The 40972-nt window shown below is 49.3% G+C and carries 37 protein-coding genes; 23 read left to right on the top strand and 14 right to left on the bottom strand.

All coding sequences use genetic code 11. The annotated features are described in order from the left end of the window. Positions 1–151: 151 nt before the first annotated feature. On the top strand, positions 152–706 hold the full coding sequence (locus tag ACN4EG_RS17000) for a Uma2 family endonuclease (protein ID WP_431631203.1): 555 nt from the start codon (positions 152–154) through the stop codon (positions 704–706). 26 nt (positions 707–732) lie between these two features. Then, a complete protein-coding gene (locus ACN4EG_RS16995) occupies positions 733–1749 on the top strand; it encodes a threo-3-hydroxy-L-aspartate ammonia-lyase (RefSeq protein WP_431631201.1) in 1017 nt (338 codons plus the stop codon). 11 nt (positions 1750–1760) lie between these two features. Here ACN4EG_RS16995 and ndhM read toward each other — a convergent pair whose 3' ends face one another. After that, positions 1761–2096 (bottom strand): NAD(P)H-quinone oxidoreductase subunit M, encoded by a 336-nt coding sequence (ndhM, locus tag ACN4EG_RS16990; RefSeq protein WP_431631200.1) that lies wholly within the window; start codon positions 2094–2096, stop codon positions 1761–1763. Positions 2097–2303: 207 nt separating this feature from the next. On the opposite strand from ndhM, the gene ACN4EG_RS16985 reads away from it, so the two are divergent. Further along, positions 2304–3044 (top strand): histidine phosphatase family protein, encoded by a 741-nt coding sequence (locus ACN4EG_RS16985; RefSeq protein ID WP_431631199.1) that lies wholly within the window; start codon positions 2304–2306, stop codon positions 3042–3044. 224 nt (positions 3045–3268) lie between these two features. After that, complete coding sequence (locus ACN4EG_RS16980; protein WP_431631198.1) at positions 3269–4210, top strand: hypothetical protein; 942 nt, start codon at positions 3269–3271, stop codon at positions 4208–4210. A 14-nt stretch (positions 4211–4224) separates the two neighbouring features. Here the strand turns inward: ACN4EG_RS16980 and ACN4EG_RS16975 are convergent, their stop codons facing one another. After that, positions 4225–5940 carry an ATP-binding protein gene (locus ACN4EG_RS16975; RefSeq protein WP_431631197.1) on the bottom strand — a complete coding sequence of 572 codons (1716 nt, stop codon included), beginning with the start codon at positions 5938–5940 and terminating at the stop codon, positions 4225–4227. A 585-nt stretch (positions 5941–6525) separates the two neighbouring features. On the opposite strand from ACN4EG_RS16975, the gene ACN4EG_RS16970 reads away from it, so the two are divergent. Further along, entirely contained in the window at positions 6526–8178 is a 1653-nt protein-coding gene (locus ACN4EG_RS16970) for a GAF domain-containing sensor histidine kinase (protein ID WP_431631195.1), read from the top strand. Between the two features lie 222 nt (positions 8179–8400). Further along, on the top strand, positions 8401–10089 hold the full coding sequence (locus ACN4EG_RS16965; RefSeq protein WP_431631194.1) for an ABC1 kinase family protein: 1689 nt from the start codon (positions 8401–8403) through the stop codon (positions 10087–10089). Between the two features lie 25 nt (positions 10090–10114). On the opposite strand, the gene ACN4EG_RS16960 is transcribed toward ACN4EG_RS16965, so the two are convergent. Together ACN4EG_RS16960 and ACN4EG_RS16955 are read right to left on the bottom strand one after the other, a co-directional pair. Further along, the gene (locus ACN4EG_RS16960; protein WP_431631193.1) at positions 10115–10804 is read right to left on the bottom strand and encodes an HAD-IA family hydrolase; all 690 of its coding nucleotides are present in this window, start codon (positions 10802–10804) and stop codon (positions 10115–10117) included. Between the two features lie 106 nt (positions 10805–10910). Next, positions 10911–12089, bottom strand: coding sequence for an NAD(P)/FAD-dependent oxidoreductase (locus ACN4EG_RS16955; protein WP_431631191.1), 1179 nt, complete (start codon positions 12087–12089; stop codon positions 10911–10913). Between the two features lie 111 nt (positions 12090–12200). Between ACN4EG_RS16955 and coaD the strand changes: the two genes are divergently transcribed. The 5 genes from coaD (at position 12201) to ACN4EG_RS16930 (ending at position 18988) form a co-directional block, all read left to right on the top strand. After that, a complete protein-coding gene (gene coaD / locus ACN4EG_RS16950; RefSeq protein WP_431631189.1) occupies positions 12201–12740 on the top strand; it encodes a pantetheine-phosphate adenylyltransferase in 540 nt (179 codons plus the stop codon). After that, the gene (locus tag ACN4EG_RS16945; protein ID WP_431631188.1) at positions 12662–13330 is read left to right on the top strand and encodes an ATP synthase subunit B family protein; all 669 of its coding nucleotides are present in this window, start codon (positions 12662–12664) and stop codon (positions 13328–13330) included. The genes coaD and ACN4EG_RS16945 overlap by 79 nt, the downstream gene beginning before the upstream one ends. Before the next feature lie 717 nt (positions 13331–14047). After that, entirely contained in the window at positions 14048–15907 is a 1860-nt protein-coding gene (locus tag ACN4EG_RS16940) for an NAD(P)H-quinone oxidoreductase subunit F (RefSeq protein WP_431631186.1), read from the top strand. A gap of 132 nt (positions 15908–16039) precedes the next feature. Continuing rightward, positions 16040–17596, top strand: a complete 1557-nt coding sequence (locus ACN4EG_RS16935; RefSeq protein ID WP_431631185.1) for an NADH-quinone oxidoreductase subunit M — start codon at positions 16040–16042, stop codon at positions 17594–17596. Positions 17597–17683: 87 nt separating this feature from the next. Further along, the gene (locus tag ACN4EG_RS16930) at positions 17684–18988 is read left to right on the top strand and encodes a CO2 hydration protein (protein ID WP_431631184.1); all 1305 of its coding nucleotides are present in this window, start codon (positions 17684–17686) and stop codon (positions 18986–18988) included. Between the two features lie 149 nt (positions 18989–19137). On the opposite strand, the gene ACN4EG_RS16925 is transcribed toward ACN4EG_RS16930, so the two are convergent. Further along, a complete protein-coding gene (locus tag ACN4EG_RS16925; protein WP_431631182.1) occupies positions 19138–19539 on the bottom strand; it encodes a fasciclin domain-containing protein in 402 nt (133 codons plus the stop codon). A 432-nt stretch (positions 19540–19971) separates the two neighbouring features. Between ACN4EG_RS16925 and ACN4EG_RS16920 the strand changes: the two genes are divergently transcribed. Next, positions 19972–20898 (top strand): LysR family transcriptional regulator, encoded by a 927-nt coding sequence (locus ACN4EG_RS16920; protein ID WP_431631181.1) that lies wholly within the window; start codon positions 19972–19974, stop codon positions 20896–20898. Between the two features lie 32 nt (positions 20899–20930). Here the strand turns inward: ACN4EG_RS16920 and ACN4EG_RS16915 are convergent, their stop codons facing one another. From ACN4EG_RS16915 to ACN4EG_RS16890, 6 genes are all read right to left on the bottom strand, one after another. Further along, the gene (locus ACN4EG_RS16915; RefSeq protein ID WP_431631179.1) at positions 20931–21896 is read right to left on the bottom strand and encodes an NAD-dependent epimerase/dehydratase family protein; all 966 of its coding nucleotides are present in this window, start codon (positions 21894–21896) and stop codon (positions 20931–20933) included. A 183-nt stretch (positions 21897–22079) separates the two neighbouring features. Then, positions 22080–23228 carry a hypothetical protein gene (locus tag ACN4EG_RS16910; protein WP_431631178.1) on the bottom strand — a complete coding sequence of 383 codons (1149 nt, stop codon included), beginning with the start codon at positions 23226–23228 and terminating at the stop codon, positions 22080–22082. Positions 23229–23518: 290 nt separating this feature from the next. After that, complete coding sequence (locus ACN4EG_RS16905; RefSeq protein ID WP_431631175.1) at positions 23519–24400, bottom strand: XDD3 family exosortase-dependent surface protein; 882 nt, start codon at positions 24398–24400, stop codon at positions 23519–23521. A 606-nt stretch (positions 24401–25006) separates the two neighbouring features. Further along, a complete protein-coding gene (locus ACN4EG_RS16900; protein ID WP_431631173.1) occupies positions 25007–26284 on the bottom strand; it encodes an aminotransferase class I/II-fold pyridoxal phosphate-dependent enzyme in 1278 nt (425 codons plus the stop codon). Positions 26285–26463: 179 nt separating this feature from the next. Next, positions 26464–27351, bottom strand: a complete 888-nt coding sequence (locus tag ACN4EG_RS16895; RefSeq protein ID WP_431631171.1) for a hypothetical protein — start codon at positions 27349–27351, stop codon at positions 26464–26466. 102 nt (positions 27352–27453) lie between these two features. After that, a complete protein-coding gene (locus tag ACN4EG_RS16890; protein ID WP_431631169.1) occupies positions 27454–27975 on the bottom strand; it encodes a hypothetical protein in 522 nt (173 codons plus the stop codon). Between the two features lie 319 nt (positions 27976–28294). Between ACN4EG_RS16890 and ACN4EG_RS16885 the strand changes: the two genes are divergently transcribed. From ACN4EG_RS16885 to ACN4EG_RS16855, 7 genes are all read left to right on the top strand, one after another. After that, a complete protein-coding gene (locus ACN4EG_RS16885) occupies positions 28295–28477 on the top strand; it encodes a DUF3285 domain-containing protein (protein WP_431631168.1) in 183 nt (60 codons plus the stop codon). A gap of 53 nt (positions 28478–28530) precedes the next feature. Continuing rightward, the gene (ybeY, locus tag ACN4EG_RS16880; protein ID WP_431631167.1) at positions 28531–29061 is read left to right on the top strand and encodes an rRNA maturation RNase YbeY; all 531 of its coding nucleotides are present in this window, start codon (positions 28531–28533) and stop codon (positions 29059–29061) included. Between the two features lie 135 nt (positions 29062–29196). Next, positions 29197–29655, top strand: coding sequence for a diacylglycerol kinase family protein (locus ACN4EG_RS16875; RefSeq protein ID WP_431631166.1), 459 nt, complete (start codon positions 29197–29199; stop codon positions 29653–29655). Between the two features lie 33 nt (positions 29656–29688). Continuing rightward, positions 29689–30288: an anthranilate synthase component II gene (locus tag ACN4EG_RS16870; protein ID WP_431631164.1), complete on the top strand. Its 600-nt coding sequence runs from the start codon at positions 29689–29691 to the stop codon at positions 30286–30288. Positions 30289–30371: 83 nt separating this feature from the next. After that, on the top strand, positions 30372–31127 hold the full coding sequence (locus tag ACN4EG_RS16865; protein WP_431631162.1) for an MBL fold metallo-hydrolase: 756 nt from the start codon (positions 30372–30374) through the stop codon (positions 31125–31127). A 67-nt stretch (positions 31128–31194) separates the two neighbouring features. After that, a complete protein-coding gene (locus ACN4EG_RS16860) occupies positions 31195–31968 on the top strand; it encodes a Uma2 family endonuclease (RefSeq protein ID WP_431631160.1) in 774 nt (257 codons plus the stop codon). A 32-nt stretch (positions 31969–32000) separates the two neighbouring features. Then, positions 32001–33308: an aminopeptidase P N-terminal domain-containing protein gene (locus ACN4EG_RS16855; RefSeq protein ID WP_431631158.1), complete on the top strand. Its 1308-nt coding sequence runs from the start codon at positions 32001–32003 to the stop codon at positions 33306–33308. A 97-nt stretch (positions 33309–33405) separates the two neighbouring features. On the opposite strand, the gene moeB is transcribed toward ACN4EG_RS16855, so the two are convergent. Next, positions 33406–34680 (bottom strand): molybdopterin-synthase adenylyltransferase MoeB, encoded by a 1275-nt coding sequence (gene moeB, locus ACN4EG_RS16850; RefSeq protein WP_431631155.1) that lies wholly within the window; start codon positions 34678–34680, stop codon positions 33406–33408. A gap of 336 nt (positions 34681–35016) precedes the next feature. Here moeB and ACN4EG_RS16845 point away from each other — a divergent pair, with 336 nt between their 5' ends. Beyond that, entirely contained in the window at positions 35017–35613 is a 597-nt protein-coding gene (locus ACN4EG_RS16845; protein WP_431631153.1) for a chorismate lyase, read from the top strand. A 390-nt stretch (positions 35614–36003) separates the two neighbouring features. On the opposite strand, the gene ACN4EG_RS16840 is transcribed toward ACN4EG_RS16845, so the two are convergent. After that, positions 36004–36984, bottom strand: coding sequence for a glycosyltransferase family 2 protein (locus ACN4EG_RS16840; protein ID WP_431631151.1), 981 nt, complete (start codon positions 36982–36984; stop codon positions 36004–36006). A 192-nt stretch (positions 36985–37176) separates the two neighbouring features. Next, complete coding sequence (locus tag ACN4EG_RS16835) at positions 37177–37629, bottom strand: pentapeptide repeat-containing protein (RefSeq protein ID WP_431631148.1); 453 nt, start codon at positions 37627–37629, stop codon at positions 37177–37179. A 1650-nt stretch (positions 37630–39279) separates the two neighbouring features. Here ACN4EG_RS16835 and ACN4EG_RS16830 point away from each other — a divergent pair. Genes ACN4EG_RS16830 through ACN4EG_RS16820 form a run of 3 tightly spaced genes read left to right on the top strand, consistent with a single transcriptional unit; the run spans position 39280 to position 40889 of the window. Then, positions 39280–39630, top strand: coding sequence for a hypothetical protein (locus ACN4EG_RS16830; RefSeq protein WP_431631147.1), 351 nt, complete (start codon positions 39280–39282; stop codon positions 39628–39630). Positions 39631–39647: 17 nt separating this feature from the next. After that, positions 39648–40262 carry a thioredoxin family protein gene (locus ACN4EG_RS16825; RefSeq protein WP_431631145.1) on the top strand — a complete coding sequence of 205 codons (615 nt, stop codon included), beginning with the start codon at positions 39648–39650 and terminating at the stop codon, positions 40260–40262. 3 nt (positions 40263–40265) lie between these two features. Beyond that, positions 40266–40889, top strand: a complete 624-nt coding sequence (locus ACN4EG_RS16820; protein WP_431631144.1) for a cytochrome c biogenesis CcdA family protein — start codon at positions 40266–40268, stop codon at positions 40887–40889. Positions 40890–40972 lie beyond the last annotated feature (83 nt).

The raw sequence follows: 40972 nt of genomic DNA, 5'->3' as shown, positions 1-40972 counted from the left end.
GGCTTGGTACACTGAACGTAATCAATTGCAAAAGGCAGTAGATTGGCAGTTTACTACTGCCGATGCTCGGATTCGACTGAAGCGCCTCTATCCACAAATTGAAAACTGACAGTCCACTAGTCAGATAAGCCATGTCTCTCCAGAAGAATATTTGGCAGGCGAAGAACAGAGTCTCGCCAAGCATGAGTACGTCGATGGTGCAGTTTATGCTGTGGACAGCGCGAGTGATACCCATGCAACGATCACCTTTAACTTGCCCATGCTGCTGATTCCCCATATTCGTAAACAGGGCTGTCGAGGCTATGGGGCAAACATGAAAACCCATGTGCCTCAACGCAACACCTACTACTACGCTGACTTCATCGTGACCTGCGATCCCCGCGATCGCGAAACGGATTATTTCAAGACTCACCCAAAATTAGTGGTCGAAATTCTGTCCCCCTCTACAGAAGCCTACGATCGGGGTAAGAAGTTTGAAACCTACCGGGAATTAGACTCTCTGGAAGAATATGTCTTGGTTTCCCAGGATCGGATGCTGGTGGAAATTTTTCGGCGCAATGCCCAGAATCGCTGGGAGCTCTACGCCTTCCACGCAGAGGATGAATTGGAACTGGCGAGCATTGACTTTCGCTGCCCGGTGACGGCGCTCTATGAAGATGTGATTTTTCCGCCCCCTGCCCCGGAACCGTCCGCCACCAACCTATAAACTCCTTGACCCTTCCCGACCTCTGCATGAGCCTCCCCCTAACATACGCTGACCTTTGCGCCGCTGCCGATCGCCTCACTGGAGTGACCCATCGTACGCCTGTCCTCACGTCCCAGCAGGTCAATCGCCGCACGGGAGCCACCGTTTTTTTCAAATGCGAAAATTTCCAGCAGACGGGCTCTTTCAAGTTTCGGGGAGCTTACAACGCCCTCGCCAGTTTAGATCCCGCCCAACGGCAAGCCGGGGTGATCGCCTATTCCTCCGGCAACCATGGCCAAGCCTTGGCACTAGCAGGACAATTGCTGAAAACGCCAGTCACGATCGTCATGCCCAGTGATGCCCCAGCAGTCAAACAAGCTGCCACCCGAGATTACGGGGCCGACGTGATTCTCTACGATCGCGCCACCCAAAGCCGCGAAACCGTCACCCAAGAACTGGCGGAAACTCATGGTCTAACTTTGATCCCACCCTTTGACTATGTTCCCACCATCGCTGGACAGGGCACCGCTGCCCAGGAATTGATTCAAGAAGTCGGAACGCTGGATTTTCTCTTGGTCTGCGTGGGCGGCGGGGGGTTGATATCCGGTTGCGCGATCGCCACCAAACACCTGTTACCCCATTGCCAAGTCATTGGAGTAGAGCCCAAGTTGGCGGACGATGCTACTCGATCGTTTCAAACGGGTCAACTGCAACGGATTGAACGAACGAACACGATCGCCGATGGAGCCAGGACGCCTAGCTTGGGGCAACTCACCTTTCCGATCGTCCTGGAGCTCGTGGACGACATGGTAACGGTCAGTGATGCCGCGATCGCCCGATCGATGATCTACCTCTGGGAACGGCTCAAAATTGTGGTCGAACCTACAGGAGCCTTGGCTGCGACGGCTCTGCTCGAAGGCGTTATCTCCCAGCCCGGTGCCCGCATCGGCGTCATCGTGAGTGGCGGCAACTTGGACGTTCAGCAAGTCCCGAAATACCTGGCGAAAGCCACCCCAAAGGAGCGGAAATCACCAAAACTTCCGCTCACCTGGGAACTCTCTTGAGGCTAACTTGCTCAACCTTCAACCCGAGGCAAACCCATACTGTAATTGAGTGCGCGAGTGTTCAAATTGTAGGAAATTTGACCCTTAAGCAGCAAATCACGAACCAAGTGCTCTAAATCCGATCCAATCTTACGCAGATTGTAGTCCGTCAATTCCTCGCCGCTGTAGGACTCGACTAACGCATCGAACTTTTGGTACACCTGTTGCAGGGCATCATCGTTCCAAATAAATTCATTATCGGGATCAATATCCAGCGTTAAGACATTCTCACTGGGAATCAGCTCGTTGTCTTCGACTGAAGCCGTGAAGATGTGGATATGGCGCGTCGTGGATTTGAGCATCATCATAGGGCTGAATTCCGTCAAACTAGAAAATTGACCTCTTGGCTATTGTAGTGCGATCGCCGATCGGATTTACCCTGTGAACCATTCCCATTTCTAATGTCTACAATTTTCTAGTGTCTAGGATTTTCCCCTGCCTGGAATCACCTACTTCACCCTTGTGTTTGCAATAAGTCTGGTTACAATTTCTGTTCTGGCTGAGTCTTGGGTACCATGCAGTTTTTAAAGCTCTTGTTCATCCGTCATGCAGAATCCACGGGCAATATTGAGCGCCGTATGCAAGGTCAGGGAGAATACCCGTTAACTGAGCATGGAAAAATTCAAGCTGAGAAATTAGGACAGGCACTGCTTAAAGAGGGTTGGATCCCTACCCATGTCTACAGCAGTCCCCTTCGCCGTACGCTGCAAACCACAAAGCTAGCCCTGGCACCCTTCCAAAGCTATCCCCCTGCCTACATTAGCGACCTGACCAACGCACCGAGCGCCCCTGATTTGGAGCCAGAGCCCGTCATCATTACCTACATGGATGACTTGAAAGAGTTTCACAATGGCATTTTTCAGGGACTCACTTGGTCTGAAGCGCGTACCCGCTATCCTGATCTTTGCCATAAATTAGAATCTACCCCCGATTGGATCCCCGTTCCAGAAGCGGAAACGTTGCAGGAAATCCGCGATCGCGCCCATCGTTTTATCCAAAAAATTCTAACCCGCCACAAAAACGGCGATCGGCTCTGGATTGTGACCCACAGCGGCTTTCTGCCCCATTTAATTGCAGAAGTGTTGGGCGTCGATCGCAGTTGGCGGATTTCTTCCCACAACACAGCGATGTTTGAGTTTTGGATCGACCACGATCGCTGGCATTTGGATAACGAAAATCGCTACAACACAGATCTCTGGCAAATCCGCCGATTTAACGACCATCGCCATCTGACGGAAGGGTTCTTAGATCGGTGAGTTGGAGAAAAAGAATAGTGGGATAGAGCCGCAAAGCGGTGTGGGGAAGTGAGAACGATCGTAAGGGCAGGGGCTAAGGATTTTTATACAGCCGTTTTGATCCCGAGCGAGTATCATGAACACTAAATTCCGTGGTCAGGAATACTATTGCCAGAAATAATACCCTTGCCAGGAATGCGATCGTCAGGTTTTTCTTTCTGGCTACTCTAGAAAGTCCCGCCCCTATGTCTACCATCGTGAATCCAGCTAACGACATTCGGAAACAAGCCCATCAAGGTAGCGTTGCTGCCATTATTCAAGTCCTGAATGAAGAATTGACGGATTTGGGTGTTCGAACTCGTGCAGTTTTTGATAATCGGGTATTGCAACTGCTCTGTGAAGCAGAAACGGAAGACCAAATCTCGGTGGAAGTGCTACCTCAGCGGATCAAAACGATTCTAGAAGAGATTGCTCCCCGCAGCATTCGCCGCGTCAATATCAACAGTCGCATTGTGAGAGAGCAGCAATTGCTGTGGCTGGATGAAATCAATCGAGATCCCGATAATCAAGTTCTGTGGTCTAAGGAAATTACGCTGGCTCGTCAGAATGTCATCAAATACTTTTTTGAAGACTTGCAAGCCTCCTTCTCCGGCCCCTCCACGAGTTTCCACAATCACTCCCCCCGACAACAGCGCGAAAAACAACAATTTTGGCGAGGAACCCTCAGTGGCCTGGGTCTCAGCGTCTTACTGTTGCTCCTAGGGGGGGGGATCTTCTACTGGCTCAAGGGTCTATCTACTAGCTCTAGTTCCAATCCACCTACTAATTCCACGGCAACTTTTAGCAATAATTCCCCCAACAGTGCCCCTGCATCGATCGCGCCTACCCCATCTGCAACCAGCACGCCTACCGCAGGCACTAAGCCCATTGCAACTACAGTTGCCAATCCTGCAAGTCCTGCAAGTCCAGATCCCTTTGCCGCAGCGGTTCGGTTAGCGGAGGAAGCCTCTAGTGAAGGAACGAAGGCCCAATCGCCCAGCGAATGGCAAGCGATCGCGGACAAATGGGGCAAAGCCTCGGAATTCATGGCCCAAGTTCCCAACAACGACAAACGCTACAGCGTGGCACAGGATCGAACCAGCCGTTATAAGAACAATCAAACAGCAGCTCTCCAGAAAGCACGCTAGTGACCCTAATCTATTTAGTCCACGCTGCGACTTCGTTTGCGGACTCCATTGCTAGGCGATCGCGGTTCGGTCGATCGGGCAGTTGGGATGGCCAAAGGTGCATCCTGAAGCATCCTGGCTGCTTGGTGATGCTGCTGGAAATACTTTTGCCATTCATTGGGCGCATCCATCGTTTCGCCGCCATGTTGGGTGTGACGTTTCCGCACTTGACATAGGACAGGCGTATTAACGCAGGCTCCGGACACAATGACCTGGCCTTTAGTTAAGGCAGGCAGTTCCTTCAACAAATCGCGCCCCGCCGCCTCGACTCCGTATTTCAAACTGTCTTGATCCACCGGATTGATGATGCGCATAATGAACTGGCTCATACATTGCGACAAAACATCGGAATCAATCTTGCCGGGACGTTGGGTAATCAGCCCTACACCGAGGCCAAATTTTCGGCCCTCACTCAGAATGGTTCGCAGAATCATTTTGCAGCGGGACGGCTCGTGGGCTGGGGCAAAGCGATGGGCTTCTTCCAGCAGGATAAACACGGGGTAAGGTAAATAGTTCTCATCCCCCCGATCGACCAATTGCCGATGGGTGTTCATGCGGGCTTGATTGGTTTGGCGCAAAACGGCTGCGCAGATCACCTGCTGTTCCTCTTGGCTAATTTCATTCATTTGCAGCACCGTGACCTGGCCCGGTCGAAACAGATCCCGAGGGGCCACGGAATGTTCAAAGGTATGGAAATACTTCGATCGTTCTAATGCTTCCAACTTCCACTCCAAGGCTGGGGCCGAGGATCCCTTTTTCTCATTCCCTTCATCATCCATCTGGGTATCGGCCTCATTCACCGCTGCAATCAAATCCTGCACGCCCCAGCGGAACTCCCCCTTACGATGGCGACCCAGGATCCGAAACGCTTTATGCAGAATGGCCTGCTGCCGTTCACTCATTCCCGGTAGCAGCGTCAGCAAATCGTAGTAATCCAGTGACGACATGCGAATCCGAATATGCTCCGGTGTCAGAACTTGCACCTCGGGTTGATAACCATCCTCTCCCCGAAATTTTTCATGGGTTTGCAACTCTTGCAACGTGCCATATTCTCCATGGGGATCGAAAATTAAGACCGCTGCCCGATTATTCGGCGCAATCAGTTCTTCAATCAAGACCCCTGCTGTATAGGACTTACCGGATCCAGTACCCGCAAGAATGGCCATGTGGGTACTGACCAATTCTTTGACGTCGAGGGCAATCTGAACGGCTCCCTGTTCCCGAAGCAAAACCGAGCCAATCAACGCAGCTCCGGTTTCTCCTGGCTGCTTCTTGTTCAAAATGTCTTGCAGCATGGCGTCATCGGCTAGGAATACCTTGGCTCCAGGATTGGGTGCCCGCCGAGGGTTCATAAAGCCCAACCCCTTCTGGAAGTGGCCAATGACATCCACACTGACTTGATAAATTTCTGGATTGGCGTCGGTAAAACCCACTAATGCCGCGATCGCCTGGGGACTAATCTCCGTATCGGCAAAGATGCGATCGGGCAAATGCTCAATCAGCCGTAATTCCGAAATCTTGCCCAAAATTTGCAGCGTTTTGTCCGCTTCATTCACCTGATAGTAAACATATTCACCAATTTTGACATGGTGATTATTTGAAGTGATGAAAACGTATTGGTTCCCGTTATCACCGGGGCCTTTCACCGTCCCCACTACAGCCTTTGCGGAAAATTCAGGCCCAGAAGTCATGATTACCTGCTAGGGAATAACCATCCAATTCATTTCGTTCAAGTGTACTATACTACTCAACTGATGGAACCTAGCCTGCCCTGACTCAGGCAACCCATCCCGAATCGTCAAATCGCCTACTGTCAGCAAGCGTATCGTCAAATGGCGTATCGTAAATCTTCCCAGAAGCTCCTATAACAATTAAAATTTTCATCAAGATTAAAGAAGCCTTCTCCGTAAATCAGCACATAGCCTGATCTAAAGATTGATATAAGACTTACAATCATCCGTGATCTACGTTTTTCGGGTGACTCAGCGCCCAAGATTTCAGCCCAACCGCCGTCATCATCCAATTAGATTTCAGGGAATTAATTCAGAATTGTGGAATCGTAGGGAAATTACGGATACAGTCTATGGTGTCACACTGTAATCTGAAAGATATTCACTGCTAATTTAATGTTGATGTGAGGGAGCCACAGTACACCGTAAAGTATCCTGAAAATCCTTAGGATAAGTGAAGGAGTACAAGCCCAGTGGTTGACCTCCAGGCTCAGAGATCCAATGCAGCTAAACGTGTCGCGGTCTAAGTTAGGAGCACAGAAACCTATGGGGCGGATGGATGGCTTAACCAAGTCCCAAGGAGGTGAATTCCTCCTCACATCAGACTGTCCCTTACCTCCCCCAGTCAGTCATCATTCCGATCGTGCCGCTATGCTGGAGTCTTCATCCCAAGTCGCCAATCTCCAGCAACAGGTTCAGCGTCAGGCAGCCTACCAAAGCTTAATTCGTCAACTGACCTTTGCCATTCGCGGGTCAGTGGAGTTGCCATCCATCTCCCAGATTGCCTTGGAGGGAGCCACTGAAGTGCTTCACGCATCCCGGGCAATGATTCTACGACTCAAGTTTTGGGATCCTCGTCACTTGATGCGATCGCCCGATCGTATTCCCAAAGCAAGAGTCATTATTGAAGGCTCCTACCTCAACCCCACTAAGCACCCTCTAGACAGACCAGACTCGGACTCCTCTGGTGGAGATCCCATTCCTCCCAACCCTCCCCTGAGCCATTCTTTTTGGGTTTCGGACTGTCACCTGTTCCAATATGCAATGGGGCGGGGCTCCCAGACCCTAGTTTTTAACGATGCCAGGGATTTTGAAATCTGTCGATCGGTATTGCCCCCCAGCCCAGAGCAGCCCTCAGCGGAGTCGAATCCCCTAGATACCCCTGAGCCATCTCTCGTCATTGCTCCTTTGCTCCAGCCCGAGGAGATGCCAGCATTGCTGTTTGTCCCCTTAGAAAGCAAAAATAAATTGCTGGGTTTCTTGGCTATCCAGAATGCCCAACCTCGAACTTGGCAAGCGGATGAAATCGAGTTAGCAGAGTTGGTGGCAGCCCAGCTCAGTGCTGCAATCATTCAGACTGAAACGCTGCGACAAGTGGAATCCTTAGTGGAAGAGAGAACTGCACAGCTTCAACAAAGCTTAGAACTCCAAGCCAAGCTGTATGAAATTACCCGTAAACAGATTGAAAAGCTGCGGGAAATGAATCAACGCATGGATGAGTTCCTCAGTACCCTCAGCCATGAATTACGAACTCCACTCACTAGCATGATGTTAGCCATTCGCATGCTGAGGGAAGCCAACCTGTCCCCGGAACGTCGTTTGCAATACCTGAATATCTTGGAGCAGCAATGTGCCCAAGAGACGAGTTTAATTAACGACCTACTTGCTCTCCAGGAACTTGAGAGCAAGCAAGTGGCCATGCAGATGCAGGCAGTAGATTTGAAGCGCACGATCGAAGAGGTCAGCCATTCCTTCGATCAACGATGGGCATTGAAAGGACTCGTGTTAGAAGTCAACATGCCAACCGAGGAACCATCCTTATTTACCGATGCCGCAAGCCTTAATCGGATTCTATTAGAGCTGCTGACGAATGCAGGCAAATATTCCGACCCCAACACCGCCATTCAATTACAAGTAAGTACTACGCCCGATCGCAAACTTTTACTCACCCTCTCCAATATTGGGCAGGGCATTTCGCCCGAAGAACTGCCTCATATCTTCGATAAGTTTCGCCGTTGCCAAGGCATGACTCAGAATGCAGTCCCTGGAACCGGATTAGGGTTGGCCTTAGTGAAAAGTCTTGTGCAACACCTCAATGGCAGTATCATCGCAACCAGCAATCCCATTCCCGATAGCCAGTCCTACGAAACCAGCTTTGTGGTCACCCTTCCCCAAGCTCCTGATCTGCCCAAACCTTAGATTTTTATCATCTTGCATCCAGAAAGCCTAAGGCATGCATTGAGAGTGTCTGTCCTGTGCTACTGTGTTAGCCGTCGCTTCTGGGAAATTTGGCTGCGGAATGGCTGAGTTTGAACGTGAATTCCCTAATAACTTCAGTTTTCACTAATCATAAGGATCAGGAATTGTGCTTAGGGGATTCCTAAATTTGGAGGGCAGACTAGGTATAATAAGCCGAGACCTATGCTAGTAACCTCAACCCCTCCCCAATCTTTACGTTGGCAACGCCCACGCTACTCGCCCATCGCCCGTCAGATGGACGTGTCGATTTCTGCTGCCAAGCTAGGGATTTGCCTGTGGATGGATAGCAAAGGATTGCGACGCTCCAGCACAGCCCGTCGCCAAACCGCAGAATGGATGGTGCAAACCTTCTTGGACTTGGGGCCAACGTTTATCAAAATTGGGCAGGCGCTATCCACCCGAGCCGACCTATTGCCCATGGAGTACGTCAAAGCCCTGACTCGGCTCCAGGATCAAGTGCCCCAGTTCCCCTCAGACCAAGCGATCGCCATTATTGAACAAGAATTAGGCAGTCCCCTTCATACGCTGTATCAAGCATTCGATCGCGAGCCGATCGCCGCTGCAAGTCTGGGTCAAGTCCATCGGGCTCGTTTACACAGTGGAGAAGAGGTCGTTGTTAAAGTCCAACGTCCAGGACTGGAACGACTCTTTGATTTAGACTTCCAAGTTCTCAAACGTGTGATTCATTGGATCAAGCGCTTCCTACCAGGATCTCACTATTACGACCTGGATGCCATCTATCAAGAATTTTCCGATATTCTCTACAAAGAAATTGACTATGTACGAGAGGCGATGAATGCCGATCGCTTCCGCCGGAATTTTCTAGATCACCCCTATATCGCAGTTCCCAAGGTCTACCCTCGCCTCACTACGGCGCGCGTACTGACCATGGAATATATGCCTGGCATCAAGGTCAACGAACGAGCGATGCTGGAATCCGTCGGCATCAACCCGAAGGATATTAATCATATTGGGATTTGTGCCTACCTGAAGCAGTTACTACAAGATGGCTTTTTCCAAGCGGATCCCCATCCCGGCAATATGGCAGTCAGCATGGATGGCAAGTTGATTTTCTACGATTTCGGCATGATGGCAGAGGTGCAGCCCATTAATCGGAATCAGATGGTCGAAACTTTTTTTGCTGTTCTGAAGAAGGATACCGATCAAGTCATCAAAACCCTGACAGATATGGGCTTAATTGAACCGATGTCTGACATGACACCAGTTCATCGGATCATCAAGTTTTTGCTAGAGCGTTTTACGGAAAAACCAGTGGAAATTCAGGCATTCAAAAGCCTGCGGAATGAGCTTTACAGCTTATTTGAGCAACAACCTTTCCGATTACCCGCTCGCATGACCTTTATTATCAAAGCGTTAACGACGTTAGATGGGGTCGCCCGTGACTTGGATCCACAATATAATCTATTGGCAGCCGCCAAACCCTTTGTGAAGAGCTTAGCAACCTCCACAGTACAAAATCAGGGTCGCGGTATGGGTGAACTAGTCAAACAGGCCAAAGGCTATTTGGCCTATCAAATCAAAAAGCCCAATCCCACCGAAGCGGCAATCGCCCGTCTTGAGGAACGTCTTGCCCAAGGGGAATTAGAAATACGGGTGCGATCGGTGGAAAGCGATCGAGCACTCAAGACACTGAACCTGTCGATCAAAGCTTTACTTTACGCTTGCATTGCCGGATTTTCTGGACTGATTGGTGCAGTCCTGTTACTCGCCGCTTATAAGGGCGGCGCGATCGCAGCATTTGTCATTGCCGGAGTGGCAGGGGTCATTTTAATCAAGTCCCTCCTCCATCTCACCGTGCGGGAAAAACTCGATAAATTAATGGGGTCATAAGTGGGGCAGACAGCTTGTAGACCTATCAATCTGCCGGATACCTAACGGAGCCAGAAAGACTAGGAAGTCCCGCCCGACGGCTCAACCAGATGCCCCTTAACCCCACGGCTTTGGCCGCACGGTAGTCTTCCTCTAAGCTATCCCCCACATGCCATGCCTCTTCGGGTCGGCAGCCATGTTTCTGGAGCGCAATTTGAAAAATCCGGGAATCGGGCTTGGCGGCACCCGCTTCCGTAGAAATGGTGACCGATTGAAAATACTGCGCTAGGTTCAGCAATCGTAAAACTGCATAAATTCGCGAATCAAAATTCGACAAAATCCCCAACGGAATTCCCCGATCGTACATTTGCCGCAGCGTCACTAGGGTATCGGGATAAAGTTCCCAGGGCTCTGCCGTTGCAAAATAGGTGAACAGTTCAGCAAAGAAGCGATCGAAGTCCTCAAACTGCGGCAGGACACCAGCACCATCAAACGTCGCTCGAACCAACTGTTTCCACCAGTCATATTCCATCACAGAAATTTCTGAAAGAGATACATTGGGGAATGCTGGTGATCCAGCTTGCTTAAACGCTGAAAAGAATTCTACATCTAACGTTTGAGCAGGAACTTCAACACCGTGGCGAAGAGCGATCTTTGCATAGCTAGCTCCAACGCTACCACGGATCCCAAAAAGAGTACCAACTGCATCAAAAAAAATGACCTTGGGTGTTTCCATAACGCTTCTTCCGATTGGCCATCAATTCTGTAATTTAGTGTTTGTCTGTAGCTTAGTGTTTGCAATCTTCAGTAGGCATAGCTTCCTTCAACGGAGCTCAGCGCCACTACCGCAGCAAGTCCATCAATGGTCGTGTGATCCAGCTAATACCGACCTTCAATTGGTGATCCAAGGTTGGCATCCGGAATAGATAAATCATCCGCCGTGCGAGATGGGCGGGCAAACCACTGAGTTGTAGCCCCAAGCCTGCTAGCGTTGCCTCATCCGTCCCCAAGGTCATCATTTCTCCCAAATGCTGGTACTTAAACGGTAATAGGGGACGGTGGGTCAGTGACGCCCAAAGATTCCAGCCCGCATAGTCCGACTGTTGGAAAGCTGCTTGGGCCGTGGGAGGAACCACCTGCCCGTCCCCATCCAGTCCCGAGGCTAAATCCCCTAGGGCAAAAATATCTGGATGATCCAAGACTTGTAGCGTGGGCAAAATTTTTACCTGTCCCCGATCGGTCTTGGGCAGAGGTAAATCACGAATCATAGGTGTTACTCGAGTTCCCACCGTCCACAGAACCAGATCAACTGGCAGCGTATCCAGTTGTCCTTTGTAACGCAACGTTAGAGAGTCCGCCGTCAAGGCATCGATCGTTGTCTCCAGATCGACCCATATGCTGCGATCGTTTAATGCCTTTTCAGCAACGTGACGATTAAAGGTTGGTGAATTGCGCAGGATCCGATCTGCCATTTCTACAATTCGCACTCGCCCCCGATCTCCCAACCGTTCCGCCAACTTGCAAGCCAGTTCAACCCCGCTGTAGCCTGCCCCGGCTATGGCTATCCGAATTTTGTCACGGTCAGAATTCTCCAGCAATTGCAATTGACTTTCGAGCTGATAGGCATCTTCCAACGTCCGAAAGGGTAACGCATAGTCTTGAACTCCCGGCACTAAATCCGTTGGGGTTTCACCCCCCATCGCGAGCACTAACCGATCGTAGGTCAAATGCTCTCCCGTTGATAACTGAACCTGTCGATCGGTCAGTTGGATCCCTGTCACTGTAGCTTGAATAAACCGGATCCCCGTATCTACTAGCAAATCCACATAGGGCGGCGCAATTTCCCAGGCTTGCAATTCCCCCGTTAGCAATTCGTACAGCAGCGGCATAAAAACAAAGCGATCGCGGTGATCCACCAAAATAATTTCTGGCTTGGAATGACCGATCCAGGGCAGTTGACTTAACCGCAACGCCGTATATAGACCACCAAATCCGCCACCCAGAATGCAAATCCGAGACATAACCCAACCTTGAGGATTGCTATATTGCCAATTGTAAAGGGGATTCGCCCAGGTGGGGTGGGATTGACCGTTTAGTACGAAGATGGGAAAGTCCTTTGCCAACCCCGAGCTGTGATTGCGATTTATCCTGGAAGTTTCGATCCCGTGACGTTAGGACATCTTGACATTATTACCCGTGGATCCCGGTTATTTGATCGAGTGATTGTGGCGATCGCCCGCAACCCGAGCAAAGTCCCCCTCTTCCCCGTCGAAGCCCGTCTTGAGCAACTGCGGCAGGCAACCCAACACCTGACCAACGTTGAGGTTGATAGCTTTGAAGGGCTGACGGTAACCTATGCCCAGGCCCGTCAAGCATCCGTACTGATTCGGGGCCTGCGAGCGATTTCTGACTTTGAAATGGAGCTCCAGATGGCTCATACCAATAAAACCCTCTCAGATTCGATCGAAACAGTTTTCTTAGTCACCTCAAATGAATATAGTTTTCTAAGCAGTAGTGTGGTGCGGGAGATTGCCAAGCTTGGTGGCCCCGTTGACCACTTAGTGCCCAAACACGTTGCCCTGGATCTTCACCGATGCTACGCCAAAACCCATCCGGCCCCGAAGGACGACACGATCGAGGATCCCAAAACCTCGACATCCAGCAAGAATTGAATCGCTTGGAGGAAATGCTACTGGATAGCCCCCGTCTCCCGCTGCCGCTGAGTCGTCGCACGATGGTAGATGAGGATGCCTTTTTAGATCAACTGGATCTCGTCCGTCTCAGTTTGCCGGAGGCCTTTCAGCTGGCAGAAGAAGTGGTGCGGCAAAAGGACGAAATTCTGGTTCAAGCGGAACAGTATGCCCAGGAAATTATTGAAACTGCTGAGCAGCGAGCCGCCCAGATTTTGAACGAAACCGGAATTCTCCGGCAGGCAGAGTATGAAGCCCAGCAACTTCAGATGAAGGTGCAGCAGGAGTGTGAAGCTGCCCAGCAACAGGTCTTAGCAGAAATTGATCAAACTCGACGACAGGCCCAACGAGAGTTAGAAGGGATGCAACAGCGGGCCTTGGAGGAGGCAGAGGAAGTCCAACGGGGTGCCGATGAATATGCAGATAAGGTGCTGCGGGATATGGAAGCACAGATGAGTGAGATGTTGCGAATTGTCCGCAATGGTCGTCAACAACTCAAAATCAATCAACCCGATGGTCGAGTCCCGCGCCCGCCTAGTCGATCGCCCCAAGGGAATCGCAACCGTAATTAAATCGCAACCGCAATTAAGTTGTCTTGTCTGCGTGACTTCTGCAATGAATCCTGAGTGCATCAGGGGTTTCTGTTCCGTGGCTGTTAATGTAGGTTGATTACCCCCAGCGGGCCTGAACCGGGTTGCCCTTGAACCGGGTTGTTCTTGCTTGAGTGTGTCAATTGCAGCCCAGTATTGAATCCACTCCGAATCGTAAAGATCGTTATTTACTATCTACCGCGATCGTTAGTAGCTGTAGTCGTTATGTTTGCCAACAGGATTGCCAATTGTTTTTCAATTGCGTGATGTATAGAGACTTACCCTAGCATCAACCTCGAATTTCTCAATCATTGGAATGAATAGAAGTTTATTGATTGTTCCCATTGGATTTTATATTCCAAATAGGCTGAAACACTTAATCCATAGGGACTAACCGAAGACAGGTACTCGCATTGAGCGACCTATCAGTAAAACTAAGACTCAAACTTACAAATGGAAATCATTGCATTGAGTTTAGATGTGATACATATTTAATTAAGCATTGATTTTTATAAGCGTTTCAATGCGAGCTCATAGAAAAAACTCAATAATCCCAGGGCTTCTTGTTTTTCTAGATTGACTTTTCAGAACTGTCACTTGGATGGTGGTCGATCGGAAGGATCCAGATTGGGAGAGATTGGGTAGACCCCTAAGTTTGACTGACTGCTTTTTTAAGGTTTACTACACAGGGAGGGAGGAATGGCTCACCCACTGGTTCAGTCGATTTGGCTGATTCCAATCTATACATTGATCGGCGCAAGTTTATCTGCCCTCTGGTTTCCTGGGATTACCCGACGAACGGGGCCACGACCCGCAGGGTATATCAATGCATTGATGACGCTGTTTGCGTTTGTCCATGCAGCGTTAACCCTGCCGATCGTTTGGGATGAACCCCCACTACATATTGTCTTGCCTTGGCTGCAAGTCGCGGGTTTAGACCTTTCCATTCCGCTGGAAATTTCGGGGACTTCGATCGCGGCGGTGGTTGTAATTACGGGTTTGAATTTGCTGTCGCAGGTTTTTGCGATCGGCTATATGGAAATGGACTGGGGGTGGGCTCGCTTTTTCTCACTGCTGGCTTTGTTTGAAGCCGGAATGAATTTCCTAGTCCTGAGTGATTCCCTGTTTTTTGGGTATATTGCCCTAGAAATTCTGACGCTGGGAACTTATTTATTAATTGGGTTGTGGTTTAACCAGTCCCTAGTGGTTACAGGTGCCCGCGATGCGTTTTTAACCAAACGAATTGGCGACCTGTTTTTGCTAATGGGCGTGGTGGCTTTGTTACCGATCGCCGGTACTTGGAACTATTCCGAACTCGCTGTATGGGCCAAAACTGCCGATGTGAATCCCACCGTGATTACCCTGGTTGGATTGGCACTGCTGGCTGGCCCCATGGGGAAATGCGCTCAGTTCCCTTTGCACCTGTGGCTAGATGAAGCGATGGAAGGGCCAGTCCCAGGCTCCATTCTTCGAAATTCCGTGGTCGTCCAAGTGGGGGTTTGGGTGCTGGTGAAACTATCACCCGTCCTGTCTCTATCTCAGACGGTTCTCAATACCGCGATTATCATTGGGGCCCTGACGGCGGTATGTGGTGCGTTAATCGCGATCGCGCAAATCGATATCAAACGAACGCTCTCCTATCCCACCAGCGTTTACATGGGTTTGATTTTCATTGCGGTGGGTACGGGTGATAACCAAGCGGCTCTGTTACTGGGTCTGACCCATGCGGTCAGTATGGCGCTGTTGGTGATGAGTAGCAGTGCTGTTGTTTGGAATAGCATTACCCAAGATATTACGCAGTTGGGGGGCTTGCTGAGCCGTCGTCCTGTGTCTGGCGGAAGCTTTTTAGTCGGAATGGCTGGCGCGATCGCCCTTCCTCCGCTCGGTGGTTTCTGGGCGCAGATGGAACTGATGAATGGACTCTGGTCGCAGAATGCGATCGTGGCGGGTATTGTTCTTCTGGTGAATGCCCTTTTGGCCTTCAGTTACACGCGGGTTTTCTGCCGGGTCTTCCTAGGCAAGCCGCAACAAATGGCTCAGCGATCGCCTGAAATCCACTGGCCGATGGCGATTCCTATGATTGTGACCATGGGTTTCGTCATGCACTTACCGCTGATTCTCTCCGCCGTTGATTTGCTACCCAACTGGGCAGAACTCCAGAAAGATAATGCGCTGTTACTGATCTGGTCTAGCATCACGGGCATTGCCGTTTCCGCAATCATCTATCTCAGTCCTTCCATTCAAAAACCGATTCGCTTGCCTTGGCAGGGACTACAAAATCTCTTTGCCTACGATTTCTATACCCCGCAACTCTATCGCAATACGATCGTTGGGGTTGTGGCAGTCGTGTCCTATGTAACAGCTTGGTTTGACCAATATCTCATCGATGGCTTAGCCAATCTGTTTGGGGTGGCTACGTTATTTAGTGGCCAAAGCTTGAAATACAGCACTTCTGGCCAATCTCAGCTATACATGCTCACAATTCTCTTAGGGTTGGCTGCGTTGGGAGCTTGGCTGAGTTATCCAATGCTGTCCCACTTAAGGCTCGCGATCGGTTAAAGCAGATCGTAATCAAGTAAAGCTTCCTGTTATCCAGTGTTCTCTCAATGAATCACTCAGGTAATTAAAGGTTAATCTCACCCTTGTGTCCGCCTCCATTACCAACCCTATTGTTCTACTTGTAGATTTTCTATGCAGTTGCCACTCTTAAGTATGCTGGTTTGGCTGCCCGTTCTGGGAGCGGCAGTCATCGGGTTCTATCCCGGTCAACTCTCGGCGGCCCGCGCGCGTTGGGGCGCGATCGGGGTTGCTAGTGTTATGTTTGCCCTCACTGCCTTACTGTTTACCCAGTTTGACCTTAGTCAAGCGGGCTTCCAGATGCAGGAATTAATGCCTTGGTTACCGGCATTGGGATTGAACTACAGTTTGTCGATCGATGGAATCTCCTTACCCTTGGTTGGGCTAGCCAACTTGCTGACCTTGATGGTGGCCTGCAATGGTGAAGTGGGACTTAAGCCCAATGAAACGCTGCAACGGCCTCGCCTGTTCTACACCATGCTGCTGCTGGTCAATGCGGGTGTGATTGGGGCCTTGCTAGCTCAGAATTTATTGCTCTTTTTCCTGTTCTATGAATTGGAACTGATTCCCTTCTATTTGCTCATCGTCATTTGGGGCGGAGCCAAGCGGGAATATGCTGCCACCAAGTTTCTGATCTATACGGCAATCTCCGGAATTTTGATTCTGGCAGGTTTTCTGGCGATCGCATGGCTGACTCACAGCAATAGCTTCGAATACAGCGCGATTAACACCACAGAGTTACCGACGACCCTGCAATTGGTCTTGCTCGTTGTCTTGCTGCTCGGCTTTGGAATTAAGATTCCCCTGGTACCGCTGCACTCTTGGTTGCCGGATGCCTATGTGGAATCTTCTGCGCCAGTGGCGATGTTGTTAGGTGGGATTCTGTCCAAGCTGGGAACCTATGGGCTGGTGCGCTTTGCCGTTGGACTATTCCCTGAAACATGGGCTTCTGTAGCTCCTGTGATGTCTGCGATCGCCGCTGCATCGATTCTTTACGGGGGCTTTGCCGCCATTGCCCAGAAGGATATTAAGCGCATGGTTGCCTACAGCTCGATCGGGCATATGGGCTATGTCATGCTGGGGGCTGCTGCCCTTACGCCCCTTAGCATGGTGGGTGCGGTTTCCCAGATGGTGGCCCATGGGTTAATTCTGGCGCTACTGTTCTATCTTGTCGGCATCATTGAATCTAAGGTGGGAACCCGTGATTTGGATGTCCTCAACGGTCTGCTCAATCCAATTCGTGGCTTGCCGTTAACGGCAGCTTTGCTAATTCTGGCGGCCATGGCCAGTGCGGGCATTCCCGGCATGGTCGGTTTTATTAGTGAATTTTTGGTCTTCCAAGGCAGTTTCTCGGTCTTCCCCCTTCCAACACTGTTGGCGATCGCGGGAACGGGTCTCACCGCCGTTTATTTTGTCATTCTGCTGAATCGCACTTGCTTTGGTCGTTTGGATTCCAAGAGTGCCTACTACCCCAGTGTTAGTAAACGGGAATATTTCCCCGCTCTAATTTTGATGGCGACGATCGTCTTTCTAGGGGTGCAACCGACTTGGTTAGTGCGCTGGAGCGAACCCACCACCCAGGCCATTGTGGCTTCTGCCTTCCCCAATCAATCGATCGCAGCCATTGTGCCCACTCAGCTCAATCTTCGCGATCGGGCAACCCATCTCTAACTTGGGTCTAGAACTTGAGTCACAAACTTGAGTTGCAAACTTGAGTCAAATTTTGGATTTTACCCACACTTACGAGGATTTGTGCTGATGACCGTCGCGACCCCTCCCTCCACCAAACTGCCACCGTCCAACCATCCCTTGGCTCACATCATCCATCGGCTCGAAGCAGGCGAAGCCATGCTGCCTGATACACCAGAAAACCTGATGCAAATCATTGGGTTGTATAAAGCCTATGCAGTACCGATGGATTTTTATTGGCGGGATTTGCTCTACATCGGCGAACAGGTGTTCTTGAATCCGTTGCCCTTCTTCAAATACTTTATTTCCGAGGAATACCTGCAACGGCCCAATCACTATGCGGGAGACACCGCAGATTTGCGGATTTGGCGAGGGGGCGCGGACTGTCATCCAGAGTTGCGGGAATTTATCGAGAAAGGTGAGCTGAAACAGAAACTCCCTCGGTTGTTCCATCACCTATGGCACGATCGCATTAACATGGAATTTGCGGAAGAATGTATGCGATCGATGCTGTGGCACCGCGATATGTATGTGCCCTGGAACCAGTTTGATCCCTATCTTGATTCCGACGAGTATAAGCAAAATGCCGATCGGGCCATCAAAGCTTACTTCAAAGGCAATCCGGTCATGCTGGGATTGTATAAACTCTTTCCCGACATGTTTTTAGAGCAGTGCCGCCAAGCCTCCTACTACGCCAACCTCGGCTTGTTCTGGGAAGTTATGGCTCCGGTGTTTTTTGAAATGTCCGATCTCTATGATGAGGGCAAATTAACCAGCGTTCCACAAGCAATGGAATTCCTGGTCAATGGCATCTTTGCGATCGCGGGTCGTCCCATTTACCACCATGTTTACATTCGGGGTGAATGCTACGAAATTATTCCAAAATCCAAAGGATTTACCTGGCTGTATGAGGCTGCATTGCCCTACGTGGAAGCGGTATTTTATCGAACCTCCCCTTTCCGAGGAACAAAGTCCTACAACGCCCAAGCCAATCAGGTTCCTGACGATCAGCAGGACTTCCACTATGGCGTACTCTATGCCGACAAATTCCCCGTAGGCACCGCAGGCATTCCTCCCACCTTCCTGGCCCAGGATATGCTGCACTTCCTACCCCCCTACTTAGTGGAGTATTACCAGCAGCATTGTCGAGGTGAAGACGATATGCTGGTTCAGTTGGCCGTCAGTTTCCAACGATCGATGTATTGCGTTACCTCCGCTGTGATTCAAGCGCTACGGGCGGCGCTGTTGTATCCGTTAAACGATCCTAATCCTGAACATTTGAAAGCCAATCGCGCCTTCTTTGAAGCTCAAATGGATCGTTTCCTGAGACCGGAAGCTCGGATTCGGGATATTCAAACTCAAGACTATCGCTAGGGTCTAGAAACTAGAAACGGGAAGCACAGAATTTAAAATTCTCGCTTCCCGTCCTCCCTAGGCTTGTTATGGGGAATGACAGCTAGTCAACAAGTAGGACTAAACGGTTGGAAGTGACTGATTGCAATAAAGTTCTCCCAACACCGACCCTAGGGGCCCATCAGAATCACATTGTCAATGACATGAATAATGCCATTGTCTGCTTCGATGTCTGGAGCAATGACCGTTGAATTTTTAACCTCGTTGGCTTTCATATTTAACCGAATCGAGGTTCCCTCTAAGGAATCGATCGAGTCCAATTTCTCCAGATCCGCCTTGGTATATTTCCCGGCCACGACGTGATATTTCAGAATTCGTCCTAACTGGGGAGGATTTTGCACCAAGGTTTGCACCGTTCCCGGCGGTAATTTTTCAAAGGCAGCATCGATCGGTGCAAAAACGGTGAATGGGCCTGGACTTTTGAGCGCATCCACAAGGCCAGCCGCTTGGACAGCGGCGACTAGGGTTTTAAAGTTGTCATTACTGACCGCAATATCAACGATGTCTGCCATGATGATTCAACTTGTGATGAATGGAATAAGTCATTTCAACAGTATTGCGATCGTACCCTGTTTCTCAAATTTCGTTGTAATCAATTTTTAATCACTCCTATTCAAATTAATGGTCAAAAAGTCCTATACAATAGAAGCAATGGTTGAAATCACCTATCCCCCACAGAAAAGCATTAAAAAAGCGTTGCACAGTGAGTCGCTGATCAACGCTTTCAGGGATTACACTCCTCAGCATCCTGCAATGCACAGGGAGGAAGACACAATCGCTGTTGCAGTTCATCTAAAACTTTATTGTGCAACGCATGAATTGGAAGGGAGCATACGCTCTTAATCAAGTATAATACCCGTAAATTTCATAAACAAAAAGCATTGTAATAATTTTTTGACATAGATACAACTCTATAGATTTTGTCGAATCCTGGAGATAGACCCTTGCAAAACGCGACTCTACACCAATTAAAGGTCTTTGAAGCAGTTGCTCGTCACAATAGTTTTACCCGTGCAGCGGAAGAGTTATTTTTGACTCAACCCACGGTTTCTATGCAGGTCAAGCAACTTTCCAAAACCGTTGGCATGCCTTTATTTGAACAAGTGGGCAAACGGTTATACCTCACAGATGCTGGGCGCGAATTGTTTGCGACTTGCCAAGATGTATTCGATCGATTGTCCAAGTTTGAAATCGCGATCGCGAATATTAAAGGATTGAAGCAAGGCAAACTCCGGCTTGCGGTCATTACAACAGCAAAGTATGTCATTCCAAGAATTCTTGGAGCCTTTTGCCAGCGTTATCCTGGGATTGATATTTCCCTGACGGTTACCAACCACCAGTATGTTTTAGATGGCTTGGCCAGCAATGAAAATGATCTCTATATCGTCAGTCAGCCCCCTGAAGATATGGATGTTGAAATTCATCCCTTTATGGAGAATCCATTGGTTGTGTTGGCCCCGCGTAATCATCCCTTAGTCGGCCAAAAGCAAATTCCCTTAGAGCGCATTGCGGAAGAGCCTTTTATTATGCGGGAACCTGGTTCAGGGACTCGTAAGGCCGTGCAAAAGTTATTTGATGCCCATGGGTTACCCCTTAAAGTCAGACTGGATTTGGGTAGTAACGAAGCGATTAAGCAAGCGATCGCAGGGGGGATGGGCATTTCGGTACTCTCGAAACACACTTTGGCATTGGAAGGGTTAACTAACCAGTTAACGATTCTAGATGTGGAAGAATTTCCGATCGAACGGTATTGGTACGTGGTCTATCCTTCAGGTAAACAGCTTTCTGTGATTGCCAAAGAATTTTTCCACTACCTGTTGAGTGAAGGTAAAGCGGTTGCCGAAGCAACTGCTCTGCAAAAACTACTGTAGGAACCTAAACGAGAGCCCTAAAACGTAGAGAGCTAAACCAATTGCCGGATAATTTCCGTCAAGGTTTGTTGGGGAGAGCGAGGATGCCAACCCAGTTGCTCCATAGCCTTTGCGCCACTCACCCGTACACAGCGATCGTAGACGTAGTGCACCCGTTCATTGTCGATCGGCGGCTGCCATCCCGTCAGACGACCGATCCCATCCAACACCTTAGCCACCCATCGCACCAACCATTCCGGCGCTTCTGCGGGGGCGGGAACTCCAATCTCCTGCCCGCAGAGTTGAAACATTTCCCGCGTGGTCAGATCGCCCGCAGACAGGATAAAATAATCGCCCGCTTGCCCATGGTCGATCGCCCGCAGCATGCCATCGACTAAATCCTCCACATGGACAATCCCGGTCACTCGCTGACCCCCAGCCCAGAGCTTCAACTTCCCTTGGGTGAAGGTCTTGAGCACAGGGCCAAAGTGGGGATCGTCTACGCCAAAAATGCCTGAGGGCATCACACTAACGATATGAGCACCCTGTTTAACCGCTTGATCAACTCGTTGTTGGGCTTGATATTTGGTGCGATCGTAGGCTGAAGAAAAGTTCTGCTGTTCCCGCTGAAAAGTTTCATCGATCGTGCGGCCCTGGGTATCCCCAAAAATCCCGATCGTGCTGCAATAGAGCATTTTACCGACTCCAGCCGATTTCATCGCTTGCAGTACAGCCTGTGTCCCTTGCACATTGGTGCGTTCCATCTTTGCTGCATCTACCAGCCCCAATTCAACATAGGCTGCGATATGAAACACCACATCTACGCTTTGCATAGCCTGGGTTAAGGCCGCTTGATCGGTAATCTCACCATAGGCATAGTCCAAGTTATTCAACCCTTGTAGTCGCGTTAAATCACTCGATCGACGTACATAGGCAACCACCTGATCTCCACGATCCAGCAGCGATCGTACTAGATAAGATCCTGTAAATCCATTCGCACCCGTAACTAGCGCTTTCATAGCAATCCTGCAAGCAATACAAAAAATACTAAAATAATCTAGGAGTGATTGCTAGCTGTGACATTAAATTTATCTATTATTTCTACCTGATATCAAAAAAGAGAATGAAAGATTCAATGCTTGAAGAATCAAGGAAATAATGATCAGTGAATCACTGTCAGCTAACTGGGAGGGCTCTACTGATTACAGAAATTTTTCATAAATTCGATAGGTCTTATAAATTCTGCCCCCGGAGGCTTCAATGAGCTTGCGAGAGGGAAAGTTGTCTTCGTATACCCAAGATAGCTCTGCGCGTTGATAGGGCTTACCCTTCTTTTGTCCGCCTTGCAACCCAAGGTGAATCAACCCTAGGGGCACCATTTTTCGCCGAAACTCTGGTAGACACGCGATCGCAAGTACACGGCCTTGATTAATCTGCCGTTTGTACCAAAGAAATTTCAGAATTCCCAGTAAGTCCAGCTTCCCTTTTACTCGCCGCAACGGAATGTTGTAATCTGGTAAACCCATCCAAAACCCAATCATTTCACCGTTATATTCCGCGATCGGGAACACATCCGGATCAACTAAAGTTTGCAGCGATTTCGCTTCCTCCATAAATTCTTCCTGAGTCCTGGGGGTGGAACTCCAATTGAGGTCAAAAGCGCGGGTAAACAGGTTATATAACCCAATCACATCTTCGGTAAATCCGTCTCCCTTTGTCCGAATGGGCCGGAACGTAACCCCCGCTTTCAGTGCGATCTGGTAACCTTTTTCAAATTGTGCCGTCAACTGTCGATCGGTGAGTGGAAAGTCATAGGCATAGGCATCTTTGGCCTTTTGCCAGCCCATTTGCTCAAAAAACTGCGGATAGTAGGGGGGGTTATAGGGCATCATGATCATGGGCGGCGAGTCAAACCCATCGACTAAAAAGAGGCAGTTATTGTGGGTAGATAGATCGATCGGTCCTCGCACCTGAGACATCCCCTGTTGTTGTAGCCAAGTGCAAGCTACATTGACCAACGCTTGGGCAACTTGAAAATCCTCAATACATTCAAAAAAGCCCACCAGCCCAATATTACAGCGTTCTTTTTTGATGAGGCGATCGTTGACCGCTGCAACAATCCGGCCAATCGCCCGCAATTGATTAGAACCTATAGCCAATTCATCCCGAACAGCAATCCATTGCTGTAACTGACCATACTGAAAAAATGGATTACTCGGATCAAATTTTTTCGCCACATCGCTGCGTAATGGAGCAACCCAATTGGGATCTCCAGCATAGACGCAGTAGGGTACATCCAAGAACAGCTCTTGCTGGTCAGCCGTGGTAACCGGAATAACTTGAAAATCCATAATTCACAGAAGACAACGGGGGCTATAGAGATGCTTGAGAACGAAGATCAGTAACAGAAATTGGTAGTACTATAGCAGTCTCTTGCCTCTCCTTCTGTCCATGGTCAATAGCCTGTAACCTAAAGGACTCCAATTCCATCCATTTAGGCCCAAAAATCCAACTAAAAAAGGGTGGAGAACCACCCTTGGATGAATAATGTAGCCGTTCGCGTCACTCAGACATTTGACAAGACGAATTTTTTAACTAATTACTAGAACCTCCCTTAAATCGAGAGATGAACTGTTACCCATTAAGCAGCCCGACGGCGACGACGGCCCAGCAAACCTAAACCTGCAACTGCTGCAATCCCAGCCATGGTAGTCGGTTCAGGAACTTTGTGCAGGTTAGATCGAATCGCTAACCCATCGTTTCCACATTCTGCAAACAGGTTAGCAACGAAGGAACCTACTTTGAAATCAGCCGTGCGTTTAAAGCTAAAGCCCAATGTTTGGCTGCCATTCCCACCAAATTGAGCAAAGTTCAAGCCAGCAGCTTGGAGATCAGCCGAAGACATCATGAAAATGTCACTGACTTTCTGACCGGATTGGATGGCATTGAGAATCGTCCCACTTCCACTTTGCTGTCCTGCAAAATAGCTATCCCGTGCGGTCAAATCACCAAAGGAGTCATTGTAAGCGCCTTTGTTGGTTGTCTTGGTCCAGTCGCTCCACTTGGTCAGGTTCGCGTACCCGTAGTTTTGGGCAGTTGTGCTCTTAGCTTTTACATTGGAGTAAACCCCTACTTGAGAAACCCCCGATTGGGAGCCATTGGTGGCGAAGTGAATCCCCACTAACTGACCAGCATCACTTGCAGCCTTAAAGCTCTTACCCGTGAAGTTGAAGAACAAATCGCCGTAGTTAATGACTTCCTTATTGTTGTAGAGCGACCCTTGCAAGGTCATGTTGGTATTGAGAGCAACAAAAATGGAGTCGCCGGATTCCTTGATGGCAATTCCTTTGTAGTCAAAAACGCTACCGCCAGAACCATTGTTTGAGCCACCGATCGCGTAGTCCCATCCATTGAGACTGTAGGCATTAGCTTGAGAAGGGGTTGCTACGAGGGCAACGCAGAGTGTTGCAGCCGTTAAACCAGTGACTTGAGCGAGTGTAGCAATTTTGTGAGCGGAGAGCATAGGACAATCAACCTGCGTGATGATTTCAGAAAAATTTGTTTCAGAGAAATCTGTTTCAGAACGGTTATTTCTGTTGTGTCCTGAGTATCTCTCCCACAAAATACGATCGACAAGATGAAAGAACCAAATCTCATTTCAGATTTATGGATAGTAGTGTTTCTGAGCGAAATCACGGAGTCTATCGATTACGATAGCGATCGCTCAGTGCGATATCCGCCCCCCGATTCCCCTCAATTTCCAACAACTGATTCAGTAATTTCCATGAGAGAATACCGTTCTCGATCGCAGCTTTACAAAAGGACAGCGATGATTCACCTAGGTAAAGCTACGATCACCCAGCCATTGCCAGTTTTTTCTTCTGTTAGGATATTTTTTAAACGTGTCCTACTGACGGGATTGAGCGACCAGAGATGCTGTGATCAAGCTCACACTATGAACAACAGATTAAGACTTACTCAAAAAAAAGAGAGGTTGCTGATGCAATCTCCCTCGATCGAAATTTGATGGGTTTTCAGATAGATTTCCGGCTAGGTTTGCAAAGGATTGACGAAGAGCCGTCAACCCATGAGTCACTTCACCTTAAGCGCTGAACCTTAAGTGTTGGCATTAGGCACTAATCGTCGTTTTGCATAGAAGATCGCGTACCGTGACCATCGCACTGACTAAGGCATCCATTTCTTCGCGAGTATGGGTTGCTGTCACCGTTGTACGAATACGAGGTTTGGCAATAAACCAAATCGCCGAGGCCCAAATCCCGAGTTCCATTAGTTCCCGTGCAAATTCCTTCGGGCTAATTCCTTCCGGTAGCAAAATCGGCACCACATTGGTTTCTCCGATCGCATCAAAACCCTGCTCAGCTAAGCGGCCCCGTAGGTAGCGGGTATTTTCCTGCAAACGCTGTACCAATTCAGGATTTTCCTGCACAACCTTCAGACTTTGCAGCGCGGCAGCCGTCAAGGGGGGAGCCAGGGAACAGGTGCCGATCGAGGTGGGAGACACATTCAGCAACGGAATCAATTCTGGGGTGTGGGAGCTAATGGCCGCCCCAACAGACGCTCCAAATTTGGAGAACGTCGTCATGATCAACGGATTGATGCCCCGTTCGATCGCGTAATCAGGCTTGATGCCAAAATGCTCATAAATGCCCCGACCCGTTCCACCCAAGGCTCCACTGGCATGGGCTTCATCCATCACCAATGTGCTACCGGGATAGTGGGAAAGAATGTCGATCATTTCCAGTAACGGCACCACATCTCCATCCATCGAGAAGACGGCGTCGGAGACAACGAGAATGCGATCGTCGGGACGGGCATGGCGTTGCAGCTTGCGAGCAAAGTCCTCCATGTCGCAGTGGCGATAGGCTCGCACTCGCACCCGAGGACTATGGCCGAATAACTTCCCCGATCTCGTTCCCGCATTGGCGATCGCGGTGACGATACAACCATGGTTCAACACATCGGTCAGAATTAGCGTCTCCCGCGTATGCTCAAACTCCGGAACCGGAATGGCTAAGTGACAGAAGGCATCCATCAGCGCCTGCATCGCCATCCAAGCATTGAGAAAGAGTTGCGTGTGGGGTAAATGCTTGAACTGAGAAATTTCTGTTTCCAGTTGGCGGTGTAAATCAATCCGTCCACTCAACACCGAGGTGGAGCTATTCGAGGTGCCATAGTGCAAAATGGCATCGATCGCAGCTTGCTTAACCGACTCGTTCTGCGTCAAGCCCAGCACATCATTAGTACAAAAGGTCAGAACCGTGCGTCGTTTGCCGGTTGTGGATTCTTCAATCTCGACAATGTTACCGTCCTTACGATGGCAAATATACTCATCGGGATCCAGCCCGCTTTCGTACCATCGCTGGACGTACTCCTTTACAACTTGCACGGTTAACTCCTCTCAACCTTGTCCGAGATTGCGCGATCTCAAAGTATATTTGCCTATTTAATGGTCAAGAATAACAGATTGCTACAAATTATGAATCTCAGCTTATCAGCAAGATAGAGGCATGGGAAGCGATCGCTGGGGGGTTCTTGATCGCCCCTCCATACCCCTCACCAAAGGTGTTAGATTTCCGCGATCGCCCGCTCAATCAGACGTCGAGCCAAGGTTTGGGTTCCCGTATGGGTGTAATACTTGACAGAAACGTCTAAGAATGCACCCACATAGTCCAACTTGTCCGCCGAAATTTGGACAAACTTTTGCAAGTTACCCAGGGCATTTTCTTGGGTCAGTCCTTTGCTGGACACAAAATCTGTCATCCAACCCTTGACTGAATCAAAGCTTTGGCCGATAAAGCCCAGCTTACCTGCTGTATCTCCACCGGGAATCAAGCTATTAACCCCCTTAAAGGTTTGATTTCCCTCCAGTTCTTGAGGCGAGAGGCCACCCAGGGTGGAGAGTCCTTTGTCGATAAAGTGAGGACCTAGGGGAATCAAGCCGTCGAAGCAAATCAGCGCCACCATCCGCATGAGGGACTCTCCACCGTAGTCTCCTAAGGCAGCTAGAAAGTCACCAATGCTGTCACCGGGAATTCCGTTGATTTGGCAGTAGGAGACCAATTCCACGACCAGCTTGACGCAGAGATCGATACTCTGAGCCTTCTCGGGCTTGGGCGTCAGATTATCTAAAAAGCCTAGGAAGGAAATATCCTGACCAATCTTGTTGGCCATGGCGGCCATGCCCAAGGCTCCGGAAGCATTGTCTACGGTTTGGTAGAGCCACATCGCCCGCTGGTAGCCCTGGGATTCGTCGTTGTAGAGGTAGACGGCCCGATCTCCGATCGCTTGGATCATGGCTTCATCGGTTTCCCCGGTCACGGCCTTAATCGTATTGGTAAAGCCGGTCAGGTTTTGCCACTGGCCTGGAATAACAAAATCCAGGGCATTCAAGGCCATTACGGTGGTTCCCCCGGTGGGCAACTCATCGACAAGCTCATAAATCGGCTTACTCATAAAAAATGGATCCTGTACTTAATACAAATGTCAAAATCAAGCGATCGTGGATAGGTGCGATCGTGATGGGAGGGATGGTTCTGGAATCGGGACTGAGCCAGATTACTTCAGCTTTTCCAAGCCCTTCAGGTCAAACTTGCCGATCCAGGTTGCGCGATCATCCTTAGTAAACGAGGGTGATTTCGAAATCACTTTGACCTGGTAGCGATCCTTCACCAGCACACTGGTTTGGGTCGTCCCCATTTCCACGGAGGGATATCCCGCAATCTTTGTGGTTGCGTTCGCAAACTTGAGGGCCGCAGACGGCAAACTCTTGGTATCCGAAACGGCAAGCATTGCCAGTTCTTTGCCATCTTTCTTCAACTTGGCTTCGGCAAATCCTTTTTTCTCTTGGGTGTAGACGCGCTCATACCCGGCTCCCGGTTTTGGGAAGAACTTGTTGAACTCGCCGCCTTGGGTAGCATTCTTGGCGACGGCAGTCACCTTGGGTTTAGAACTGTCCTGCTGTGCTTGGGCAAACTGGGAGGGCGGTTTGGTCTGGCAGCCGGTGATCACGAGCACCAGGGAAAGGGCGATCGCAACAACGCCTTTTTGCCAATTCGTTCGCCAATCAAGTGATTTCATATGCGTATTTTCTCCTATGGGAGCAGCGCGCCTGCCGGGATTAAGACCTCCTGAGTTTAGGGGAATATTCATCCGCCGGATAGGACGATCGCTGCTATCTTGTCACGTTATAAGTTATTTCCTCAGGGCTGCCATCCTGAAAAAGACTACATTTTAATTTCGGTTTTCCCCCATTTTTGAAGATTAGGGCGCTTCACAGTGGCACTTAATGATTTTTTCCAACGAAGCAGACTGCTCTGTTGAACGGATTTTAGCAAGAGGCTTTAAAATTAAGGCATTCAACGCTTGACCGTCATTTGATTACCCTTGAGTCTGTCCCATGTCTTCCTCACCCCCTCCATCCGAAGCGCCTGTCTCCACTGACTCAGAAAAACCCCCTAGCTACGTCAAGCTCGCCATGCGAAATATGGTGCGCCAAGGGGGCAAGTCGTTATTTCACTTTGCACTGACGACCCTTGGCCTCTTGGGCCTCCTAGTCGGTTTGGCTTACATTACTCGGTAAGTCCTGCCTGCGCCAGTCCTGAATCTCAGTCAATCCTGAACTCGTAATTTTGCATGGCTGCTACCTCAAATTTCCCGATGCAAGTTGAAGTGAGTGTCCAAGATGTGTTTCATAAATCCACTTCAGCCCCGATCGCGCTGGAAACTTGGGAAGCTTGGTTCGATCGATGGTTAACAGCCTTAGTGCCAACGGATGATGAAGGGGATCCACTCCACCCCCATCACGCCTATGAACTGAGTCTACGGTTAACTGACGACGACGAAATTCACGCCCTCAACCGGGATTTCCGACAAAAAGATCAGCCCACCGATGTTCTCTCCTTTGCCGCCTTAGAAGTAGACGCCCCCGACTTGCCGGAGGAAGAACCGTTGTATTTAGGAGATATCATTATTTCTGTGGCAACCGCTGAGCGGCAAGCCGCTTCCCAAGGGCATTCTATAAAAGTCGAGCTTGCCTGGTTGGCAGCCCATGGGTTGCTTCATCTTCTAGGATGGGATCATCCGGACGATCAGAGTTTGGAACGAATGCTGAATCAGCAACAAACCCTGCTTCAGATGGTTGATCTTTCAGTAGATTTCCTCTAGGTTCGACTCCGTTGATGGTTTGACTCCGTGTTGATGGTTCAGTTGATCGGCGCGATCGTACCCGCTGAACTTTGGTAAGGTTGTTTACAGCTACGTGAGCACTCGCGTCTCCTAAGAAATTCACCTCAAACCCCTATGTCCCAGGAACTGCCCACTCAAACGCCGAAACGTCCCGATGGCAAAGTCGTGCAGTTCAAGCGCGATTTCGCTTGGCAGGTCGCTCCAACCCTACTTACCAGTTTTCGCTACGCCTGGATGGGTCTGAGCTATGCCTTTCAAACCCAGCGGAACTTCCGGGTTCATACGTTTGTGGGCCTGACCGCGATCGGATTGGGGTGGTGGCTACAGCTTACAGTTGTGGAATTGGCGGTGATTGGCCTGACGATCGGGGCAGTGCTGGCCATGGAACTTCTGAATACAGCATTGGAGGCGGTCGTAGATCTAACCGTCAAGCAGACTTACCATGAGCTAGCCAAAATTGCGAAGGACTGTGCGGCTGGAGCCGTCCTCATCTCTGCCCTAGCGGCGCTGCTAGTTGCAGGATGCCTGATTTTGCCGAAATTAGTCGTCGTGCTACTTGCTGCTTTAGGATAGGGTAATTCTGCGCAATTCCCCGTTCCTCGACCCATGATCCTTGTTATCGATAACTACGACAGCTTTACCTACAACCTCGTGCAGTATTTGGGCGAGCTCGGTGCTGAGTTTCCGATCGCCCAGGAAATCCAAGTGTTTCGCAATGACCAAATCACCCTAGACCAGATTCGTGAACTGGCTCCCGATGGGATTGTGATTTCTCCTGGGCCGGGGACTCCGGATGATGCGGGCATTTCCATGGCCGTGATTCGCGAACTCGGGCCAACGATCCCACTCTTAGGCGTCTGCTTAGGCCACCAAAGCATTGGCCAAGTCTTTGGCGGCAAGGTGATCTCTGCGCCGGAACTGATGCATGGCAAAGTCTCCCAGGTCAGCCACACCAGCACAGGCGTTTTCGCGGGGGTAGAAAATCCCATGACGGCCACTCGCTACCACAGCCTTGTGATTGAACGGGAAACCTGCCCCGCTGTGCTGGAAATTACGGCTTGGGTGGAAGATCAGACGATCATGGGAGTGCGTCACCGCGACTATCCCCACCTCCAGGGCGTCCAGTTTCACCCGGAAAGTGTCCTGACCCAAGCCGGAAAAGATCTGTTGCGGAACTTTTTGCGGGAGGCAAGCGATCGAAAATAACCAGTTTTGCGTTATGAGTTTTGCAGGGCAGTTTGTGACGATTTAACGTGCACGGCTTGCCCCCTGACCGTTAGGAGAAGTCAATGAAACGTCGGCAATTGTTGGGTTACATGGGCGCTGGCACCCTGGCAGCGATCGGTACGAGCATGACAGGCACCCGAAGCTGGGCGCAAAGTAGCGGCGTCACGCTACGCTCCCTCGGCCACATGAGCTTTTTGATTACAGGGAGTGGCCAACGGATTTTGGTCAACCCTTTCCGGCCCCTAGGCTGTACCGCTGGCTATCCTGCACCCAAGGTGGACACAGACTTGGTGCTGATTAGCAGCCAGCTTTTGGATGAAGGGGCGATCGATGTGGTACCCGGAAATCCGCAGTTGCTCTATGAGGCGGGGGTTTACGAGGTCAAGGGCATTAAGTTCCAGGGGATCTCGACGGATCACGATCGCAAGGGGGGGCGTCAGTTTGGCACTAATGTGGCTTGGCGCTGGACTCAAGGCGGCCTGACGATGCTGCATTTAGGCGGGGCGGCGGCTCCCATTAGTCTGGAGCAAAAGATTCTCATGGGTAGCCCAGATGTGGTGTTTATCCCCGTCGGCGGTGGCCCCAAAGCCTACAATCCCGAGGAAGCCAAGGCGGCTATCAAGGTGCTGAATCCTAAAATTGTGGTGCCAACCCAGTACAAAACGGGCGCGGCCAAAGGTCAACAATGTGATCTGGCGGGGGTGGATGCCTTTATCAACCTGATGACGGGGACCCCAGTGCGTAAATCTGGCATGACGGTGAGTTTGTCTAAGGCCGATCTGCCGAAGGATGGCATGGTGATTCAGGTTTTAGGATAGAAGTCCTAGAATCAAAATGTCGGTGTAGGTTTTGCTCAACATTACCTACACCGCAACGCATCTCCTAATGCATTTAAGATTTCCCTCAGAATATTCCTGGGGACTGTATCAGTTCTCGATCTCTGTCCTCTATCCATCACGGTGGAACGCAGTGCTGGTTGAACTTAGTCGAATTCAAGTTTTACCTGGCGAGCGGCTTTTGCTGCGGGATATTGACTGGACAGAATTTGAAACCATTTTGCTGGATTTAGGCGATCGACGGACTAGTCGCATTGCCTATTACCAAGGCTTATTAGAAGTGATGGCTCCCTCCCCAGAACAGGAATCCTACCAAGATTGTTTGGGCGATGGGGTCAAAATTTTACTGATTGAGTGGGAGATTATGGCCTATCCCCTCGGTTCAACGACCCTGAGCAAACGGTCTTTAGGGACTGGGATTGAACCGGATCAGTGCTTTTATATTACTAACGCGATCGCGGTTCAGGGGCGGAAGCGCTTGGATCTGGAGGTTGATCCCCCGCCGGATTTGGCGATCGAGATTGATGTAACTTCTCGGACTCATTTAGAAATCTATGCAGCGCTAGGTGTTCAGGAAGTTTGGCGTTTCTCTCAATCTCAGTTGAAAATCAATCAATTACAGAATGGGGCTTACCAAGTTTGCCCAGAGAGTCAATTTTTTCCAGGGCGTGAGCTAGCCAGTCAAATCACGAACTTTATTCAGCAGGCGCAAACGGATAGCTGGAACGCAGCTTATAAGACCTTTCGGGCTTGGGCGATCGCGAATCGGCCTCCATCCCAACCCGCGCCTTCATCTGACGCACCCACGGAAAGAAAGGTTTAGGATAGAAGCTGTAGCTTTCCTAACCCTCGCCTATGCATCCTGAATTCCGCCAACGTCGTGAACAACTGCTCACCAAAATTGGGAGCGGAACGGCTATTTTTCGATCGGCTTCCCATGCTGTGATGCATAACGATGTGGAATATAACTTTCGGCAGGATAGTAGTTTCTATTACCTGACGGGATTTAACGAAGCGGATGCGGTAGCTGTGTTTGCGCCACACCATGAGGAACACAAGTATATTCTCTTCGTGCAACCCAAGGATCGGGACAAGGAAACTTGGACGGGGTATCGAGTGGGTGTGGAAGCGGCCAAGGAAGAGTATGGCGCGGATATTGCCTACCCGATTACGGAGTTAGATGAACATTTACCGAAATACGTTGAGAAGGCCGATCGTCTCTACTATCACCTAGGTCGAGACAATGGTTTCAACAATCGGATTTTGAGACTGTTTCAACGCTTTGTGAGAGGCTACGATCGTACAGGATTTGGGCCACTCTCGATCGAAGATCCCTTACTGCTAATCAGTTCACTCCGATTGCATAAAAGCGATTATGAAATTAGCTTGATGCGCAAGGCTGTAGAGATTGCAGCGGAAGCCCATCAGTTAGCCCTTGACCATCGCAAGCCGGGACTCTACGAATACGAGTTGCAAGCAGAAATGGAACGGCTATTTCGTCTACGGGGTGGATTGGGACCCGCCTATCCGTCGATCGTGGCTTCTGGAGAAAATGCCTGCATTTTGCACTACACGGAAAACACCCGACAAATGCAGGATGGGGACTTGCTGTTAATTGATGCGGGCTGTTCCTACGACTATTACAATTCCGACATTACCCGCACGTTCCCCGTTGGCGATAAATTCACCGAAGAACAGCGCATTCTCTACGAATTGGTGTTGAAGGCGCAACTGGCCGCGATCGATCAAGTGCAGCCCGGAAATCCTTGGAAGCAATTCCACGAAACGGCGGTGCGAGTGATTACAGAAGGATTACTGTCATTGGGATTACTCGAGGGCGATCTCGAAGACTTGATCAAGGAAGACAAGTACAAGCCTTTCTTTATGCATGGTACAGGGCACTGGCTCGGCTTGGATGTGCACGATATTGGTGGGCGGAAAACGGGGGATAACTGGTACAGCTTTGCACCGGGGCAAGTGATCACGGTTGAACCAGGAATTTACATTCGCCCTGATTTTCAACCCGCAGAAGGCCAACCGGAAGTGCCCGATCGGTGGCGCGGGATTGGAATTCGCATTGAAGATGATGTGTTAGTGACGGCAACGGGCAATGAAATTCTCACCGCAGCAGTTCCAAAATCGGTAGAAGCTATGGAACGGTAGCCACTCATGGCAACATAAACACCAAAAGAAAAGGCAAGGATTTTTCCTTGCCTTTCTAGGATAGAGTGGTTGTTTCGGTTAATCCTCTAGAACGGGGTTAATACTCCGGTACTGAAGGATCAATTTCGCGACTCCAAGCGAGAATTCCACCTACCACATTGGTGCCTTGAAGACCTGCTTTTTCCTTCAAAATCCCAAGCGCTTTAGCCGATCGCGCACCGGACTTACAGTGAATGATCAGTTTTTTATTACCCAAAGCATCTTTGACTTTCTCAATACCGTTGCTGTTTTCAATATCCGGTAAAGGAATCAGCACGGAACCGGGAATGCGGCCAATGTCAAACTCGTGGGGATTGCGCACGTCAACCAACACGTAGTCATCCGCTGGACTATCAATCAACTGCTTGAGATCCTTTACCGTCATTTCAGACAGTTCACTCTGAGCCGCAGCTTCAGCAGCCTTGGCTTGGGGAATGCCACAGAACTCATCGTAGTCAATCAGCTTGTCAATCACAGGCCGATCGGGATTGCAGTTCAGCTTCAGTTCCCGGAATCGCATGTTCAAGGCATCGTACAGCAGCAGACGGCCACTGAGGGTTGTCCCCACACCCAGAATAATCTTCACCGTTTCCGTGGCTTGCAGGGTGCCAATCACCCCCGGCAGAATGCCCAGCACACCCCCTTCAGCGCAGGAGGGCACCAACCCAGGAGGCGGCGGATCGGGATACAGATCACGATAATTCGGCCCAGGCACCTCGGAATCGTAAAGCCAATCCTTGCCTGCCTTGCGCTGTTCCGCTTTTTCCTGGGGCGAGAGCTGCTCCCAACCCTCAGGACGCACCCAACCACCCTTGTAGTTAAAGACCGTTGCCTGACCCTCAAAGTGGAAAATCGAGCCGTAGACATTGGGTTTACCCAGCAGCACACAGGCATCATTCACCAGGTAGCGGGTGGGGAAGTTATCCGTTCCGTCAATCACCACATCGTAGGGGCGGATGATATCCAGCGCGTTTTCGGAACTGAGGCGCGTTTCGTATAGATCAATTTGGCAGAAGGGATTGATTTCTAAAATTCGCTCTTTGGCGGAGAGGATTTTGGGCTTCCCGACGTTGGATGTGCTGTGGATCACCTGACGTTGCAGGTTCGACGTATCCACCACGTCAAAATCCACAATACCGATGCGACCAATTCCCGCTGCGGCTAAGTACAGCAGGAGGGGGGCACCGAGGCCGCCGGTTCCAATGCACAGCACACTGGCTGCTTTGAGGCGTTTCTGGCCATCGACGCCCACCTGGGGCAGAATGATGTGCCGCGAATAACGCTCATAGTCGTCTTTTGTTAACTGGACTTCATCCAGATTTGGGTTCAACATGGCGTGAGTCAATGTGTGTGAGTCAATGCGTGTGAGTCAGTGCGTAATTCAGAATGCGTGGTTCAGTTTAGACAGAATACGATCGCCCGTGGATGTCTGGCGCATCCCGATCGCAGTTCAGCAGAACCAAAAATCTATTCTAGGGCAGGGACGGAACCCATGGTTTAATAGGTTTTTTAAAGCCGATAATTTTAGTCGGGTTTTGAGTCAGAGTTTACTGCTGTTCTTTAACGCTTTTTGCTGCTCTAAAGCACAGGCTCTCTGGAACGATCGACGCCTTGCGCTTCAATTCACACGTTATGATCAGAAACAAACTATTAACTTGTGTAAAGTTCCTTGACTGCAACTTTTAGAACTCCGGACTCTTCTACGCTTACGGCTTGGTATGCCCTAGATCCGATCTGGGCAGGGACTGAGCCCCAAATTCAGCAGGGACTCCCCCACAATCAGCTTGCTCCGGCGTGGCAAATGGTGTTGCTAGGGGATGGTTCACCGACGCGGTATTTGCAATTGCTAACGGGCGAACCCACGACGATCGACCTCATCGACATGTCCCCTGTCGGATTATTCCGCGATCGTGCGCCGGAGCAAATTCTGCAAGTGCCGGGGCCACGGGTGAGGCGGCAAGTCTGGCTGATGAATGGTGGCCAACGCACAGCCTACGCTGCCTCCTGGTGGGAGCAGAGCCATGTGGATGAGTATTTGCAAAACCGATCGTTGCCTATTTGGGCCAGTTTGGCAAAACTGCGCACGGAACTCTACCGCGATGTCCAAGGCATTTACTACGGTCATTCCCCAGAAATTGCTGAGGCATTCGGTCATCCTGGCCCTTTCTGGGGACGGCATTATTTATTCTGGCACCGAGGCCAGCCTTTAACCTTGATTTATGAAGTCTTTTCGCCCGCGCTGGAACGATACTTAGGTAAGCCTTAAATTCAGACAGACCAAAGTACCGTTATGCCAAAGCACTGTCCTGCTCAAACACCACGCACACGATCGCTGGGAGAAATCGTTCAATTTCCTTGCGCGTAACCGAATTGGCTAGCTGAATTGATTCCCTAGAAGACTTGTGAACATGTCTTTTGAACATATTTTGTAAACATGTCTCGTCGCCATGGATTAGACTGCTAACGGCGCAATTACGAGTAACGCAATCATCAGCGCTAGGATCACCAATATGATCTCAGCCAGTCGGTATTCTAGATTCCGGAGTATCCAAGCAGTGTGGCGCATTTTGCTCACCTCCACTGCTATTGTCGCTTGAACCGATCGTAGGCAGACCAATTACTTCAAAACTGTTATCAAACCTTATCGGAAGTTTATCTAAGCAGGGCCAACCTGTGTAGGGGTCGATCGTCCTAGGCGTCGAATAATCAATTCCAGCGCGATCAAAACATCTCTTAGCAGTTTTGGCACATTCCGCACCAGCCAGTAGGCCCAGTAAATGTAGCACAAGGCCCGATCTTGTCCGTTCAAATCCGGTAAAGCAATGGATTTCCAATATTCCCCCGCCAAATTCCATTCTGGAAAGGTTAATTGTCCCATCTTAGCCGGATTAAACCATTCCGTTGGGGGCAGGGGGCCAACGCCGATCCATTTCGCCACTTGGGTGCTGCTACGAATGGAGATGGAGGCAACCCGTGACGATCGATCGCCATGATCCCGGTTAAAAAAGAGAAATTCAGGCACTTCGTAAAATTGTCCGAATAAGGCCACCCGCGCTAAAAAGACACTATCCGCCCGCGCGTATAATCCTTGGTGGGGCATCCTCAGCAGAACATCCCGGCGCATTAATCCGAAGATTTCGATCGCGGAATGACGACGATGATCCACACAGATCAAATTCCGAAATCGTCGAGGTGTATTTGGGTGTTGGGAGCCGATGTCATAACTATAGTGATCAATAACTTGACCACTATCATCAATCACACACATCTTTGTATAACAAAGAGCCACTTCTGGATGACTATCTAGTACAGTCACACAGCGTTCTAACCACTCTGGTGCACAAACATCATCATGGGCCATCCACCGAAAATAGTCCCCAGTCGCCAAATCAAAAACCCGATTGTAGTTAGGCACTGGCCCGACATTCGTTTCATTGCGGTAATAACGAATCCGGGAATCCCGGCGGGCAAACTCACGACAAATCTCCCCAGTGGTATCCATTGAAGCATTATCTGAAATGATAATTTCGAAATCGGTAAAGGTTTGCTGTAGAAGGGACTCTAAACAAGCTGTCAGATAACGATCGCCATTGTAAATCGGGAGGCCAATGCTAACACGGGGAGAATTCAAACTCATAGAAACTCCGAATATTTCAAATAGAAGCCAAATCCAGAGAAAAGTCCAGATTTTAGATGGAGAGGCAAGTGCTAAGCACGTTATCAAACAAGTTATCCAATCAGTTGGCAATGATTGATGAAGATATGAATTATCAATTGCTTTCTAGAAGGAACTGATCTGTATTATTCATCTCTTAATCAATCATCCAGGTCAACAATCTAATAACACATCTGTAATACAAGTATTGTGCAACTGAATATCAGTTAAATCGGCTTGACATAAGTTGGCACCATTTAAATAGGCATCATTTAACTTTGCACCCCGGAGGAAAGCCCCTTCTAGGTTTGCACCTGTTAAGTTTGCACCTTCTAATTGCGCATGACTTAATAGCGCCTGTTGAAGGTGTGCGCCATTGAGGAGTGCTCCTCGTAAATTACAGCGTCGTAAATCAGCTTCGCGCAAATCTGCATTCCGTAAGTCCGCACAACTTAAGTCAACCTCTCGCAGATCAAACCACCTCAAATCTTCTCCTCGTAAATTCACAAACTGTAACTGTGGCGTCAAAATTTCTCCTGAACGCTCCAAGTTCAGATTCGTCAATCTCCACTCATTCCAAATCGTGACTCCTTGGTGGAGAATTTGTAATGCCTGGATAGTCATCATAATATTTCACCTAAATACACACTAACTCCACCTACTCAGAGTGATGGATGAAGAGAGTCATCAATAAAGACTTACAAGTCCCTATCCAACTTCCCAAGAAACTAATTAACTTTTACTCGTACCAATCTCAGAGGTTTCCTAGCAATGGAAGTAGAAATGCTAGTGGCAACTTGTCAGTTGGATGACAAGGTTTTCTTCCAACCGCTTCCTAGGTAAATTAATAACGCGCAACAGATCTGTGATGAATGACAAAATCTTCCGATCGTCTAAACCATTAGCGTCGTTAAAACTTTCTGGTTAAACGAAATGCTGAGCCAATTTTAACACAGGTCAATTCCGTCTTGAATATTGAGATCAGAGTAACCAACATAGAGAAAACTGAATAATTGAGACAATCACAAATCATTCTCGATCGATGGGGCTTGCAAAGCTTACAAACGAACGATCGATTTAGAAAAGCATCATGCTGAACTATTCACACAAATGTCATCCGATCATGAATACATTCATCAAGTTAGCAGCCCATGGGTCAACAGGATTCCGAAAAGATTGAGAACCCGACCCTTCTGACTTTTCAAAACCAATTGGCCATGCAATGCCAAACTGCCAAGTCAACGGAATGATGTAGAGTAAATCCGTTAGAGAGGCAACCTACTACGGCGGCGTTAAACCGCCTGGGATCCGAACAGCCGAAACCCTTTGTGCAATCACTGGAGCGCCAAAGAATTGCTTGCCTTTTAAGCAAGATTGGTATACCCACCGTTCATCTCTGAGTTTGGCAAGGTTCCTGAAAAACATAATCTTCACTCAGTAAATGTTTGCAGAGGTGAAGAATCACAACACCCTAGATATAATTCGAAAGTGATATCCTGACTATATCGCACTCTTCAAACGAATGTAATTTTTTTGCTCTTACTAAAAATAAATTTTTATTGTTCCTGCTGATCCCAGGGACTTACCTATTCTTATCTTGACTGCTGCGACCAGCAGATTTAATACACAATCTCAAGAGCTTTAAAGGTCATCAACCTAGAATTAATAACCCGAAATTAATTACTCAGTCAGTCACAGAGTATTAATCAGATCAGGAGCATTGCAGGTCATTGAGCAGAAAAGCAAACTTATTTTTATCTGAAAGAAACCAGATACCCTCAGGTCTAGCAAATCTTGAGCCAAAAAGCTTCTCGCTGGTATTGACGCTTATCAAGTTTTCATAATTGAACAGGATTCTGTGAACTGAATAGAATGCTTGCGATGGATCCATTGCTAACTTGCAAACTTGTTTGCCCTGAACTAATTCTGCTAACTCGTGACCGATCCACCCTAGAATTTGCCTACAGTTGTTAGGGGATCCGGGATTTTTTGGATCGGGAAATAGATAGCAAGAAAATCTTAGGTCAACCTTTCTTAGGCCAACCTTATTGCCTTCTCAGCATTCACTCAGATCACTATGGTTCACTATAGTCAAGCAATCCCGAGAGTCGATCGTACAAGTCGATCGACTCTCGGGTGTTATAGCAGTTTATAGGTCTGTGGCTAGTGGAGAAGATTCCTCAACATTTTCTAATCTGAAGCAATCCAATCTTCACCTAAACAACGTACCTATCTTCGTAACCTCCTACTATATTTAGAAACGTCTCACAGAGAAATATGATGAAGCTCAGCCGCAATTTGGTACTGACGGGTTTAGGACTTCTAATGACAGGAAGCCTCGTCGCTTGTAGTACAACCACCCCTCAATCGGGTGATGCAATGAAAGGAGATGCGACGAAGACCGAAACCACGAAGAATGACGCCATGAAAGGTGACGCCATGAAAGGTGACGCCATGAAGAAAGATGGTGATGCCATGAAGAAAGATGGTGATGCCATGAAAGGTGACGCCATGGAGAAAGATGGTGACGACATGAAAGGTGACGCCATGGAGAAAGATGGTGACGCCATGGAGAAAGATGGTGACGCCATGAAGGGTGACGACATGAAAGAACAGAAAAGTAATTAGGTCTTCCCCAAGCCGCGATGAGTTATTCTTCCCTCGATAGACGGCAGATGCTGATGTACCTAGGATTGGGGATGGCAAGTATGGGTGGAACGATCGCTTGTACTGCCCATCCTCCACAATCTTCAGCCACCTCAGATATTTCCCCATCAGCAAATGCAAATGCCTCCAGTTCCGCAGCCCCCCAGCGTTCGGCTTCAACCCAACCTATGCTGCCTGAGTTTCAAGATATTGACCAGTGGCTCAATTCTGCTCCGCTATCAATCCGAGATCTCAAAGGGAATGTTGTTTTAATTCAAATCTGGACATTTGGCTGTATTAACTGCCAACGAACATTACCTTCCATCCTCCGTTGGCATCAGCAGTATGCGGCTAAAGGACTCCGGGTAATTGGCATTCATACCCCTGAGTTTGGTTATGAGCGGGATGTGGGCAATGTCAAACGAGCCGTTCAGCAGCATGGCATTACCTACCCGATCGCGATCGATAATCGCTTTACCATGTGGAAAGCTTACAACAATGAGTATTGGCCTCACCTTTTTCTAGCCGATCGCCAAGGTGTCATTCAGTATGACCACATTGGGGAAGGAGCCTACGACGTAACAGAGCAAACCCTGGGTAAATTGTTAGGTTAATCCATGGCGGCAACCTCCCTTTCGATCGGTCTTGTCTTTTTCGCAGGCAGTTTAACCGTTTTTTCACCCTGTGTCCTGCCAATTTTGCCGATTCTTTTAGGACGATCGCTGACCACCCATCGCCTTGGGCCCCTCTGTTTAATCAGTGGCTTAGTCTTGAGCTTTGCGATCACAGGAAGTCTGTTAGGCGTCAGCACTCAATGGTTTGCGGGGTTCATGAGTCTCTTGCGCGAATTGTCGATCGTGCTCCTGTTAGTTTTAGGAATTCTCACTGGGTTTCCCGATCGAAGTTACCAGCTATTTAGCCGACTACCCATTTCCCGCTGGGTCAAAGAACCGACCCAAGGTGGACTGGGGGGCGAATTTCTAATTGGAACCCAGCTGGGCTTGCTCTGGACTCCTTGCGCTGGGCCGGTTCTGAGTAGTATTTTGCTGGTATCCATTAACCAAAAATTTACCCAGGCTTTACTCCTATTGTTAATTTTTGGATTAGGTGCAGCAATTCCCATGGGACTCATTGCCTATGGTAGCCAGAGATTGGTACAACGTTTGTTAACATTACGAACTTTAAATATTCGCTGGCATAAACTGAGCAGTGGCTTAATCATTAGAGTTGTTGGGAAATAAAACCAGCTCTGGGACAGGGTTTGCCCTGACTGTTATCTAACTTATGCTGCATCTAAGTAGAAGTTCCACAAGCCTGCTGCGTT

Source organism: Alkalinema pantanalense CENA528, from assembly GCF_050753345.1.
GTDB classification, from domain to species: Bacteria; Cyanobacteriota; Cyanobacteriia; order Leptolyngbyales; family Leptolyngbyaceae; genus Alkalinema; species Alkalinema pantanalense.
Note: the sequence above shows the minus strand (reverse complement) of the source record. Positions and strands in the feature narration are given on the sequence as shown.

What these genes read in the sequence shown, in the direction of transcription:
- ACN4EG_RS16885 (WP_431631168.1), top strand. Translation starts at nt 28,295, where the DNA reads ATGTCTTCCTCACCCCCTCCATCCGAAGCGCCTGTCTCCACTGACTCA.
- ACN4EG_RS16930 (WP_431631184.1), top strand. Translation starts at nt 17,684, where the DNA reads ATGACCGTCGCGACCCCTCCCTCCACCAAACTGCCACCGTCCAACCAT.
- ACN4EG_RS16985 (WP_431631199.1), top strand. Translation starts at nt 2,304, where the DNA reads ATGCAGTTTTTAAAGCTCTTGTTCATCCGTCATGCAGAATCCACGGGC.
- ACN4EG_RS16910 (WP_431631178.1), bottom strand. Translation starts at nt 23,228, where the DNA reads ATGGATTTTCAAGTTATTCCGGTTACCACGGCTGACCAGCAAGAGCTG.
- moeB (WP_431631155.1), bottom strand. Translation starts at nt 34,680, where the DNA reads ATGTTGAACCCAAATCTGGATGAAGTCCAGTTAACAAAAGACGACTAT.
- ACN4EG_RS16975 (WP_431631197.1), bottom strand. Translation starts at nt 5,940, where the DNA reads ATGACTTCTGGGCCTGAATTTTCCGCAAAGGCTGTAGTGGGGACGGTG.
- ACN4EG_RS16960 (WP_431631193.1), bottom strand. Translation starts at nt 10,804, where the DNA reads ATGGAAACACCCAAGGTCATTTTTTTTGATGCAGTTGGTACTCTTTTT.
- ACN4EG_RS16955 (WP_431631191.1), bottom strand. Translation starts at nt 12,089, where the DNA reads ATGTCTCGGATTTGCATTCTGGGTGGCGGATTTGGTGGTCTATATACG.
- ACN4EG_RS16935 (WP_431631185.1), top strand. Translation starts at nt 16,040, where the DNA reads ATGCAGTTGCCACTCTTAAGTATGCTGGTTTGGCTGCCCGTTCTGGGA.
- ACN4EG_RS16840 (WP_431631151.1), bottom strand. Translation starts at nt 36,984, where the DNA reads ATGAGTTTGAATTCTCCCCGTGTTAGCATTGGCCTCCCGATTTACAAT.
- ACN4EG_RS16940 (WP_431631186.1), top strand. Translation starts at nt 14,048, where the DNA reads ATGGCTCACCCACTGGTTCAGTCGATTTGGCTGATTCCAATCTATACA.
- ACN4EG_RS16895 (WP_431631171.1), bottom strand. Translation starts at nt 27,351, where the DNA reads ATGAGTAAGCCGATTTATGAGCTTGTCGATGAGTTGCCCACCGGGGGA.
- ACN4EG_RS16855 (WP_431631158.1), top strand. Translation starts at nt 32,001, where the DNA reads ATGCATCCTGAATTCCGCCAACGTCGTGAACAACTGCTCACCAAAATT.
- ACN4EG_RS16890 (WP_431631169.1), bottom strand. Translation starts at nt 27,975, where the DNA reads ATGAAATCACTTGATTGGCGAACGAATTGGCAAAAAGGCGTTGTTGCG.
- ACN4EG_RS16980 (WP_431631198.1), top strand. Translation starts at nt 3,269, where the DNA reads ATGTCTACCATCGTGAATCCAGCTAACGACATTCGGAAACAAGCCCAT.
- ACN4EG_RS16870 (WP_431631164.1), top strand. Translation starts at nt 29,689, where the DNA reads ATGATCCTTGTTATCGATAACTACGACAGCTTTACCTACAACCTCGTG.
- ACN4EG_RS16970 (WP_431631195.1), top strand. Translation starts at nt 6,526, where the DNA reads ATGGGGCGGATGGATGGCTTAACCAAGTCCCAAGGAGGTGAATTCCTC.
- ACN4EG_RS16915 (WP_431631179.1), bottom strand. Translation starts at nt 21,896, where the DNA reads ATGAAAGCGCTAGTTACGGGTGCGAATGGATTTACAGGATCTTATCTA.
- ACN4EG_RS16830 (WP_431631147.1), top strand. Translation starts at nt 39,280, where the DNA reads ATGATGAAGCTCAGCCGCAATTTGGTACTGACGGGTTTAGGACTTCTA.
- ACN4EG_RS16835 (WP_431631148.1), bottom strand. Translation starts at nt 37,629, where the DNA reads ATGATGACTATCCAGGCATTACAAATTCTCCACCAAGGAGTCACGATT.
- ACN4EG_RS16860 (WP_431631160.1), top strand. Translation starts at nt 31,195, where the DNA reads ATGCATTTAAGATTTCCCTCAGAATATTCCTGGGGACTGTATCAGTTC.
- ACN4EG_RS16905 (WP_431631175.1), bottom strand. Translation starts at nt 24,400, where the DNA reads ATGCTCTCCGCTCACAAAATTGCTACACTCGCTCAAGTCACTGGTTTA.
- ACN4EG_RS16825 (WP_431631145.1), top strand. Translation starts at nt 39,648, where the DNA reads ATGAGTTATTCTTCCCTCGATAGACGGCAGATGCTGATGTACCTAGGA.
- ACN4EG_RS16820 (WP_431631144.1), top strand. Translation starts at nt 40,266, where the DNA reads ATGGCGGCAACCTCCCTTTCGATCGGTCTTGTCTTTTTCGCAGGCAGT.
- ndhM (WP_431631200.1), bottom strand. Translation starts at nt 2,096, where the DNA reads ATGATGATGCTCAAATCCACGACGCGCCATATCCACATCTTCACGGCT.
- ACN4EG_RS16875 (WP_431631166.1), top strand. Translation starts at nt 29,197, where the DNA reads ATGTCCCAGGAACTGCCCACTCAAACGCCGAAACGTCCCGATGGCAAA.
- ybeY (WP_431631167.1), top strand. Translation starts at nt 28,531, where the DNA reads ATGGCTGCTACCTCAAATTTCCCGATGCAAGTTGAAGTGAGTGTCCAA.
- ACN4EG_RS16945 (WP_431631188.1), top strand. Translation starts at nt 12,662, where the DNA reads ATGCTACGCCAAAACCCATCCGGCCCCGAAGGACGACACGATCGAGGA.
- ACN4EG_RS16865 (WP_431631162.1), top strand. Translation starts at nt 30,372, where the DNA reads ATGAAACGTCGGCAATTGTTGGGTTACATGGGCGCTGGCACCCTGGCA.
- ACN4EG_RS16965 (WP_431631194.1), top strand. Translation starts at nt 8,401, where the DNA reads ATGCTAGTAACCTCAACCCCTCCCCAATCTTTACGTTGGCAACGCCCA.
- ACN4EG_RS16925 (WP_431631182.1), bottom strand. Translation starts at nt 19,539, where the DNA reads ATGGCAGACATCGTTGATATTGCGGTCAGTAATGACAACTTTAAAACC.
- ACN4EG_RS16995 (WP_431631201.1), top strand. Translation starts at nt 733, where the DNA reads ATGAGCCTCCCCCTAACATACGCTGACCTTTGCGCCGCTGCCGATCGC.